This window comes from Pseudomonas sp. S4_EA_1b, from assembly GCF_016307435.1.
In the GTDB taxonomy this organism is placed as follows: Bacteria; Pseudomonadota; Gammaproteobacteria; order Pseudomonadales; family Pseudomonadaceae; genus Aquipseudomonas; species Aquipseudomonas rhodesiae.
Genome location: NZ_JAEILC010000011.1, coordinates 370 through 57,239, shown reverse-complemented (window position 1 = coordinate 57,239; position 56,870 = coordinate 370). Strand labels below are relative to the sequence as shown.

Genomic DNA, 56,870 nt, shown 5'->3' with positions numbered 1-56,870 from the left:
GTTCGACAAAACGAACGTATATGTGACAGGAGAAACATGCTGATCGGCTACATCCAGGTATCGAAGGCGGACGGCTCCCAGGCCACCGATTTGCAGCGCGACGCGCTGATTGCGGCCGGCGTCGATCCGGCGCAGCTCTATGAAGATCAGGCGTCCGGCAAGCGCGAGGATCGCCCTGGCCTGACGGCCTGCCTGAAGGCGCTGCGGGAGGGGGATGCGCTCGTCGTGTGGAAGCTGGATAGGCTCGGGCGCGATCTGCGGCATCTGATTAACACCGTGCACGATCTGACCGGGCGCGGCGTCGGCCTCAAGGTGCTGACCGGCCACGGCGCGGCCATCGACACCACAACCGCCGCCGGCAAGCTGGTCTTCGGCATCTTCGCGGCGTTGGCCGAATTTGAGCGCGAACTGATTGCCGAGCGCACGATTGCGGGCCTAGCTTCGGCACGGGCGCGTGGCCGGAAAGGTGGTCGGCCATTCAAGATGACTGCCGCCAAGCTGCGGCTGGCGATGGCCGCGATGGGGCAGCCCGAAACCAAGGTCGGCGTTCTGTGCCAAGAACTCGGCATTACGCGGCAGACCCTGTACCGGCATATCTCGCCGAAGGGTGAACTGCGCTCAGATGGCGAGAAACTGCTTAGCAAGCCATGACCCCAACATCCAGCCGGATGCTGGGAGCCCCTAGAGCAAGCCAAGGGCCAACCCCGTTCCTATGCCTAGCATGGCTATAGCAACGGTGTGCTGTACCGTGCGCAGCGTGACCTTCTGCAAGACGCGCTTGCCCACGAAAGCGCCGATGAATGCGCAGATTGTCCCAACGGCAACAGGCAGTACCAGTGCCTGAGCCTGGGAAAATTGACCGGCAAGCATGGCGGTGCCATACACCACGAGGCGCACGGCATCGACGATCACCGCCGAGACAACCCCCGTCGCCACGAACGCATCCTTGGACAAGCCAGCTTTCAACAGAAACGCCGAGCGCAATGCACCCTGATTGCCTGAGAGCCCTCCGAAGAAGCCCGAGAGCGCCCCACCAACGGGAAGCCAGCGTGAAGGAAAGGCCAGTGCTTGAATACGCGGGGATAGTTCCAGCAGTGCAAACAGCACGATCAAACCGCCGATAACCGCCTTCACAGGTGTGATCTCGAAAGCCGAGTCAGCGAAGCTGTACTGCCACAAGGCCGGCAGTCGGTCGAACAACGTCAGGGATGCTGCACCAAGAATCGCCGCGATAGCCGCAGGCACGCTGAACTTCGCCACGACAGGCCAATCGGCTTGCCGGGCCATCAGTCCAAACTTGAAGAGGTTGTTGGCGAAATGCACCACAGCAGTCGCCGCGATGGCTAGCGGCAACGGGAAGAACAGCGCGAACACCGGCATCAGGATCGTTCCCAAACCGAAGCCTGAGAAAAAGGTCAGCCCTGATGTCAGCAGCGCCGCAAGGCCGATCAGAACGAGTTCCATGATGCGTACCTTTATGTATCGTGTTTCATTATCGAAATTCGATTATTATGGCCCAACGAAACCAGAAATCAAGATGCGACCATGACCGATACCACCAAGACTGACCGCAGCCCTTGGGCTGTATTTCTGATCTTTCTCCGACTGGGCCTGATCTCCTTCGGCGGCCCGATTGCCCATTTGGGCTACTTTCGCGATGAGTTCGTGATGCGGCGGCAGTGGTTGACCGAGCGCAGCTATGCGGATTTGGTCGCCCTCTGCCAGTTCCTGCCGGGGCCGGCCAGCAGTCAGGTCGGCATCGCAATTGGGCTGTCCCGATCCGGCTATGCCGGGGCGTTGGCTGCGTGGGCGGGTTTCACGCTGCCTTCAGCGATTGCGCTGATCCTGTTTGCGCTGGGCATTGCCAGCTACGGGGACGCGATGCCGTCCGGTGTACTGCACGGATTGAAGGTGGTCGCCGTGGCGGTGGTCGCACAAGCCGTATGGGGAATGGCTCGCAATCTCTGTCCAGACGCACCGCGCATCACCATTATGGCGGCGGCAACCTGTTTTGTTCTTCTGGTGCCGTCCGCCTGGGGGCAGGTGGGGGTCATCGCCATTGCTGCGGTCATTGGCCTGTCGCTATTCAAACCTCAGAAGGGGGCACCGCATGATCCGTTGCCGATTGCCATCCGGCGTCGCGTTGGCTTGTTCTGGCTGACGCTGTTCTTTGCGCTACTGATGGGGTTGCCGTTGTTGACAGCCATGTTCCCGAATCAGACGCTGTCGATGGTGGATGCCTTTTACCGGGCCGGATCACTGGTCTTTGGTGGCGGGCACGTCGTGCTACCGCTGTTACAAGCCGAAGTGGTGCCTTCCGGCTGGGTCAGCAATGACGCATTTCTGGCAGGCTACGGCGCCGCGCAGGCCGTTCCTGGCCCTTTGTTCACCTTTGCGGCGTTTCTCGGTGCTTCGATGAACCAGGCACCCTCCGGCTGGTTGGGTGGCTTGGTCTGCCTGCTGGCGATCTTCGCGCCGTCCTTCCTGCTGGTCGTGGGTGCGTTACCGTTCTGGGAACGTCTGCGCCGCAACACCCGAACTCAAGCGGCGTTGTTGGGCATCAATGCGGCCGTGGTTGGCCTGCTGCTGGCAGCCCTCTATCAACCGGTATGGACGAGCGCGATTCACGTACCGCAAGACTTCGGCTTGGCCCTTGTGGCACTGGTTGCCCTGATGTTCTGGAAGCTGCCGCCCTGGCTGGTCGTAGTTGGTAGTGGTGTCGCGGGCTGGTTGTTGAGCGTGACCCTGTGAGGTTCCGAGCGTGACCGACAAAGACCTTTACGGCGGATTGATCCGTTTGCACATCCTGCATCACGCAGCCGAAGAACCCATCTTCGGCCTCGGCATCATCGAGGAATTGCGACACCACGGTTACGAGATTAGTGCGGGCACCTTGTATCCGATGCTGCACGGATTGGAAAAGAAAGGCTATCTCACCTCACAGCATGAGCGCACCGGTCGACGTGATCGGCGGATGTATGAAATCACCGAACAGGGCCGCGTGGCGCTGACCGATGCCAAAGCCAAGGTCAAGGAACTGTTCGGCGAACTGATTGAAGGCAAATGATGCTGCCATGATCTGTAGTGCAGTTGACTTCTGATGTTTCGTGCATTCGCCTTCCGAAAACGACAGCAGGGCCGCCGATTTGATATGGGCCGAAGACCGGCCAGTAGCAGTTAATGTGAGCCAGACGGCTCCGTCAATTGCAGTTAATCTGAGCTGAAAATTGTGTAACGGCTTGCAATCGAAAACCGCCGTGCTCGCTAGGAGTACCCAGCTCAAACTACCGCTTCCATCAATCCGCCCCTTTTCGGGGCACTAACGCTTAGGGGCACGTCGAGCAAGCCTGACGAGTTCCTACCTCCGGGCACCCATCTCTACCAGGTTCTGTTGGTGGATGACGAACAATTAGTCCGGGAGGTGGCAGCTAATCTCCTCAAAACGATGGGCCATAGAGTCCTTCAGGCGAGCAACAAGATTGCAGCCTTGACCTTGGCATCGCCGGACATCGATCTAGTATTGACTGATTTCGCGATACCCGAGAAGATCGGCAAGGTAGCTCACAGAGCGTATGGAAGGCACCGGGTTCCAGATGTTATTGGCGACCTTGGCGCGGACTCTGTTAATTTCAGGTGTGAACGACGCCCACTATGAATGAGTAGCCCCTGTAAAAAGCTGAATTATTTGGCTATATGCATGCGGCTGACGCTTATCGTCCATCACCTAATCGTTTAGCTCACAGGAACTTAAAATGAAAAAAATGCTGCTGACCGCATTGATTTTGGCCACTGTCACCTTTGGTGCCCAAGCCACGGAGATCTCCGGAGCCTTAGGCGCGACTAGCCAAGGCGGCCTCACGGCTAGGGCCGGTGTAGGGTTCGATTGGGACAAGTCCTGGTTAGAAAGCTCAACGGGCAAGCTGACTGGCTACTGGGATCTTGGGTACACCTACTGGGAAGCTGGTGATGAGGCGGGAGGGCGTCATTCACTCTCATTTGCGCCAGTATTCGTGTATGAATTTGGGCAGGGCTATGTCAAGCCATTCGTTGAAGCAGGCATTGGTGTGGCAATGTTTTCGGGCACTACTGCTGGCGATCAGAAATTCGGTTCATCCTTCAATTTCGAGGACAGGCTTGGTGCGGGTTTGAAGCTTGGAGATACACAGCGAGTGGGGATTCGAGTGATTCACTATTCAAATGCTGGCATCCAAGAACCGAATGACGGCATTGAGTCGTACTTCTTATTTTACAGCCATCAGATTTGATGGTCGAACAAAGTCACATGGGGCATTGGACTTTCCCTCTTGTGGTTTTGATGCAGGTTTGGGATCTTCATCATGGCACCTGAGATGGACGCCTGGGAAGAAGGAACTGAAAAGCGCTGGTAGGGCTTACGTTGGTTTTTGGTTCCATTGCTCCCCAAACCCCACGTTCAAAATTAGTAACGACCCTCATTTTGCCGAGAGGTAGTCGATGTGGTTGGGCTCTACCTGAACCCGCCGGATAACGCTCTGGCGTTGTCGGTTGACGAAATAACCCAGATCCAGGCGCTGGATCGTACTCAGCCGATGTTGCCGCTGAATATAAAGAGACAGACCAGCTTGGCGAGGCGATTTTACTGATCACCCATGCGGCCATTGGAATGATCTACGGGCAGTGCCCATGGAACAACAATGAAGTGGCCGAGCAGCACTTGGCAGAGAAGCTGACTAACTTTATAAAGGGCATTATCGCCAGCGGCGAATAGAATCAGCGCCAAAGGCGGCTCAAGAAAGGGCCAAAAGCAATGTTCACTCACAGCTATTTAGTTGAGGCCTTGGCTCATGCATGACTGATTCTCAAGCCCTTGGTCGAAGGTGTGGTGCCCCGAGTCGATCGTTGACTAACGGTCCTTTCGTGCCGGCAACATTTACTTCAACCAAGTCTACATTTGGTGCCAGATACGAACGGCGCCTATGTAATTTTCGATCTCCCCGGATCATAAGCTGATCCGCAATGTATTGATGCCCTGCGAGAATAGCCCCGTTTCGAGCGGTGTTTTCCCTCGCTGTTCTTCGCAATCATATCAAGGCCCTCCAACCTCATCCTATGCTCCGCGGCCACCTTCCAGCTGAACATTTGGCTGGCAAAGCAAAGCCCTGACGGTTCGTGGCCGTCAGGGCTTCTAATTCCTCAAGCATCTCAACATGGCGGAATGTAAAAATATGATAGCAAGCTAACGATCAAGCGTCGAGGTTCGCAGCCACTATATCGTTTCGACTACAAATTTCAGCTATGCAGCCACGGGCTGCTGTATTTAGTTTCCCAGCCAACCCTTAAGGCCCGGAACTCGTAACTGGTCCTTTTCTATGCGCTTTGAAGAGAGGCGCTCTCGCTACTCCTCAAAGTAAAGCACGCGGCCATAACAGCCTCATGGAAATTAGCTGACGTAACGGCCTCAATCGGCGCGCGGCCATCCAGTACTCCATGGGGATTCAGTAATGCTCGGTAAATCGCCCAGGAATCAGCGTCCTGCGAATGCTTCAGAACAGCCTGCACCAACTTATGTTTCAGAGGATCTAGGTGCCAATCTGGAACGCGCCGCCCTTGGTTACCCAGGCTCAACGCAAGCACTCTTTTGGCCTGAACCTCGTGGCTGATCCACCTGCGTGATTTACCAGCCATCTCAGCAAACACCGCCGCCGGGAGATTATGTGGTGCATTGAACATCTCCAGCATTTCCATTCGCTCTCGCTGTATATCCGAAAGCCCAGGCGCTGATCCTGAAACAGCCGATAGGCGTTGAGCGGCTGCAGGCAGCGTCTGCATTGCGCTTCCTGCGCTTGCCACCCCTAGGATGGGAGCCCGCGTCGCGGTAGGGACCACTTCATCAAAACCTCCCGCCAACTGCGGAACACCTTCTAGGTGAATGGTGATCGGCATGCTAGCCGCTTCAACCTGGCACTGCTCAAAGAGATCCAGTCTATCGGCCCAATCCTGCATCATCCTGCGGCGCTGCTCGACATACTCGGCATGGTTGTACGCTGCGCTCACCTTATCAGGGTCGGCGTGCGAGAGTTGCGCATCTATCCAGACCTTCGGGTAACCAATTTCGTTGAGTGCGGTGGAAATGGTCCCCCTGATGCCATGGCCAGTCAGCTGATCCTTGTACCCCACCCGTTTCAGCGCGGCATTAAGCGTGTTTTCGCTGATGCGCTTTTTCAAGTCACTGTAGTGGGCAAACAGGTACCGCTGGGCCGGCTTCACTTGATCCAGCAGGTGGCGAACGACCTCTACAGCCTGCACAGAAAGGGGCACGATGTAGGGCGGGATATCACCGGGGCGCTTGCCCTCCTTGCGCAGTTCAAGCTGCAGCTGTTTCACCACTTCTGGGGGGATGATCCAGAGGCCCTTATCGAAATGGAATTGATCCGGCATCGCCAACCGCAGCTCCCCCGTACGCACTCCCGTCAAAAATAGCAACCGAAGGCCAAGCTGGGTCTGCAACTTGCCGGGGTACTTGCGTAGTGTTTGGAGCATGGCCGGGAGCTCGGGCATGCGCAGGAATGGATTGTGGCGTACAGGCGACTGAGGCAGCGCGACGACATCCAGATCGAACGCCGGATTCAGCGGTAACCCGGGAGCGATGATCAATGCGTAACGGAACATTTGCCGAAACCAGGTCCGGACTTTTTCGGCAGTGGTGAGCGCCTTTCTGCGTTCTATCCTCGCCACGACCTCCAGCAGGTCGGACCGCTGGATTTCGTAGATTGAGCGCTTCCCAAGAGCAGGAAGGACGTCTTTGACAAAGATACGCTGGATCTGTGAGATCGTGCTCTGCCGCCCTTCCTTAAGGACGAGACTACGATGCTCGACCCACTTGTCGAACACTGCCTTGAATGTGTTTTCGTCCGCGAGGCGGACGGACTGCCGCTTCTGCTTACGGTGTGCTCGGGGGTTGATGCCCTTGGCCAAAAGAGCTCGGGCTTCGTCGCGCAAAGAACGAGCCTCCCGGAGACTGACCTCGGGGTAAGTGCCCAGCGACATGCGTTTCTGCTTACCGGCCCAGTAGTAGCGGTAATGCCACGACTTGCCGCCTTCAGGTGCCACCGCCAGGGATAGCCCATCAAGGTCACCGAGGGTGTAGGGCTTTCCGGTTGCTTTTGCTTGCCGGACAGCCAGATCTGAGAGTGCCATGTTCTAGCTCCTGAACTCTTGGTCAGGACTAGATACTTGTCGCGTAGGCCTCGCTCCTCCAGCAACAATCCGGAAACCGCGACACCCATATTGATGGACTTAAAAATGGACTTAAAAGTCGTGGCTGTCGGTAGTTTTCAGTGGAACTCACTGGAATGAAAAAAGGACCCAAAGGCCCTGATTTCAACGACTTACAGAACCCAATGGAACTCTGCAGACCATAATTTGGAGCGGGAAACGAGACTCGAACTCGCGACCCCGACCTTGGCAAGGTCGTGCTCTACCAACTGAGCTATTCCCGCATTGGCGTCCCCTAGGGGACTCGAACCCCTGTTACCGCCGTGAAAGGGCGGTGTCCTAGGCCACTAGACGAAGGGGACACACGTACAACATTCACTCCCTACCGCGTTTCGCTGTGTGCTTTACGCTGTAAGTGGCGCGCATTCTATGGATGGATTGAAAGGTCGTCAACCCCCAAGGATAAATTTATTTAAATCAATGACTTCGCCCCCGTTTTGGGGCCTGCGAGGGCACTTTGCCCGCCCGCACCTTGACGCCTATATTCTGGCGCATGACAAGACGCTATAGTCCACCCTGACGAGTGATGGCAATATGAAGCCAACCATTTCAGCGCTCACCTATATAGATAGCAAGGGAGCCTGAGAAGAAAGAACTACGCGGCATCTGGTCGATCAGACCTATCCGCCTGATGGTCCAGTCACTACACTCTCCTGTAAACCCTATAAAGAGGTCACACCGGTGACACCACTCATGATCACCCTGCTGGTAATAGCCGGGATCGCAATACTGATCGCCATTGGCTACATGAACCATGTGGTGGAAAACAACAAGCTGGAAAAACAGCGCACCGAGATCGAACTCAACGATCGCCTGCGCCGTTGCGGTGAAATCACCGAGACGTTTCCTGGCCAGCTCATGACCCCTGCACTCAAGTTGCTGATGACCCGCCTTGAACTGAACGTCAATCAGCGCCTGTTGAACCTCAATAAGACCAACGCCGCGCTCAAGGACCGTATTACTGAGCTGAATGCACTGGTTGGCCAGGGCGAATCGATACCGGTTAACAACCCGCCCGCACCGATCCAGACCGAAGCCAAGGCCAAGGATGTACGCTTCCTCCTCGAAGCCCTGCACGGCCAGGTTACCCGCGCCGCCCAGGATGGTTTCCTGCCGGCCAACGAAGCCAAGCACTGGATCAGGGAAATTCGCCACATTCTGGTGTTGCTGCACATCGAGTTTTTCAACAATCTCGGCCAGCATGCGCTGCAACAAGGCCAGCCGGGCCAGGCGCGCCTGGCTTTCGAGCGTGGCGTGCAGTACCTGCGTAAGCAGCCGGAGCCGGTGCTCTACAGCGCCCAACTGCAAATGCTCGAATCCCAGCTGGCCCGCGCCAACTCCACCGTGCTGACCAACAGCAAGCCGGCCGAAGACGAGGTCAATGAATTGACCGAAGGCTTGAAAGTGGTGGACGCCGACGCCGAGTGGAAAAAGAAAGTCATTTACGACTGATCCCCTCCTCCCTATCTGGCGAACCTTGTTCGCCAGATGCCATCACTTTGCATCTATCCTCCCGCCTACGACTAGCGTAAAAAAGTGCCCCTCACACCGTGAAGAAAGAGGCCTGCTATGCCTGTCGCCGTGATTGATGGACAACCGCTGCATTACATCGACCAGGGCTGCGGCCCGGCTGTCCTGCTGGGCTCGAGTTACCTGTGGGACCGCACTATGTGGGCGCCGCAGGTCGAGGCACTGTCGCAAAAGTACCGCGTGATCGTGCCCGAGCTATGGGGCCACGGCGAATCGGGCCCACTGCCCCCGCGCACCCAATCTCTTGACGACCTGGCGCGCCAGTCCCTGGCCCTGCTGGACCAGTTGGATATCCCCAGCGTAAACCTGGTGGGTCTGTCGGTCGGCGGCATGTGGGGCGCGCGCCTTGCCCTGCTCGCGCCTGAACGCGTTAACAGCCTGGTACTGATGGACACGTACCTGGGCGCCGAGCCCGAGGCCACGCTTCAGTACTATTTCTCACTGTTCAAGATGATTGAAGAAGCCGGCGCTATCCCTGAGCCGCTGCTGGATGTGATCGCACCGATTTTCTTCCGCGCCGAAATTGACCGCGAGTCGGCGTTGTATCAGAACTTTCGCCAGTCCCTGCGAGACTTCCCCCGGGAACGCCTGCTGGACAGCATTGTGCCTCTGGGCCGGCTGATCTTCAGTCGCAAGGATGTGCTCGCGCAGCTGCCGCGCCTGGACCGCGACACCACCTTGGTAATGTGCGGCCAGCAGGACAAGCCTCGGCCACCGGCAGAATCGGCAGAAATGGCCAAGCTGATCGGTTGCAGCCTGATCCCGATTCCGGACGCGGGGCATATCTCTTCGCGGGAAAACCCGGACTTCGTCAATGAAGCCCTGCTGACGTTTCTGGCCAACCACGCTTAATTGCCCGCGCCTTTGGTCGCCGTCAGCGCGGCAATCAGAGGCGGAAGTGCCCCACCATACCCTTGAGTTCGGCGCCCAACTGCGCCAGCTCGATACTCGACGCGGCGTTCTCCTGCATGCTCAACGCCGACTGATCGGCGCTGGCTCGAATACTGGTGACACTGCGGTTGATCTCTTCGGCCACCGAGCTTTGCTCCTCGGCGGCGGCGGCAATCTGCTGATTCATCTGCTGGATCAGCGACACCGCTGACGCAATGCTGCCCAGAGCACTTTCGGTTTCCAGCGCATCGCTGACCGCCAGCTTCACCAGTTCGCCACTCTGTTGAATCTGCTGCACCGACGTTTGTGCGGCGCTGCGCAAGGTGCCGACCAGCCGTTCGATCTCTTCGGTCGATTGTTGCGTACGCTTGGCCAACGCTCGCACTTCATCGGCCACGACGGCAAAGCCGCGGCCCTGTTCGCCCGCCCGTGCGGCTTCAATGGCGGCGTTCAGCGCCAGCAGGTTGGTCTGCTCGGCAACACTTTTGATCACGCTCAACACCGTACCGATATGCTGGATTTCCGCACTCAGGCTTTCGATGCTGGCACTGGCGCCTGTGCTGGACGTGGCCAACAGCTCGATGCGCTGCAAACTCTGACGCACCACCTGCTGGCCGCTGTCGACTTTCTCGTCGGCGGTCTGTGCCGCCTGCGCCGCTTCTTCGGCGTTGCGCGCCACATCGTGCACAGTGGCGGTCATCTGGTTCATGGCGGTGGCCACCTGCTCGGTCTCTTCCTTCTGGCTGCTCACCTCGACATTGGTCTGCTCGGTCACGCTGGACAGCGAATGAGCGGAGCTGGCCAATTGCTCGATACCGGCCTGCAACCCGCTGACCATATGGCTTAAACCATTACCCATCTGCTGCATGGCCTGCATCAACTGGCCGATTTCATCGCGCCGGTTGACCTCCATCCGACCGCTTAAATCGCCATCGGCAATCCGCTGAGCCACGGAGATCACACTGCGCAGGGGCGCAACGATCAAGCGGGTAATCACCCAAGATGCAATCAAGCCCACCAGCAGGGCCAGTGCCGACGAGCCGATTATCAGCAACGCGCTTTTCTTCAATTGCGCCTGCATCGACTGATCTTCGGCGTTATAGGCCTGGTTGACCCGACTGACCACCTGCTCCGCTCGATCATGCAATTGTGTGTAAACCAGTTTTTCCTGAGCCAGCAGGTCCGTGTATTCGCCGAGTTTTTCGCCGAAGGCGGCAATATGTCCCGACACCTCGCCAAGTACGGTCTGGTAGCCCGCATCCTTGACTGAGGTTTTCAACTGCTCGACCTGCGCCAGGGCCTGTTCTGCCTGCTCGATCTTGCCTTGCTCGATATTGTCTTCGTCTACCTTACGGCTCTGATTCAGACGCACATGGGCTTCGTTCATGGCTTGCAGCATCAAGCGCGACACCTGGCTAACCTGACCGGCCTGCTCGATAAACTCGGCGCCCTCCTTGCCCTGGCTTTCCTTGAGCCCATAGGCACCGTCGTCCGCCAGACCGGCCTGCAACACATCAAGGTTGTTGGCCACGCTGGACACTGACCAACTGGCCATTTCCAGGGCCAGGTCCTTGGTCTGGGTCAGTTCGACAAACTCATCGAAAGCCTTGCGATAGGCGGCAAGGGCCTGCTCGACATCGGTCATGGCTGGCACATTGGCAGCGGATTGGGTCTTGAGGCTGGCCGCCTCAGCGGCCAGGGCATCGACGGCCTCATGCAGCGCGTCGACCGCCTTGGGGTCGGCGTGCAAAGCGTAGTCCTGTTCGATCAAGCGCACCTTGAGCAAACCGCTGTTGAGCGAGGACATGGCCTTGAGCCCTTCGAACCGTTGCCCGACGGTTTGCAGGGACCATACGCCGATGGCCGCCACTACCGCCGTCAACAGCAGCACCAGGGTGAAACCCAAGCCCAGTTTTTTCGCCATACCCAGGTTGGCGAAACGTCGTTGCACGGCCGAAATCATTGCACTTGATCCTCTTGCAATGGCAGATGCCATCAAGCCCGGTAGACAAGCAGCAGATTGGCAACGACAGGGGCCTCAACACAAGACACTGACGCCGGAATAATGGCAAAAAGCTACACGCCCGTCGTTTTCAGAATGGTCGAGGTCGATCTAGCGGGCCCCACGGCACGCATCAGCGCCAGAGCCCGTTGGTCTGAAGCATAGGCTACATTGATGCGCAGCCACTCACTGTATTCGCCGGTTGGGTTGAAAAGTGAGCCCGGCGAGAGCAAAACACCGAGCCGGCGGGCAAACGCCTGCACCCGCGAGACGGCATTCGCCCCCGGTCGCGCCCATAGGAACATGCCGCCGGCGGGCACGGTAAACACCTCCCACTCTTCGTCTTCCAGCACCTGTAAGGTAGCGGCCATCTCAGTGCTCAGCCGCTTGCGCAAGCGCTGCACCCATTTGCGATAGGTACCGTTGGCCAGCAGCGTGCTGACCACCGCTTCGGCAAACCGCGAGGTGCCGAAACCGGTGGAGGTCTTGAGGGTGGCCAGCCGGGCGATAAGACTTGCTTCCGCGCAGAGGTAGCCAACGCGCAAAGCACTGCTCAAGGTCTTGGAAAAGCTGGCCACGTAAATCACCCGACCTTCATGGGGCAACGCCGCGAGCCGGGTGCAGGTGGCGTGCTGCAGGTCGCCGTAGACATCCTCCTCAATGATCAGGAAGTCATCGCGACGAGCCAGCTCCAGTAGCCGTTCGGCCACGACACGGCACAGGCTGGAGCCAGTCGGGTTGTGATACAGGCTGTGAGTGAACAAGCATTTTGGACGATGGCGCTGCAACAGCGCTTCGAGCGCCTGGATGTCCGGCCCGCCCGGTGTGCGCGGCACTTCCAGCAGGTGCACACCATGGAACGCCAGTTGCCGGTAAAGATTGCCGTATCCCGGGGTTTCCACCACCACGCAGTCACCGGCGCGCAGTAGCACACGGATCAGCAAATCCACGGCATGACTGGCGCCACCGGTGGTGAGAATGCAATCAAGACGAGTGTCGATATGAAGGTGCGTCAGGCGCTTAAGCAGTTGTTCACGCAACACGGGCAAGCCCAATGGCGTGCTGTAATTGAACAGCCCGGCGGTGTCGGTACGGCTGACTTCGCGAATCGCGTAACTGATGTCATCGCTTTCATGCCAGGCCTCCGGCAGCCAGCCGCAGCCTAGCTTCAACTCGCCCAAGGGGCTATCGGCAAAATCGCCCCAGTCGCGCTCGGCGCCTTCATACCATTGGCACTCATGGGCCACAGGCGGCTCGGCCACCATAAAGCCGGCGCCGTGCCTGTGGGCCAGCAATCCTTGGGCGACCATGCGCTCTAAAGCTTCGATCACGCTGGACTGACTGAGCAGATTATCGAGGGCCAACCGCCGCACCGACGGCAAGCGAGTGCCGGGGCTCACCTCGTTCTTGCGAATCCATTGCGTCACTGCACTGACGATTTGCTGCACCACCGGTACAAGGGCTTGTCGATCGATCCCTAAATCCATGCGCCACTCACTTCAACTGTTTGTTTTCAACCCAACGAGTTAAGCACAGAAGCGCGTAATGACCGGTGGCCAAGATTTATTAAAGTATTGATTTTATTGAGTTATTTACCTTGTGATACATATTCGATCGCGGCGTTTAGCCAGCTCCGGAAACGCCCCACATCCCTCCCAGACCTTTTCGAATGGGGCGTCACACCGCGTCCTAAATCGCTGTTGCGCCACCGTCCACCGCTAATGCCTGGCCGGTGGTGAACGCCGCGCCATCGCTGCACAGGTACAGCACCGCGCTGGCGATTTCCTCGACCTTGCCGATACGCCCCACCGGGTGCATGGCGGCGGCGAAATCGGCCTTGCGCGGGTCGGCTTCATAGGCGCGCCGAAACATATCGGTGTCAATCACCGCCGGGCATACGGCATTGACGCGGATTTTCTTTTTCGCATATTCGATGGCCGCCGACTTGGTGAGGCCGATCACCGCATGCTTGGACGCGGCATATATGCTCATCTTCGGCGCCGCCCCCAGGCCCGCCACCGAAGCGGTGTTGACGATGGCACCGCCGCCCTGGGCCAGCAGCAGCGGCAACTGGTGCTTCATGCACAGCCACACGCCTTTGACGTTGACGCCCATGATGGCATCGAACTCGTCCAGGCTGCCGTCGGCAAGTTTGCCCTTTTCGATCTCGATACCGGCGTTATTGAAGGCGTAGTCCAGACGCCCATACGCCGCCAGGGTCTGCGCCATCAATTGCTGCACCTCGGCTTCCTGAGTCACGTCGCAGCGCACGAACAACGCCTCGCCACCGGCCTGACGGATCAGCGTCACCGTCCCTTCGCCGCCGGCCACATCCAGGTCGGCCACCACGACTTTCAAACCTTCGGCGGCGAACGCCAGGGCAGTAGCGCGGCCGATACCCGCAGCGGCGCCGGTGACCAGGGCGACCTGGCCGGAAAACGTCATGCTCATGGAGGGATGTCCTATGGAGGAAATATACGTGGCGGGAGTCTAGCCAAGGTCATGATGCACACGTCAGCACTATCAAAAGGCCGGTTGGCGCTGCATGAGCGGCAGTGATAAGGCGACTGGGCCTACCATCAGCGCGGCCTATCGACGAGCATTCGCACCTCTCGCCGACCTTGCTCCCAGGCCCGCCAGGGTCTATCACTGAGCATTCATTTCTAACGAGTCCCTGCCATGACCGCCCAGACCAATCGCCAATTCCTGCTCGCCAAACGCCCGGTCGGCGCCGCTACGCGGGATACCTTCACGTACCAGGAAGTCCCAGTGGGCACCCCCAAGGACGGTGAAGTACTGGTGCGTAACGAATACCTGTCCCTCGACCCGGCCATGCGCGGATGGATGAATGAGGGCAAGTCCTACATCCCACCGGTCGGCATCGGCGAAGTAATGCGCGCGCTGGGCGTAGGCAAAGTGATTGCGTCCAACAACCCCAAGTTTGCCGTCGGCGATTACGTGAACGGCGCCCTGGGGGTGCAGGATTATTTCCTCGGCGAGCCCCGGGGTTTCTATAAGGTCGACCCAACGTTGGCACCATTGCCGCGCTATCTGTCCGCCCTGGGCATGACCGGCATGACCGCCTACTTCGCCTTGCTGGAGACTGGCGCGCCGAAGGCCGGTGAGACGGTGGTGATCTCCGGTGCCGCCGGCGCCGTGGGCAGCATTGCCGGTCAGATAGCCAAACTCAAAGGCTGCCGCGTGGTGGGCATTGCCGGCGGAGCCGACAAATGTGCATTCCTGGTGGATGAGCTGGGCTTCGATGCGGCCATCGATTACAAGAACGAAGACGTACCCGCCGCCCTCAAGCGCGAATGCCCCAAAGGGGTGGATGTGTATTTCGATAACGTTGGCGGCGATATTCTCGACGCGGTGCTCAGCCGCCTGGCCCTCAAGGCTCGGGTCGTGATTTGCGGCGCAATCAGCCAGTACAACAACAAGGAAGCGGTCAAAGGCCCGGCCAATTACCTGTCACTGTTGGTCAATCGCGCACGGATGGAAGGCTTCGTGGTCATGGATCATGCCGCGAACTTCGCCGCCGCCGGGCAGGAAATGGCCGGCTGGATGGCGCAAGGTAAGCTCAAGAGCAAGGAAGATATCGTCGAGGGGCTGGAGACGTTCCCGGAAACCCTGATGAAACTGTTCAACGGCGAGAACTTTGGCAAGTTGGTGTTGAAGGTCTAAGCGCACTGGCCAAAAAAAACGCCTGCATCCCGTCGGTCAGGGTGCAGGCGTTCTCGTCAGTGGCTCGCGCTTGACGTGATCAGGCGATCTCGGCAACCACTGCCGCCAGCGCCTTGGCCGGATCCGCCGCTTGGCTGATCGGACGGCCGATCACCAGGTAGTCGGAGCCGGCGTCCAGTGCCTGGCGCGGGGTCAGGATGCGGCGCTGGTCGTCCTGAGCACTGCCCGCCGGGCGAATGCCGGGGGTGACCAGTTGCAGCGACGGGTGCGCGGCCTTCAGCGCCTGGGCCTCCAGGGCCGAGCACACCAGACCGTCGAGGCCGGCTTTCTGCGCCAGGGCCGCCAGGCGCAGTACCTGCTCCTGAGGCTCGATATCCAGGCCGATCGCGGCCAGGTCCTCGCGCTCCATGCTGGTCAGCACGGTCACACCGATCAACAGCGGCTTGGGGCCGCTACGCTGTTCCAGCACTTCACGGCAAGCGCTCATCATGCGCAGGCCGCCGGAGCAATGCACGTTGACCATCCACACGCCCATTTCCGCAGCCGCCTTGACAGCCATGGCGGTGGTGTTGGGGATATCGTGGAATTTCAGGTCGAGGAACACCTCGAAGCCTTTGTCACGCAGGGTGCCGACGATGTCCGCGGCGCAGCTGGTGAACAGTTCCTTGCCGACCTTGACCCGGCAGAGGCTTGGGTCCAACTGGTCAGCCAGCTTCAGTGCGGCGTCACGGGTGGGGTAATCCAGGGCGACGATGATAGGAGTCTGGCAGGCGGACATTGGAATGGGCTCTCAGGCAAGTCGAAATCGGCGCGGATTGTAGCGTAAGCGACGCCGTTGCGGGATCCGATGATCGGTAAATACTGACCAAGCGTGCGCAGGCCGGCATTTCGCGCATATATTTCAAATCCGATACATTCACGACACGCCCCCAACACGCCCCGCCGCTAGCCTCGCTCGCACGACCCACCGACCAGCACTACCAGCCATGGGGCTGGGCGCCTATGCTGACCGCAATCACCTGGCAGATGACCGCACTATGCAAACTCCTTGCGCCCCTGTGAACGACGAGCAAAAAGACCCGGCCAGCGCCGACGATAAGCGCTGGACGACCCGCGCACTGGTGGTCGACGACGATGTGCCGATCCGCGAACTGCTGATCGACTACCTGGCCCGCTTCAGTATTCTGGCCACCGGTGTCAACGATGGCGCCGAGATGCGCCAGGCCATGCACGCCGAGACTTTCGACGTGGTGGTGCTCGACCTGATGTTGCCGGGCGAGGATGGCCTGTCGCTGTGCCGCTGGCTGCGGGCCGAGTCGGATATTCCGATCCTGATGCTCACCGCGCGCTGCGAACCCACCGACCGCATCATCGGCCTGGAACTGGGGGCCGATGACTACATGTCCAAACCCTTCGAGCCCCGCGAGCTGGTGGCGCGCATCCAGACCATCCTGCGCCGCGTGCGCGACGATCGCAGCGAGCAGCGCGCCAATATCCGCTTCGACACCTGGCGCCTGAACAGCGTGCTGCGCCAGCTGGTGGCCGACGACGGCCTGGTGGTGCCGCTGTCCAATGCCGAATTTCGCCTGCTTTGGGTATTTATCGAACGCCCGCGCCGGGTGCTGAGCCGCGAGCAATTGCTGGATGCCGCGCGCGGGCGTTCCATCGAAGCGTTCGATCGCAGCATCGACCTGCTGGTCTCGCGCCTGCGGCAAAAACTCGGGGATGACCCCAAGGCACCGCAGTTGATCAAGACCGTGCGCGGCGAAGGCTACCTGTTCGACGCACGGGACATCGGCTGATGCGCGGCACCTTCAACACGCTGTTTGGGCGGCTGTTCGGCGTGTTGCTGGTGGCCATTGTGCTGGCCCATGGGCTGGCGTTTTTCTGGTTTCACCACTACGGCCCGCCCCCGCCGCCGCCCGAGGAGACCTTTATCGAGCAGTCGGACGGCACGATGAAACCCTTGCCCAAGCATCAGCGACCCTGGTTCGGCGGCCCGGTGGTGCCCCTGACGTTTCAATTTATTTCGCTGATCATTGCCGCCTGGTATGGCGCCAAGCTGCTCAGCCGGCCGATACAGCGTCTGAGCGAAGCCGCCGAACGCTTGAGCCTGGACCTCGACAGCCCGCCGCTCAACGAATCCGGCCCGCTGGAAGCGCAACAGGCCGCATCGACCTTCAACCTGATGCAACGGCGCATCCGCGAGCAGGTCAGCCAACGCGCACGCATGCTCGGCGCGGTGTCCCATGACCTGCGCACGCCGTTGTCGCGCCTCAAGTTGCGCCTGGAGCAGATCGAAGACACCCGCCTCCAGGGCCAGATGCGCCAGGACCTGGACGACATGATCGGCATGCTGGACGCGACGTTGAGTTACCTGCACGAACAACGCACCAGCGAGACCCGACACTGGCTGGACGTGCAGGCGCTGGTGGAATCCCTGAGCGAAAACGCCCAGGACCAAGGCTGCGACGTGCAGTTTGCCGGCACCTGCGCACCGCTGCAGGTGCAACCCATGGCCTTGCGTTCGTGCCTGAACAATCTGATCGACAACGCCCTGCGGTACGCCGGCACGGCGCGTATCGAACTGACCGACAGCCGTGAAGCGCTGGTGATCCGGGTAATCGACCACGGCCCCGGGATTGCGGCGGACAAGCGCGAGGCGGTGTTCGAGCCGTTTTTTCGACTGGAGGGCTCACGCAACCGCAACTCCGGCGGTGTCGGCCTGGGCATGACGATTGCCAAGGAAGCCGTGGAACGCCTCGGCGGCCGCCTGTGCCTGGAAGAAACCCCGGGCGGCGGCTTGACCGCGGTGATGCGCTTGCCCAGGGCTTAAAGAGCCTGGTCGTCCCGACGGCCCTGGGCGTGAGTTGCGCTCCAATCCATCAACAGGCTATAGGCCACTGCGAGCAAGGTCGGACCGATAAACAAGCCGATAAAGCCAAAGGCAATCAAGCCGCCGAACACCCCCAGCAGCACGATCACCAGCGGCAGGTTGCCGCCACGGCTGATCAGGTAGGGTTTGAGCACGTTGTCCACGCCGCTGATGATGAAGGTGCCCCACACGCCGAGGAATATCGCGTAGGTGTAATCGCCCTTCCAGGCCAGCCACGCGGTGGCCGGGATCCACACCAGCGGCGGGCCCATGGGAATCAGGCTGAGCATAAAGGTGACGATGCCCAGCACCAGCGCCCCAGGCACGCCGGCAATAATGAACCCCACCAAAGCCAGCACGGCCTGGGCCGCAGCCGTGCCGATCACGCCGTTGACCACCCGTTGCACGGTTCCGGCCACCAGTTCGATGTAGTAACCGGCGCGGTCGCCGATCAAGCGTTCCAGCAAACGATGGACGAACATCGCCAAACGCGGCCCGTCGCGGTAGAAAAAGAACACGAAGACCAGGCTCAGGGTGAGTTCCAGAATGCCCCCGCCGATCTGCGCGCTGCGCGCCAGCAGCCAGTTGCCCACCTGCCCCAGGTACGGTTTGAGGCTGACCATCAACGCAGCGCCCTGCTGATCGATGCTGTCCCACATCGCCGCCAATCGCTCGCCTACCAACGGGATCGCGCCCAGCCACGTCGGCGCCTCGGGCAGGCCATCGACCTGAATATCCTTGATCAATGCCACGGCATCACGCACATGGTCGGCCAGGTTGAACCCCAGCCATACCAGCGGCACCGCCACCAACAGCATCCAACCCAAGGTCAGGATCGCGGCAGCCAGGGACTCGCGCCCACCCAGCCAACGCGTGAGCAACACCATCAGCGGCCAACTGGCAAATGCCAGCACCGCGCCCCAGAACAGCGCCGACCAGAACGGCGCCAACACCCAGAAACTGGCACCGAACAGCACCAGCAGCAGGATTTGCACCAGCAGGCGATCGTTATTGAGCATGGGGAATCTCTGAAAAAGGAGGCTTTAGGAAGAAAGATTAGGCGAACGGCGCGGGTCCATTCGCCAGGTGGCGATCAGCGTATCAGATGCAGGTGCAGACCTTGGGTTTCACCGTTGCCGCTCTCCATGCGCGCCGCGCGCACGCCCTGCTCGATCAGCGCCTGACGCCAGGCTTCGGCATTCGGGCCGCTGAGGCTTACGCGCAGGGTGGTATCCAGGTTAAGGCCACGGGAAATGAGGGTCAGCCACGTGGCGTCCGGTTCACCGTTCAATGCGGGGAAGTCCAGCTCGCCGGTGCTTTTGAGCTCGCGCAACAGTGTGGCCGAGGTGGGCAACAGGTCGCCCAGCGGCGTCGCGGCGTCCAATTGCTCCACATGCAGGTAGGCGCGACGATTACCACGGGTGATGGCGTACAGCGCGACCAGCGAATTGGCCTGGGGCTCGGCCAGGCGCACTAGCAGGTATTCCTGCTGGCTATCGGCGCCCACCAGCTTGGCGTTGCCGAAAACCTCGTTGGCCCACAGGCTGCTTTCGCCGCAGTCCCGGGCCTTGCACCAGAACAGCAGTTGCGCGCCCTGGGCCTGCAACGCCTCGCGCGTGGCGGTGAACGCCGCACTGGAGCTGTGCTCGGGGGGCAGTTCATAGGTAATGGCGGTAGTCTGGCCCCGCGCGAGGGCCTGGCCTTCGTAACGCAGTTGGCCGCTGATCTTGCGGATCGCGCCCAGGGGGTAGATGCGTTCTTTTTCTTCGGCGGGGCGATAATCGACAATCTGCGCGTCGACCTGACGGGCCACGGCGGGCAGGTCCTGGCTGCCCGGCACGTCGGCGGCGAACACCAACGGGCTGAATACGCATAACCCCAGAGCACGAATAGATCGGTTGCGCACGCTCATCGGATTGGTGAGCCCTGACCGAGGGTAAGCGTCGCGGTATTAAGATCGGTGTTGAATATGTGCATGGTTGACTCCCGTTCAATCCGCCCAGCCTCGGCAGTTGACCGCGCCAAGTCAAGGCGCGGAGAAGAACCGATTGAAACAGTCTGCAACAAGGACCGCGCCAGGCTCATCATTCAGGTGTAAATGATGGCCACCAGGCAGCGTGGTTACCGTAAAGGGTAGCTGGGAAAGCAATTCGGGATGTTTCGATAGCATGCCGTCGGCAGCGACCACCAATTGCGTAGGGCAGTCAACTCGCCGTATGAAGGCCATCGCCTGCTCATCGGTCAGGCGCATTGGCGAAGCCAGGGTCAAGCGACTGTCCGTGCGCCAGGTGTAACCGCCAGGCACCGGCATCAAACCGCGCTGGGCCAGCAGTTCAGCGGCCTCGCGGCTGACGGCTACCAAGCCTTTCATGCGCGCCTCGACCGCGCGCTCCAGCGTGCCGTACACCGGTTTACGTTTGCCCTGCAGGTTCAATTGCGCCTGCAATGCCATGCCTAGCCTCTCGGCCGCATTTTCGCCCGGCGCAGTGGGTGGGATCACACCGTCAATCAACCCCAGGTGGGTCACACGCTCGGGTAAGGCCCCGGCCAGCACCATGGACACAATGGCGCCGAGGGAATGCCCCAGTAGTGCAAAACGTTTCCACCCCAGTTGCTCGGCCACTTGCAGCACGTCGAACACGTAATCCCACAAGGCATAGCCGGCGCCCACCGGGCGGTGCGCCGAGTGCCCGTGGCCGGCCATGTCCAGGGCCACAATGCGCAGCCCGGTCAACTTCGGCGCCAGGCGCGCGAAGCTGTTGGCATTGTCCAGCCAGCCATGCAAGGCGATCACTGGCAAACCGTCCTCGGGCCCAAACAAATGGGCGGCCAACTCGATATGGGGCAGGCTCAGGCGCACTTCTTCGACTGATGTGCTCATGCGCAGCTGCGCTCACGGGCGTCCCAACGGGCGAACAGGTTCTTGATCAAGGTCGCGGTATCCTGCGGGCGTTCGAGGGGGAACATATGGCCGCCAGGCATGGTGAGCATTTCGCCCATGGGCAAACGCCCGACGCCGCTGGCGTGGTGACGCATTACCACGCGGCTCTGCCGACCGCGCACCACCGCCAGCGGCACCTTCATCTGGCGCACTTGGCCAGGGCTGGTGTGGGGCACGCCGCGGTAGATGCTGATTTCGGTAGCCGGGTCGAAGCGCAGGCGCAGACGATCGCCCACCGTTTGCAGGCCATGTTGCAGGTAGGCGTCGAAGCAATCCGGATCGAAGCCCCGAAACAGGGTCTTGCCGGCGAAGTAGCTGCGCGCGGCATCCAGGTCGGCGAACTCCTCGCGCCGGCCGAGGGTGCGCCCGGCCGGGGTCAGCCGGTCGATAAACCCAAAGCGCTTGGCGGCACGGATCACCCAACGGTCGGCGCGGGTCAGTACCGGGGAATCGAGCATCACCACGCCGCGATACAGCTGCGGGCATCGCAGGGCGGCGTGCAGGTGCAAAACGCCGCCCAGGGAATGGCCCACGCCCCACACCGGTTGCGGCTGCTGCTCCAGATGGTGGATCAGTTCGTCCACCAGGTTCTGCCAGTTATCATCCACCGGAAACCGTGGGTCGTGACCGTGCTGCGGCAGGTGGGCCACCGTATATTCCGGGGCCAGGGCCGCAAAGAGCTTGCCGTAGGTGGCCGATGGGAACCCATTGGCGTGGGCGAAAAACACGTGCTGCGACATACCGGATCCATCTGCAATAACCGAACTCGATTGTCAGCATGCCCGGCAGGCACGGCAATGACTGTAACTGCCAGGAATGATGACACTCACGCCATGCCTATCGGGCCGGCGGGTTCTCGCCCAACGGCACCACGGCCATGGTCAGGCGCGAGATGCAGGTGGGCTTGCCTTCTTCGTTGCTCAAGCGGATATCCCATACCTGCGTGCTGCGGCCGATATGCACGGCCCTGGCCACCGCCGTTACCCGCCCGCTACGCACACCGCGCAGGTGGTTGGCGTTTACTTCCAGGCCCACGCAGTAGTACTTGCTGGTGTCCACGCACAGGTACGCGGCCATCGAGCCGATACTCTCGGCCAGCACCACCGACGCGCCGCCATGCAGCAGGCCAAACGGCTGGTGCGTGCGCGCATCGACCACCATGCTCGCGGTCAGGGACTCGTCGTCGAAGCTTTCGAAGCGAATATCCAACAATTCACCGATGGTGTTTTTCTGGCTGGCATTGAGGTGTTCGATATTCGGTTGGGTGCGCCACAGGCTCATGCAGGTGTCCTTTGGTGTTTTTATGATGACCCTAATCCTGCCACACAATCGCTTCGGTGCGCTCGCTCCAAGCGTGCAAATGTGCGCCGTAAGTCGCTTCGATCACGTTGCGCTTGATTTTGAGGGTGGGCGTGAGAAAGCCGTTTTCCACGCCCCACACGCCGTTGACCACTACCAATCGGCTCAAGCGCTCATGTTTATCCAGCGTGGCGTTGATCTGTTGCAACCAACGCTCAAGGCTGCCTTGCAAAGTCGCGCGCGCTTCGCTCGGGGCCGCTTGCGACAACACGCACAGGCCCATCGGCGCCGCCAGGCCATCGCCGACCACGCACACCTGCTCGATCCGTGCATGCTCGGCCAGGCGGTTTTCGATGGGCGCTGGCGCGACGTATTTGCCCTTGCTGGTCTTGAAGATTTCCTTGAGCCGTCCGGTCAGGCGCAGGCGCCCCTCGGCATCCTGCTCGCCCTTGTCACCGGTACGCAGGAAACCGTCGGCGGTGAGGGTTTCGCGGGTTTTATCCGGGTCTTTGAAGTAACCGAGCATGGTGGCCTCGCTGCGCACTTGCACTTCACCGGCGGGGTCGATGCGCACCTCGACGTCGGGGCATGGGGTGCCGATCCAGCCGATGGTCTGCTGGCCGGGGCGGCATACGTGGGAATAGCCGCAACTTTCGGTCATCCCGTACACCTCCAGTACATCCAGCCCGAGGCGCCGATACCAGTGCAGCAGAGCTTCGGGCACTGGCGCCGCGCCGGACAGCGCAACGCGCAGCGCGTCCAGCCCCAGGCCGGCAAGGACCTTGCGGCCTATACGCGGCCCGATAAACGGCAGGCGCAATAGCCTATCCAGGCGGCGCGGCGGCACCCTGGAGTAGACACCCAGTTGGAATTTGCTCCAGATCCGCGGTACGCCGAACAAAGCGGTCGGCCTCGCCCGGCGCAGGTCGGTTAGAAATGTGTCGAGGCTCTCGGCGAAAAATACCGTTTGCCCGGTGTAGATCGCCGCCAATTCCACGAACATCCGCTCTGCCACATGGCACAGCGGTAGGTACGACAGCAACCGATCGCCCTCCCCCAGGCCGAACAGTTGCGTGCCACGGGTGGCGGCAAACCCCAAGGCGCCGAAGCTGTGCATCACGCCTTTAGGCAGGCCGGTGGTGCCGGAGGTGTAGATGATGGTTGCAAGCGCCGTGGCATCGGGCGTCGGATCGTCCTCAATCGGTGCGCAGGCTTGTAGATCGGCCCAACTGAAATCGAACACGCCAGGCGGGCACAACGGCAGGCTAATGGTCGGGACGCCGTGGGGCACGCCAGGCGCCATGGCGGGCCAGTCGTCGAGCTTGCCGACCAGCACCAGCGCCGCCTCGGAATGGGTCAGCACATGGGCGACGGAATCAGCGGTGAGATTGGGGTACAGCGGCACTGAAACGTGCCCGGCCATCCAGATCGCCAGATCGGCGATGATCCAGTGGGCGCAGTTTTTCGAAATCAGGGCAATGTGCGAGCCGGGGGGCAACGCCCGCTCACGCAGCCATTGGGCGGCGCGGCGGGCCTGCTGGCCCGCGTCCGCCCAGGTAAGGCGCTGCACCTCGCCGCCGCCCAAGGGCTGCACCAGAAACGTCTTGTGTGGGTGACGGGTTTCTCGCTCGAATAACACCGGTAGCGGCAAACGAACAGCGACAGGCATGGAACGCGCTCCTCTGTGGTCCGACTATAACCAACCAAGCACTTGCTCGGCTGACTATAGAGCACCCACAAAGAAGATCCATCCCTTAAGGATTTTTTACGCTCACCAGGCTCATCAGCCCCGCCAACGCAAATTCGCCCTCCAGCTGCGCCAGGCTGGCGGTGTACATCGGCTGCGGCTGGCGCGAATGGCCGTGTTGCAGAAAACTGATCAGATTGCCCACCAACGGTTGATGGCTGACCAGCAGTACGTTGTCCTCAGCCTCCAGATGCGCCAGCACTTGCTCTGGGCTGCCCTCGGGTGTCAGCCACGGCACCGTGCGAATGTCCGGCACAAAACCCAACGCCTCGCGCACCAGTCGGGCGGTCTGCTGTGCCCGCACGTAGGGGCTGGCGATGATCGCGTTAAGGGGCTGACCGATCAGGTGCGCGGCGCTGCGCAATACTTCAGCGCGGCCACGCTCGGTAAGGTTGCGTTCGGCGTCGGTGCGCGCATGGGCCTCGGCCTCGCCGTGGCGCAGAATCCACAGCTTCACAGTTTCGGCTCTTCGTCGCGGACCGGGTGCGGCGCCGGTGGCACGCTGTGAGCCGCTTCGCCTTCGGGTACGCGCGGTGCCGGCCAATCAGCGAACGGCCAAGGCTTTTGCTCGGTATGGAAACTGCCGAAACGACCGATCTGCGCCAGGAACTGGCTGAGGCTGTCGCCGACATTCATCAAGCCGAGGTTCGGCGCGCCGTAGATCAGGCGATAAATCAATTGCACCACCACCAGCACACCGAGGAGAAACTGCGCCACTTGCCAGACCAGGGCAAACACCAGCATCCACAGGATGCGCAGGCCGATGGCTTCATACTTGGGGGCTGCTTTCGGATCGTTCATGGTGCGTTCCTCAGTTGAAACCACTGGTGGAAATAAAGTCGACGTCGGTTTTGGGCTCGGCCCGCATCAGCAGTTCGATGACCTGGTTCAAGGTGCGCCCTTCGAACAGGATCGCGTGCAACCCGGCGACCAGCGGCATATACACACCCGCCTCCTGGGCCTTGGCCTTGAGCACTTTGAGCGTGTTGACCCCTTCGGCCACTTCGCCCAGGCGCGTGACGGCCTCATCCAGGCTCAAACCCTGGCCGAGGGCGAAGCCCACTTGGTAGTTGCGGCTCTTGGGCGACGAGCAGGTGACGATCAAATCGCCCACGCCGGCCAGCCCGAGAAAGGTCATCGGATTGGCCCCCTGATTCACCGCGAAGCGGGTCATCTCCGCCAGGGCGCGGGTGATCAGCATGCTCTTGGTGTTTTCGCCCATGCCCAGTGCCACCGCCATGCCGGCGATGATCGCGTAGACGTTTTTCAGGGCGCCGCCCAGCTCCACGCCAAAACGGTCGCTGCTGGCGTAGACCCGGAACGTGCGGCCATGCAACACCGCCTGGACGCGCTCGCACAGCACTTCGTCGTCACTGGCCACCACGGTGGCGGTCAAGGCGTGCTCGGCCACTTCCCGCGCCAGGTTCGGCCCGGATAGCACGCCGATGCGGGCCTGGGGCGCGATTTCTTCGAGGATTTGGCTCATCAGTTTGAAAGTCTGCGCCTCGATGCCCTTGGTCAGGCTGACCAGCATCTTGCCCGCCAGGCGTTCGGCATGGGGCGATAGCACCGCGCGCAAGGCGCTGGAGGGCAGCGCGACGAAACACAGCTCGCAGTCTGTAAGAGTGGTCAGCAGATCGGTGACCGGCTCGACTGCCGGATGAATCTTGATGCCTTTAAGGTAGCGCGGGTTTTCCCGGTGTACACGGATGGCCTCGGCCTGTTCGGGATCACGCATCCACTGGCGCACCGGGTGGCCGTTCTCCGCCAGCAGGTTAGCCACGGCGGTACCGAAACTTCCGCCTCCCAGGACCGCAATAGGGCGCTGTTCAGTCATATGCAATCCGTTAATCCATACCAGTGGCGATGGCGGCATTATACGGAGCGACCCGCTTGCGGCCAGCCCCCGTGTCAATTCGCGCGTTTGTCGGAAAATGCCATAGCGGCATGACGTAATTACGGGCGCGACGAATGGCAAATGGCCGCGCCTCAGTTAACATGGGCGGCTATCCGTCATTATCAAGGCCGCACCGTGTATCTGGGCCCTCCTCCGCGCTCCTCTCTCTTGCTGATGCTGTTGTGCAGCAACGCCGTGCTGGCCGACGATCTATTCCTCGACAGCCAGCCGCTGCCGCAGGTATTGACCGCCACGCGCCTCAAGCAATCGGCCGCCGCCGTACCCGGCAGCATGACGGTGATCGACAGCGAGTTGATCAAGGCCAGCGGCGCGCGGGACATCAGCGAACTGCTGCGTCTGGTGCCGGGCATGATGGTCGGCTACACCAGCGGCAATCAGGCGGCGGTCAACTACCACGGCACCAGCGCCAGCGACGCGCGGCGCATGCAGGTGTTGATCGACGGCCGTTCGGTGTATCGCGCGGGTCTGGCCACCGTGGACTGGAGCGACATCCCGGTGGCCATGGAGGATATCGAGCGCATCGAGGTGTTCCGCGGCCCCAACACCGTCAGCTATGGCGCCAATGCACTGATGGCGGTGGTCAATATCCTCACGCGCTCCCCGGCCAACAGCCACGGTTCGCGGGTCAAGGTGATTCGCGGCGAGCGCGGCATCAACGACTTCTATGCCAGCCAGGGCGTGGGTTGGGAGACCGGCGATCTGCGCCTGTCTTTGTCCGGGCAACAGGACGACGGCTTCGACAACGACGCCGCCGGCGCCGACCGCCGTGACGGCCGACGCCTCAACCGCTTCAGCCTGGCGGTCAGCCAGACGCTGAATGCGCAGCAAAGCATCGACTGGCAATTGGATGCCAAGGAAGGCACCAATCAGCGTCCATATACCTACAGCCCGGTGTTCGCCGGCATCACCGAAGGCGGTAATAATTCTGACGTTACCGCCAAGGACTACGCCGCTTCCCTGCGCTGGAATGTCGATTTCAACCCCGAACACAGCCTGTACATCCAAGGGTCGGCCCAGCAATGGGATCGTCGGCAAATCTGGAAAGCCTGCGACGCCAAGGTCTCGTTCAGCCCCGAGCTGACCCAGCTGTGGCAATTGAACCCCAACTACGCGGAAAAACTGGCCCGGCATATGGAGGTCTACAGCCAAGGCAGCGCACCACCGGGCAGTGCCGCCGAACAAGCGCTGGCCAATCAGGTGTTGGATCAATGGCGCAACGGCGCCAACCAGAGCGTCTGCGGCGATATCGACCAAAGCACCCGCGAAAGCCGCTACGACCTGGAGCTGCAGGACACGCTGAGCCTGTCCGACAGCCTGCGCCTGGTCAGCGGCATGAACTACCGCTACGACCGCGCCGACTCCGACACCTACTTCAACGGCACCCTGGACGACACCACCTGGCGCCTGTTCGGCCAATTGGAATGGCGCGCCAGCGAACATTGGCTGCTGCAGGGCGGCGCCATGTATGAAGACACCCACCTGAGCGGCAATTCACTGACACCACGGGTGGCGGTCAACTATCTGATCAACCCGCGCCATGGCCTGCGCGCCGTGTACTCCGAGGCGATCCGCTCGCCGGACATGTTCGAGAACAACGTCAACTGGAGCTACCGCGTCACCAACCTGAGTTCCCCGGCGTTTGGCCAGACCTCCGCGCAATACTTCGTCAAAACCCGGGGGCCGGGTAACCTCGACAAAGAGCGGATGCGCTCGCGGGAACTGGGCTATAACGGCTTCTTCGCCGACATCGGGTTGAACATGGACGTAAAACTGTTCTATGACGAAATCACCGACATGATCAGTTCGCCGTTGCGCAATAACCAATACATCGCCAGCAACGCCAACAGCTCGCGCTTTACCGGCGCCGAATCTCAGTTCGACTGGCGCGTGAGTAACGCCGACCGCCTGCGGCTGACGTATGCGTATGTCGATGCCAGCGCCAGCAACCGGTTGGACAAAGCGCAAACCGCGCGCAACAGTGGCTCGGCCGGCTGGCTGCGTGAATGGGGGCATGGCTGGTCCAGCGCGCTGTTCTACTACGGCGACGATGCGCTCAACCAATACCGCTTCGAACGGGTCGACTTGCGGGTGGCCAAGCGCATCGCGTTGGGCAAAGCCAATGTGGAGCTGGCCGGCATGTTGCAACAACGCCTCGACGACCAGCCGACCACCTGGGCTGATAACACCTACGACCAGCGCCATGTGCTGTATTTCAGCGCAGAGTTAGAGTTCTAGCATGGCAGGCCCGTCACGGATGACTTCCCTTTCTATCCATAAGCTCTGGCGCCATTGTGCGCTGCTGGCGTGCCTGCTGCTGGCGTCGCCGACGTGGGCGGCCGAGATCCTGCTGACCGCCGCCGAAGACAGTGACGGTGTGCATGCTTTCACCCAGGCCCTGGCCCAGCAACGTCCCGAAGACCACGTAACGTTCACCCCGCTCAAAGACTTACCCGCCCCCGGTCGCGTGCCTGCCAGCACGCGCCTGATCCTGCTGGACTTGGCCAGCCTCGATTGGCGCCTGCAAGACAACCTGGGCCCACCGACACTGGTGCTGCGTATCAGCCGGTTGCAGGCTCACCAGCGTCCTGGCGCCGCCCAGCATCCGCGCGTGAGCTTGCTGTGGAGCGATCCGCCTCTGGAACGGCAATTGCGCCTGATTGCCAGCATCCTGCCGCGAGCCCGCCGCATCGGTGTGCTTTACGGCACCGAGAGCGAGTTCCTGCTGCCGGAACTGCGCCAGCATGCGGAGCCCCTGGACATGACCATCGTGCCCCAGCGCTGGGACACCATCAGTGACAGTCGCCCGCTGCAAAACCTGTTCAGGAATAGCGACGTACTGCTCGGCCTGGATGACCCACAGCTGTACAACCCGAAAACCGCGAAAAACCTGTTACTGAGCAGTTATGCCCAACAATTGCCATTGGTGGGCCCAAATGCAGGATTCGTGCGGGCCGGCAGCTTGGCCAGTACCTACAGCGACCAGGCCGATTGGCTGGCGGTGCTGGACCGCCTGCTCGACCACGCCCCGGCCAACTGGCCGCGCTCGCTGTATCCGGACCACTTCAAAGTCGTGGGCAACCCGCAAGTGGCGCGCTCACTGGGCATCGAACAGTTCGACGAAGCCAACGTCGCCGCCCGCCTGGCCGAAGGAGAAAAACGCCCATGAGCCTGCGCCGTCGTTGGGGCATCAACACCCGCACCCAGCTCATTACCTTGGGGCCGGCGTTGCTACTGACGTTGCTGTTGATCAGCTTCTTTACCTTCGTGCGTATCCAGGACTTGCGCCAGGAGCTGGATCACACCGGCCAATTAATCGCCAACCAACTGGCCCCGGCCACCGAATACGGAGTGATTTCCGGCAACAACGATGTGCTCGAAAGCCTGCTGCGCGCCACCCTGGCAACGCCCCATGTGCGTTTTCTGGAAATCCAGGACAGCGCCGAAAATATCTTGGTATATGTCGAACAGCCCTCGGAAAAACATGACCGCTCGCTGTCGGTGAAAGTGTTCCAGGCGCCGATTCGTCTGCAGCACATTCAGCTGGGCAATGACTTTTTCCAGGACAACCTCACCGAGCCGAAGGCCCCGCGCGCGGATTATCTGGGCCGGGTCATTGTCGGCATGTCCAACGATGCGTTCAGCCAACGCCACCAGGAAATCCTGTTCAAGGCCGGGATTCTCGCGCTGTTCACGCTGCTGTTTACCTTCTTGCTCGCCCGACGCCTGGCCGCCAGCCTTTCCCAGCCGATCAGCGCCATGGGCAACGCCGTGAAGGCCATTCAGCAAGGCCAGTACAAGACGGCTCTGCCGATTGTGGACGACTCGGAACTGGGTGACTTGTCGCGGCATATCAACAACCTGGCCGAAGGCCTCAACCAGGCCAGCCGCGAACAGCAGCAAGCCATGGCCCAGTTGATCCAGACCCGCGAAGAAGCCGAGCGCGCCAACAATGCCAAGTCGGATTTCCTGGCGATGATGAGCCACGAATTGCGCACGCCGATGAACGGTGTACTGGGCATGCTGCAATTGCTGGAAACCACCGAGATGACTGAGGAGCAGACCGAATACGCGGCGCTAGCCTCCGAATCCACCGAGCATCTGCTCAAGGTGATCAACGATATTCTTGATTTTTCGCGCATCGAACGCGCAGCTCTGGAACTGGAACATATTCCGTTCAACCTCACCGACCTGATCAACAGTTGCGCCCAGGCCTTCCAACATAGCGCCCAGCAACGAGGGCTAGCGCTGCGCTTGCCGATCCCGCCGGGTATGGACGCACTACGGGTGCGGGGCGACCCTACGCGAATCCGCCAGATTCTGGTGAACCTGATCGGCAATGCGCTGAAGTTCACCGAACACGGCAGCGTCAGTGTCGAGCCGCACTGGCAGACCCTCGACCATGAACTGGTGTGGTTCACCTGCACGGTGCGCGACAGCGGCATCGGGATTTCCGCCGAACGCCTGGAATTGATGTTCGACGCGTTCCAGCAAGCCGACAGTTCCATTTCAAGACGTTACGGCGGCACCGGCCTCGGCCTGCCCATCGCCCGCACACTGGCCGAACGCATGGGCGGCACCCTGCGCGCCCAGAGCGAAGAAGGTCGCGGCTCGGTGTTTACCCTGGAAATCCCTCTGGCTATTGATCAGCAGAGCCTGCCGTCCATCGCCCCGGATGCCGAACGTAAAAATAGCGCTGGCGAAGGGCGCCATGTGCTGTTGGTGGAGGACAACCCGGTCAACCGCACGGTGGTCGAGGCCATGCTGCGCAGTCTGGGGTTTGAGGTGAGCCTGGCCACCGACGGCGCCGAGGCGATACGCAGCGCCGAGAGCCTGATTTTCACCGCGATCCTGATGGACTGCCGACTGCCGCTGATCGACGGCTACGAAGCCACCCGACAGATTCGCCAGTTACCCGGCTGCGCCGATTTGCCGATCATTGCGCTCACCGCCAATGCCTTGCAGGGCGACCGTGAAGCCTGTCTGGCGGCCGGAATGAACGATTACCTGGCCAAGCCGTTCAAACGTACGGATTTGCAGCATGTCCTGCAGCGTTGGGTGCAGTAATACGGCCTTATCAGCCAACTGCGACTGGCGTGAAAGGCGAAAGTGCGGCAGTCTTAGGCACCCAAACGGGCCCTTGAACGGGCCCGGTTTAAAATTTCAGTGAACAAGTGTACATTCAGTACCTTGACGCTGTGACTTTCACTACAACGCAATAGTCTATGTGTAGGCTGCCGGCCTGAGGCATGAACGCTTCAGTCGGTTCGGGAAGATTTGCCCTACCCTGCCGCATGGGATTATTGAGGAGCTCGCATGACCAAACAAAACGCCTTTACCCGGGAAGACCTGCTGCGCTGCAGTCGCGGTGAGCTGTTCGGCCCAGGTAACGCGCAACTGCCCGCCCCTAACATGCTGATGGTGGATCGCATCACCCATATCAGCGAAGAGGGTGGCAAGTACGGCAAAGGTGAATTGGTCGCCGAGCTGGATATCACCCCGGACCTGTGGTTCTTCGCGTGCCATTTCGAAGGCGACCCTGTCATGCCGGGCTGCCTGGGCCTTGACGCCATGTGGCAGCTGGTCGGTTTCTTCCTCGGCTGGCAAGGCCTGCCGGGCCGCGGCCGCGCCCTGGGTTCGGGCGAAGTGAAGTTCTTCGGCCAGGTCCTGCCGACCGCCAAGAAAGTCACCTATAACATTCAAATCAAGCGCGTCCTCAAGGGCAAGCTGAACCTGGCCATCGCCGATGGTTCGGTAAGCGTCGACGGTCGCGAGATCTATACTGCCGAAGGCCTTCGGGTCGGCGTATTCACTTCCACTGACAACTTTTAAGGGTTATCCGCATGCGCCGCGTCGTTATCACTGGTCTGGGCATCGTTTCTTGCCTGGGCAATGACAAAGAGACCGTCACCGCTAACCTGCGTGCAAGTCGCCCTGGCATCCGCTTCAACCCGGAATATGCCGAAATGGGTCTGCGTAGCCAGGTTTCCGGCTCCATCGACCTGCCCCTCGAAGAACTGATCGATCGCAAGATCTACCGCTTCGTCGGCCACGCCGCCGCCTACGCCTACCTGGCCATGAAAGACGCCATCGCCGACTCCGGCCTGAGCGACGACCAGGTTTCGAACGTGCGCACCGGCCTGATCGCCGGCTCGGGCGGTGCATCCACCCTGAACCAGATGGAAGCGCTGGATATCCTGCGCGAAAAAGGCGTGAAGCGCGTCGGCCCGTACCGTGTCACCCGCACAATGGGCAGCACCGTTTCGGCCTGCCTGGCCACGCCGTTCCAGATCAAGGGCGTGAACTACTCGATCTCATCCGCCTGCGCCACCAGTGCACATTGCATCGGTACCGCGGTCGAGCAGATCCAGCTGGGCAAACAGGACATCGTCTTCGCCGGCGGCGGTGAAGAGGAACATTGGAGCCAGTCGTTCCTGTTCGACGCCATGGGCGCGCTGTCCACCCAGTACAACGAAACTCCGGAAAAAGCCTCCCGTGCCTACGACGCCAAGCGTGACGGTTTCGTCATCGCCGGCGGTGGCGGCATGGTGGTGGTCGAGGAGCTGGAACACGCTCTGGCCCGTGGCGCCAAGATCTACGCGGAAATCGTCGGCTACGGCGCCACTTCCGACGGCTACGACATGGTTGCGCCAAGCGGCGAAGGCGCCATCCGCTGCATGCAGATGGCCATGTCCACCGTGGATACCCCTATCGACTACCTGAACACCCACGGCACTTCGACCCCGGTCGGCGATGCCAAGGAAATGGAAGGCGTGCGTGCGGTATTCGGCGACAAGGCTCCGAAAATCAGCTCCACCAAGAGCCTATCCGGTCACTCCCTGGGCGCGGCCGGCGTTCACGAAGCGATCTACTGCCTGCTGATGATGGAAGGCAACTTCATGGCCGGCTCGGCCAACATCGAAGAGATCGACCCGGTCGTCGCCGATATGCCGATCCTGACCAAGACTGTCGAGAACGCCAAGATCGACACCGTGATGAGCAACAGCTTCGGCTTCGGTGGCACCAACGCCACCCTGGTGCTGAAGCGCTGGCAGGGCAAGTAAGCCCTGTAGGTTGTTCCCATAAAAAAGCCCCGACTAGTTCGGGGCTTTTTTATGGGCTTCGGAAAATCCTGGTGCAGGTACGGGGGCTCAAGGAGCGCCGTCATCTTGATTGCTCTTAGGCAGCACGGCCAGGAAGTTATCCCGCGCCACTTTACGGGCCACCGCTTCAGGCAGCGCGTCAAGAAAGGGGTCGAAGCGGTGCATTTCCTTACCCAGCTTATTGAAGCGTCCGACGACGTCAGAGCCCAGCATAAAGCGCTCCGGGAAACGCTCCACCAGGGCCACCCACTCAGGCCGTGGCTTGCCCGCCTCGTCCAGCAGATAAGGCGTGAGCATGCTCCAAGACAAATCCACATACAGGTTGGGGTACGACTCCAGCAGACGGCTCAAGGTGGGCAATAGAAAGTCCATCTGCACCTGATGCCGGTGAATCTCTTTGCTGGTACCGGCATGCGCCCAGATAAACCGGGTGTGCGGGTGGTTGCGCAGCGGTTCTTCCACTTCGGCCAGGTACAGCGGGTTGCGCTCGCGCTTGGAGGTGATGTTGGAATGCAGCATCACCGGCAGGTCGTTTTCGGCGGCCAGGTGATAAATGCGGGTCATGGCCTCGTTGTTAGCGCGCGGGGTGTCGCCGGACGTCAGGGCCGTCAGATCATCGTGACGGGTGAACACCTCGCCGATGCCCTGCCACAGCCCCGGATTGAGGTCGAGCATGCGCTGGATATGCGCGTCGGAGTTTTTGTCATTGGGGTTGAAGCCAGACAGAAACGGGTGAAAGTGCCGGCGCTGGGCCGGGGTCAGCTTGTTCACCGCGGCCGCCACGATCACATCGGTGGCGCTGTACCAGTAGGCATCAGCATCATCGCCAGCGTAGTAGCGTGGGCGCTTGGGTTCGTCTTCATGCCATTTCTTGGCCACGGGTATGCCAGAAATCATCACATGCTCGATGCGATTTTCCGTCATGGCCTTGAGCAGTTTGTCCATGCCCGCGCTTTCTTGAAAGAAATCCACGTAATGCAGGTGCGCATCGCTGTAGGCATAGTCGCGCGCCTCCAAGGCGGTGCTGCTGCAGGCGACCAACAGGGCAAGACTCAAGCGGGTCCAGGGCACGGTAAGCTCTCGATAGGCGTGGGATACAGGTAGACCCTGCCCTCCCTTGCCGGGTTCATCCCAAAAAAAGCAGGAACACCTAAGTGCCAGCATGCTCTATAACTGCATGACCTTCATCCTGCCATCCCTGTGAGGTTTGCCATGCCTGTTATCGTCAACACGCTGAACACCGAAAACTATCGCCACAGCGTCAATATCAATCACCACGAGCTGTTTACCGACCTGCCCAAAGACCTGGGTGGCGACGACTCTGCGCCCTCCCCCCACGATTATTTCGACGCCGCGCTGGCCTCGTGCAAGGCCTTGACGGTCAGGCTCTACGCGCAAAAAAAGGATATTCCGCTGACCGGTGTCACCGTTGAAGTGACCCACGACGCCGCCCAAGAGCAAAAAGGCCGCTACGCGCTCAACGTCAAGCTGACCCTCAAGGGCGTGCTCAGCGACGCTCAGCGTGATGAGCTGCACCACGTGGCCGATCGCTGCCCGGTCCACAAACTGATGACCACCGCCGACATCAACATCGAGACCACCCTCTCCGAAGGCGCCTTCAGCCAATAGCGGCAAGCTCCTGTCGAGCGGGTTATGCTCAGCGCATTCGAACCCGCTCAGACAGGGATGCACCATGACCACCCTCACCGTGATTCGCCCGCGCCAGGAAGATGTCGAGGGCCAGCCGATTCTGCGCCCGCTACCGTCGCGAGACTGCCGCAGCGTCGGGCCATTCGTTTTCTTCGATCATATGCTGCCGACTCGCTATGCCCCCGGCACCGGCATGGATATCCGCCAGCATCCGCACATCGGGCTTTCTACCCTTACCTACCTGTTCGAGGGCGAACTGCAGCACAAAGACAGCCTGGGCTCCGATCAAGTGGTGCAGCCGGGCGATGTCAGTTGGATGACCGCCGGCAGCGCAATTGCCCACGTCGAGCGCACACCCGAGGCGCTCAAGGCCAGCGGTTTTGCGCTGCATGGCCTGCAAGTGTGGCTGGCGTCCCCCAGGGACCACGAAACCGGGCCAGGCCATTACAGCCATCACCCGGCGGCGAGTTTGCCAGTCAGCGACGCACTGGGCGTGCAGATCCGCTTGATTGCCGGCACTGGCTTCTGCCTTAAGTCACCGGTGCCCGTACTGTCGCCCACGTTGTATGCCGATGTGCACATGCAAACGGCCACCACGCTGCTGATTCCCGATGAGTATGAGGAACGCGCCGTGTATGTGCTGGCAGGTGACGCGCAGCTCGATGGCGAACCGTTGCAGGCGCATAGCCTAGTGGTATTGCCGAAGGGAGAGACGATGACGTTGTCTGCCGAATCCGACTGTCATCTGGTGGTGTTGGGCGGAGCACCGCTGGATGGACCGAGGCGGATCAATTGGAATTTTGTCGCGAGTGATCCTGCGGTGATCGAGCAAGCCAGGCAGCGTTGGGCGGCTGGGGATTGGCCAACGGTTGCGGGGGAATCGGAAAGGATTGAGTTGCCTGGGAGATAGCCATCGGGGGCGAGCCCCCTCCCACACATGATCGGATTCAGATCGTCAAAGTGTTGGAGGGGGGTCGCCCCCGATAACGCCGGAACAGGCGCTGAAAACTCAGCCCTTGAACACCTCATCCAGCAAATTATGCATCGACTGGAAGGCCCGCGCGGCAGTCTTCGCGTCGTACATCATCTTGCCCGGCACATTGGCGTGCGGGTCGGTGAAGGAATGCACCGCACCGCCGTAGCTGAGCAACTGCCAATCCACACCAGCGGCGTTCATTTCATCCTCGAACGCCGGCAACTGCTCCTTGGGCACCAAGGGGTCCGAGGCGCCATGCAGCACCAGGACGGAACCTTGGATGTTCTTGGCATCCGACGGGTTTGGTGTGTCGAGGGTGCCGTGGAACGACACCGCAGCCTTCAACGGCGCGCCGGTACGGGCCAGCTCAAGGGTGCAGCATCCGCCGAAACAGAAGCCGAACGAAGCGAGCTGGGAGGTATCCACTGCCGCCTCGGTCTGGGCCTGCAGTTGGTCGAGAGCAGCTTGCATGCGCTTGTTGAGCAACGGGCGATCATTCTTCAACGGCATCATCGCCGCACCGGCCTCATCGGCATTGGACGGGCGCACGGTTTGCCCATACAGGTCAGCAATCAGCACCACATAGCCCTTGCCGGCAACGGCCTTGGCAATTTCTTCGGCGCCGGCACTGACGCCCATCCAGTTGGGCGCCATCAACAGACCCGGCAGCGGGCCTTTTTGGCTGGCGTCGAACGCCAGGCGGCTTTCATACGGCTGGCCATCGATCTGATAGACCACGGAACGCACGGTGACTTGGCTCATCATTGACTCCGATTAAGGTGCACTGGAACGAAAAAACCCGCCGAAGCGGGTTTTTCCTACAACGTTGTTAAACCGACAGTTCAACCAACAGCTTGTTCAGTCGGCGCACATAGGCGGCCGGGTCTTTCAAGCTGTCGCCGGCGGCCAGGGCTGCCTGGTCGAAGAGGATGTGCGACAGGTCGCCAAAACGCTCTTCGTTCTGCTCGCCGTCGAGCTTCTCGATCAACGGATGCGCAGGGTTGAATTCGAAGATCGGCTTGGAGTCCGGCACTTTCTGCCCGCTCGCCTCAAGGATCTGACGCATTTGCATGCCCAGGTCCTGCTCGCCGATGGCCAGGATCGCCGGGGAATCGGTCAGACGGTGGGAGACCCGTACTTCGCTGACAGCTTCGCCCAGGGCGGTCTTGATGCGTTCAACCAGGCCTTCTTTGGACTTGGCCACTTCTTCAGCGGCTTTTTTGTCCTCTTCCGAATCCAGGTTACCCAGGTCCAGGTCGCCACGGGCCACGTCGACGAACGACTTACCGTCGAACTCGCTGAGGTAGCTCATCAGCCACTCGTCGATACGATCGGTCAGCAGCAGCACTTCGATGCCTTTTTTACGGAAGACTTCCAGGTGCGGGCTGTTTTTGACCTGAGCGTAGGTTTCGCCGGTCAGGTAGTAGATCTTGTCCTGCCCTTCCTTGGCGCGTGCCAGGTACTCGGCCAGGGACACCACTTGCTCGCCGTCTTCGCCCTGAGTCGAAGCAAAACGTAGCAGGCCAGCGATTTTTTCCTTGTTGGCAAAATCTTCCGCCGGGCCTTCTTTCATGACCTGGCCGAAGTTTTTCCAGAAGCCTTTGTATTGCTCAGGCTCGTTCTTCGCCAGTTTTTCCAGCATGTCGAGTACGCGCTTGGTCAGCGCCGACTTCATGGAGTCGATGATCGGGTCTTTCTGCAGGATTTCCCGCGACACGTTCAGCGACAAGTCGTTGGAGTCGACCACGCCTTTGATAAAGCGCAGGTACAACGGCAGGAAGGATTCCGCCTGATCCATCACGAATACGCGCTGTACGTAGAGTTTCAGGCCTTTCGGCGCCTCACGCTGGTACAGGTCAAACGGCGCGCGGGCCGGTACGTAGAGCAGCGAGCTGTATTCCAGCTTGCCTTCAACCTTATTGTGGCTCCAGCTCAGCGGGTTTTCGTAATCATGAGCTATGTGCTTGTAGAACTCCTGGTACTCCTCGTCCTTGATCTCGGTGCGAGGACGGGTCCACAGGGCGCTGGCGCGGTTGACCACTTCCCATTCCTGGGCCGGGGCTTCTTCGCCTTCGGCGGCAGCTTGTTCTTTAGGCAGCTCGATCGGCAGTGCGATATGGTCGGAGTACTTTTTGATGATATTGCGCAGGCGCCAGCCATCGGCGAATTCTTCTTCACCGGACTTGAGGTGCAACACGATGCGAGTACCGCGGTCTGGCTTGTCGATGGTGGCGATTTCAAATTCGCCCTCGCCTTTCGACGCCCAGTGCACGCCTTCGCTGGCGTCGAGGCCGGCACGACGGCTAAACACTTCAACCTTATCGGCGACAATAAAGGCCGAGTAGAAGCCCACGCCGAACTGGCCGATCAGGTGCGAATCCTTCTTTTGGTCACCCGACAGGTTCTTCATGAAATCGGCAGTGCCGGATTTGGCGATGGTCCCCAGGTGGGTGACCGCATCGTCACGGCTCATGCCGATACCGTTGTCTTCGAGGGTGACGGTTTTGGCGTCCTTGTCGAAGCTCACGCGGATTTTCAGTTCGGCGCCACCTTCCAGCAACTCGGGCTTGGAAAGGGCTTCGAAACGTAATTTGTCGACAGCGTCAGAGGCGTTCGAGATCAATTCGCGAAGGAAGATTTCCTTGTTGGAATACAGCGAATGGATCATGAGGTGCAGCAGTTGCTTCACCTCGGTCTGGAAGCCCAGGGTTTCCTTTTGAGTTTCCACACTCATGGTCATCAAACTCCAATTGGATGGCAGTGGCCCCGACCTTTAGGGTCGGCGGCGGGTTGTCATCAAAGTTGGGGGCTAAGACCAGGATTTCAAGGGCGACTCGCCTCCTCGATCTTGAAATGCGCACGGGCCGTGGCAATCGGCTCTGCCGCCGTGCTTTGCCACGCGGTGATCGCCACATTCGCCACACGCCGCCCCTGGCGCCACACCTGACACGTGGCGTAGGTGTCGCGGAACTGACCGGCACGCAGGTAATCCAGGGAAAAGTCGATGATTTTCGGCAGCCCCGGCGCCCCGGTAAACACCAGCAAGTGCAACGCTGCGGCCAACTCCATGAACCCGGCGATCACTCCGCCGTGCAGGGCCGGCAAGATGGGGTTACCAATGTTGTCTTTGTTGGCCGGCAGGCGAAACAGCAATTCATCGCCCAACCGTGTGCATTCAATACCGATCAATTGGGCATACGGAATCCCGTCCAGCAGCGCCGTATAGTCACCGCGCGTATGGGCTTGTTCGAGGCGTGTTTTGAATCGATGACTCATGCCTGCGCTCCCTTGATCGTATCGCCCAGCCCCTGCGCGCCCTTGAGGCGCTTGCCCATGCGCATAAACGTGCCCACCACATGGGCGATGGGTTGCTGCGGGTCATCCTGATAGGCGAAGCCACGGGTGAAGATCACGTCGGTCGTGACTCGGTAGCACTGGGCGAAGCCATACACCGGCTTGTGAGGTGCGGCCGGATGCATGTAATCGATGCGTAGATCGAGGGTCGGGCACACCTCGAATTCCTCCAGCACACATAGAGTCGCCATGCCGCACGCCGTGTCCATCAAGGAGGTCAGCGCGCCGCCGTGGATCACGCCGGACTGGGGGTCACCAACAATCGCCGGGCTGTAAGGCAAGACGAGGGTCATGCCGTCCCGATTGGCCTCATGCACGGTAATGCCCAGCACCTGGCAATGGCGCAATGCCGAAACGAAGCGTCGGGCACGTTCTAACAGTGAGTTTTCGGTCATTCGGTCTAGACTCTTATTCGTGTTAATCCGCGGAGTATGTGGTGCGGGCCAAAGTTCCTTGCAGGGTGCGGTTTATATATCTGCGTAATTAAAGGAACTAATGCTGAACCCTCAGGCTCGAAAGGCCAGTAGATATCTTCAATAAGGAGAAACACCCCATGCGCAAGACTTTAGCTATTTCCATGATGCTGGCCGCTGCCCTCGGTCTGGCTGCCTGCGACAAGAAATCCGAAGACAAAGCCCAAGACGCCGCTGCACATTCTGAGCAAGCTCAGAAAGATATGGCGAAGGCTCAGGATAAAGTGAACGACGCTGCGAAAGAAAACGCCGATGCTGCCAAAGCTCAGGCCGAATCCAACGAAGCCGCCGCGAAAGAAGCAGCACCTGCCACCGGTTCTTGAGACCTGGCTTGAATTAGCAGTGCTGCAAAAAGAAAGCCCGCTTATATAGCGGGCTTTACTTTGTCCGGCATTTAACTAGATGGCTAAGACACCGCCTCCTTCGTCGGCTCCGGCAATGGCGTGTCGGTTGGGGTATACACCATCACTTCCAATACGTCGGAATGAAACTCTCGGCGATACAGCACGAACACTACACCGGCGCTCATCAACATGAACAACCATGGGCTGACAAACCACGCCAGCATGGTCATGCCGAAGTAATAAGAACGCAGGCCGAAGTTGAACTGGTTGGCCGCCATGGAGATCACCCGCGCCGCCCTCAGTGCGAAGGCTTTACGCTCCTGTTCGGACACATGTCGCTCGCCGATCATCGGCGCCGACCCCACCAGCACCGCCGCAAAATTGTATTGGCGCATGCACCAGCTGAAGGTGAAAAACGCGTAGACAAACACCAGCGCCAGGCACAGCAATTTGATTTCCGACATGCCCTGGGACGCCTGTTGTACCCAGGGGATATCCGCCAGCAACGACACGGCGCGTTCGGAGGCGCCGAGCACCGTGAGAATACCGGCAAGGATGATCAAGGTACTGGAGGCGAAGAAGGAGGCATTGCGCTCCAGATTGCCGATCACGCTGGCGTCGGCGATACGGTTGTCCCGCAGCAGCATGCGCCGCATCCAGTCTTCGCGATACAAGTGCAACACACTGGCCAGGCACGCGGTGTCTCGCGCCTTCCAAGTGGCATAACGGGTATAGCCGCCCCAACACAGCACGAACCACAGGGCGGCAAGCAAGTGGATCTGATTGGCTTCGACGAATGACATGAGGGTCCTGTTAGAAGGTGAATGGTGGCGCGATGCGCTCCAACGTTGGGAGGGAGCCAGCCCCTCCCACATTGATCCAGTTGCAACTTTAGAAGCTGCGCTCTCATAAAGCATAAAAAATGCCCCGTATCGATTGATACGGGGCATTTCAATAATCCTCAAAGCGGGCGCTTTATGCGATGGCTTCGCTGCGCTTGCCGAGCAGACGGTCAATCAGCACCGCCACGGCCAGGATCATCACCGACGGCACCAACCAGGCCAGGCCCCGCTCGCTCAGCGGCAGGTTAGCCAACTGCGCCGGCAGCCAATCCACCAAGCCCGCGCCCTTGAGGGCATCGATGCAGCCGAAGATAAACGACACCAGCATCACCGGCCCAACAATACGCCCTTGCTCCTGCCAGAAGCCTTTGCAGAAGCTAAGGGCCACCAACACGATGCAGGGCGGATAGATCGCGGTGAGTACTGGGATCGAGAAAGCGATCAGCTTGGTCAGGCCCAGGTTCGACACAAACAAGGAGAACAGCGCCAGGATCACCACCAGGGTCTTGTAGGACAGCGGCAGGATGCGGCTGAAGTACTCGGCGCAGGCGCAGGTCAGGCCCACTGCCGTCACCAGGCACGCCAGGGAGATCAGCACAGCCAGGAAACCGCTGCCCAGAGAGCCGAAGGTATGCTGCACGTAAGCATGCAGTACCGCAGCGCCGTTGCTGGCCCCAGCGGCTACCGCATGGCTACCCGAACCGAGGCGGAACAGGCTCACATACACCAACGCCAAGCCCACACCCGCGATCAGGCCGGCAATGATGGCGTAACGGGTGATCAGCTTCGGCGATTCAACACCACGGGAGCGAATCGCATTGACGATGACGATGCCGAACACCAGCGCGCCCAGGGTATCCATGGTCAGGTAACCTTTGATAAACCCCTGGGAAAACGGCGCAGCGACATATTCCGGGGTGGCGACACCGACGTCACCGGCCGGCAGCGCAAATGCGGCGATGCCCAGCACGGCCAGCGCTATGATCTTCAGCGGCGCGAGGAAACGCCCCACCGTATCCAGCAGGCGCCCTGGATACAGGGACACAAAGAACACCACCAGAAAGTACACGGAGCTGTAGAGAAACAGCGCTAGAGGGCTTTCGCCAGTCAAGGGCGCAAGGCCCACTTCAAAGGACACGGTCGCGGTACGCGGCGTGGCGAACAGCGGGCCTACCGCCAGATACGCCGCTGCCGCCAGCAGGCCACCGGCGATTTTGCCGATTGGGCTGCTCAGCGCGTCCATGCCGCCACCGACTTTGGCCAGCGCGATTACGGTGACCACCGGAAGGCCGACCGCAGTGATCAGAAAACCCAGTGCCGCCATCCAGACGTTAGGTCCGGACTGCAAGCCAACGATAGGCGGGAAGATGATGTTGCCGGCGCCCACGAACAGGGCAAAGGTCATAAAGCCCAACGCCAGGATATCCTGGCCTTTCAACACTTTCATTTAAGGAAATACCACACTGCTGAATCGGAATTTAGAGAGGGATTCCCTGTGGATGAGGGAAATACCGGCGGCCCTTTTGGGGACCGACCGTTCCAGCGCGAAGCGTCCTTTTGGGATGCGGGCGCATAAAGAGGCGGCCAGAGTACAGAATTAGGGCGACAAACGCACTGTTGCGGGGCGAACTGTCCGATAAGCGACATCACGATGTCGCATTTTCGTACTTAACTTGGCAATACGAACACATGTGGGAGGGGGCCTGCCCCCGACGGCGGTGTGTCAGCCAATGATTGCGTGGCGGCCCCATTGCCATCGGGGGCAAGCCCCCTCCCACATTGGTCGAAGACATCCAAGAAGCACAAAGGCCACCCGAAGGTGGCCTTTGTGGGCGGAGCGTCAGTTAAGCGCGAGGCTTACTTGACAGCCCAACCGGTCAGCTCGGCCAGGGCCTTGCCGATGTCTGCCAGCGAACGCACGGTTTTCACGCCTGCGTCTTGCAGCGCAGCGAATTTCTCGTCTGCAGTGCCTTTGCCGCCAGAGATGATTGCGCCCGCATGGCCCATGCGCTTGCCAGCAGGGGCAGTCACACCAGCGATGTAGGAAACAACTGGCTTGGTCACGTGTGCCTTGATGTAGGCAGCCGCTTCTTCTTCAGCCGAACCGCCGATCTCACCGATCATCACGATCGCTTCGGTCTTCGGGTCTTCCTGGAACAGCTTCAGGATGTCGATGAAGTTGGAGCCTGGGATCGGGTCACCGCCGATGCCGACGCAAGTCGACTGACCGAAACCGGCGTCAGTGGTCTGCTTCACAGCTTCGTAGGTCAGGGTGCCGGAACGGGAAACGATACCGACTTTACCTGGCAAGTGAATGTGACCTGGCATGATGCCGATCTTGCATTCGCCTGGGGTGATCACACCTGGGCAGTTAGGGCCGATCAGGACTACGCCCAGTTCGTCGCACTTAACTTTAGCGTCCAGCATGTCCAGGGTAGGAATGCCTTCGGTGATGCAAACGATCAGCTTGATGCCGCCGAATGCCGCTTCCAGGATCGAGTCCTTGCAGAAAGGAGCCGGAACGTAGATCACGCTGGCGGTGGCGCCAGTGGCAGCTACAGCGTCTTTCACGGTGTTGAACACCGGCAGGCCCAGGTGCTCGGTGCCGCCTTTGCCTGGCGTTACGCCGCCAACCATCTGGGTGCCGTATTCGATAGCTTGCTGGGTGTGGAAGCTACCTTGCGAACCGGTAATACCCTGGCAGATAACTTTGGTGTCTTTATTGATCAGGACGCTCATTATTTGCCCTCCGCAGCTTTGACAACTTGTTGAGCAGCGTCGGTCAGGCTGGTAGCCGCGATGATGTTCAAACCGCTTTCTGCCAGTACTTTAGCGCCCAGTTCAGCGTTGTTACCTTCAAGGCGAACAACAACCGGGATTTTAACGCCGACTTCTTTCACTGCACCGATGATGCCTTCGGCAATCATGTCGCAACGAACGATGCCGCCGAAGATGTTGACCAATACTGCAGCGACGTTGGCGTCGGACAGGATGATCTTGAAAGCTTCGGTCACGCGTTCTTTGGTAGCACCACCGCCCACGTCGAGGAAGTTGGCTGGTTTGCCGCCATGCAGGTTGACGATGTCCATGGTACCCATGGCCAGGCCGGCACCGTTGACCATGCAACCGATGTTGCCTTCCAGGGCCACGTAGTTCAGTTCGAACTTGGCAGCGTGGGCTTCGCGCGGATCGTCTTGCGACGGATCGTGGAAAGTCTTCAGCTTAGGCTGACGGTACATGGCGTTGGCGTCGATGTTGATCTTGGCATCGAGGCAGTGCAGATCGCCGTCAGCCTTGATCACCAGCGGGTTCACTTCCAGCAGAGCCAGATCGTGATCCTGGAACAGTTTGGCCAGACCTACGAAGATCTTGGCGAACTGGGCAACTTGCTTGCCTTCCAGGCCCAGCTGGAAAGCCAGCTCGCGACCCTGGAACGGCTGAGCGCCAACCAGTGGATCGATGGTGGCTTTCAGAATTTTTTCTGGGGTTTCGTGAGCGATCTTTTCGATGTCCACGCCACCTTCGGTGGAAGCCATGAACACGATGCGACGGCTCGAACGGTCAACGACAGCGCCCAGGTACAGCTCTTTAGCGATATCAGTGCACGATTCAACCAGGATCTTGGTGACTGGCTGGCCATTGGCATCAGTCTGGTAAGTCACCAGACGCTTGCCCAGCCACTGCTGTGCGAAGGCCTTGGCGTCTTCTTTGTTGCGAACCAGCTTAACGCCGCCCGCTTTACCGCGACCACCAGCGTGGACCTGGGCTTTGACAACCCACTCGGTACCACCGATTTTGTCGCAAGCTTCTGCTGCTGCTTCCGGGGTGTCTACTGCGTAGCCCTTGGATACTGGCAGGCCGTATTCAGCGAACAGCTGCTTACCCTGATACTCGTGAAGATTCATGCTTTTTACCGTCTTCGTTAGGTACTGCGCATTCGGCGCTGCGCTCATTATGAGTGCCGCACCACCTGTGACTGCTGCTTGCGCAACTTGCGGGGCTTATGGCCCGTAAAGCTGCGCAAGGCTGCGTCCAGCGGATATTCCGCGGTGAGTCTTGCGCGCAAGGCTCACGACGGGCAACTCCGCCGTGGTTTCTTATTATCTCGCTTAGCGCTTCTTGCGGTTGGCGATGTGGATGGCGCCGCCATTCACTGCCAACGCGGCTTCGTGCAACGCTTCGGACAGGGTCGGATGGGAGAAGACCATCATGCCCAGGTCCTCGGCACTGGTGCCGAATTCCATACCGATTGCGCCCTGCTGAACCAGTTCTGCTGCGCTTGGGCCAATCACGTGGACGCCCAATACACGGTCAGTCTTGGCATCAGCAATGACTTTGACAAAACCACCGGTGTCGTTGGCTGCCATGGCACGGCCAGAAGCGGCGAACGGGAAGGTGCCGACGTTAACTTCAACGCCTTCAGCTTTCAACTGCTGTTCGTTCTTGCCGACCCATGCAATTTCCGGGTGGGTGTAGATAACCGATGGAATCAGGTCGTAGTTCATCTGGGTTTTGTGGCCCTTGATGCGCTCGACAACCATGATGCCTTCTTCGGAAGCCTTGTGCGCCAGCATCATGCCGCGCACCACGTCACCGATGGCGTACACGCCTGGAACGGTGGTAGCGCAGTGATCGTCAACGTGGATAAAGCCACGCTCGTCGATGTTCACGCCGCTGTCGGCCGCCAGCAGGTCGGTCGTCACTGGACGACGGCCCACGGCCACGATCAGCTTGTCGAAGGTGATGGTTTGTTCGCCATCTTTGTCGGTGTAGGTCACGACCACTTCTTCGCCATTGACCTTCGAGCCGGTCACGCGAGCGCCCAGCTTGATGTCCAGGCCCTGTTTGGTCAGGGTCTTGAACGCTTCCTTGGAGACGGCGGTATCGGCAGCCAGCAGGAACGTGTCCAGAGCTTCCAGAACAGTCACTTCAGCACCCAGACGGGACCATACCGAACCCAGCTCCAGGCCGATCACACCAGCACCGATCACACCCAGGCGCTTAGGCACAGCTTGGAATTCCAGGGCGCCGGTCGAATCAACGATCACGTTGTTGTCGACTGGAGCAGGCGGAATGTCGATTGGGCGCGAACCTGGGGCCAGGATCACGTTTTCCGCTTCGATCACTTCAACCGAACCGTCAGGCTTGGTGATTTCGACTTTCTTGCCGGCCAGCAATTTGCCGTGGCCTTGCAGGGAAGTCACGCCGTTGGCCTTGAACAAGGTGGCAACGCCGGAAGTCAGGCCTTTAACGATGTTGGCTTTACGGCCGACCATTGCTGGCACGTCCATGGTCACGCCGGCGTGGTTGATACCGTGGATCGCGAAGCCGTCTTGGGCTTCGTGGAATTTCCAGGAGCTGTCCAGCAGCGCCTTGGAAGGAATGCAGCCAACGTTCAGGCAAGTACCGCCCAGCGCCAGTTTGCCTTCCTTGTCAGTGTATTTTTCGATGCAAGCAGTCGAGAGGCCCAGTTGAGCAGCCTTGATGGCGGCAACATAGCCGCCAGGGCCCGCGCCAATCACTACAACGTCAAATTTCTGCGACATGAAAAAAATTCCTCTATTCAGCGACAAGCTTCAAGCGACAAGCTGCAAGCCAAGCTGCTTTTTCCTACAGCTTGTAGCTTGCAACTTGCAGCTGCGTCTTTAGATATCCAGCAGCAGACGAGCCGGGTCTTCCAGCAGGTTCTTGATGGTCACCAGGAAAGTCACGGCTTCTTTACCATCGATCAGGCGGTGATCGTAGGACAGTGCCAGGTACATCATCGGGCGGATCACGACCTGGCCGTTGATGGCCATCGGACGCTGGATGATGTTGTGCATGCCCAGGATCGCGGCTTGTGGCGGGTTGACGATCGGCGTCGACATCATCGAACCGAAGGTACCACCGTTGGTGATGGTGAAGGTACCACCGGTCATCTCGTCGATGGTCAGCTTGCCGTCACGGGCTTTCTTGCCGAAGGTGGCGATGCCGCCTTCGATTTCAGCCAGGCTCATCAGTTCGGCGTTACGCAGGACCGGAACCACCAGGCCACGGTCGCTGGACACGGCAACGCCGATGTCTGCATAGCCATGGTAGACGATGTCGTTGCCATCGATGGAAGCGTTGACTGCCGGGAAGCGTTTCAGCGCTTCGGTGGCCGCTTTCACGAAGAACGACATGAAGCCCAGGCGCACGCCGTTGTGAGACTTCTCGAACAGGTCTTTGTACTTCGAACGCAGGGCCATGACTTCGGTCATGTCGACTTCGTTGAAGGTGGTCAGCATTGCCATGTTCGACTGGGCTTCAACCAGACGCTTGGCCACGGTGGCACGCACGCGGGTCATCGGTACGCGCTTCTCGGTGCGGTCGCCGGCGGCGAACACAGGAGCAGCGGCAGCCGGGGCAGCCGGCTTGGCAGGTGCGGCAGCTGGAGCGTTCTTCTTGGCTTCAACCGCAGCAACCACGTCTTCCTTGGTCACGCGACCGTCTTTGCCGGTGCCTTTGATGGAAGCCAGGTTGATACCGTTTTCTTCAGCCAACTGGCGCGCAGCCGGTGCAGCGATCGGGTCTTCAGCACCAGCGGCCGGAGCGGCAGCTGGAGCCGAAGCAGCAGGTGCAGCAGCCGGAGCAGGTGCAGGTGCAGCAGCGCCGCCCTCTTCGATCGAGCCCAACACCTGGTTGGACAGGACGGTAGCGCCCTCCTCGGCAACGATTGCGCCCAGCACGCCGTCAGCTTCGGCCAGCACTTCCAGCACGACTTTGTCGGTCTCGATGTCGACGATCAGGTCGTCGCGCTTGACAGCTTCGCCTGGTTTTTTGTGCCAAGTGGCAACGGTGCCATCGGCAACCGATTCCGGGAATGACGGGGCTTTGATTTCGATAGCCATTATCTGTGGGTCCTTAAAATTCGGTTTCAGTCAGCGCGAAGGCGTTAAACAGTGAAAGCATCTTGCAGCAGTTTTTCCTGCTGTTCGGCGTGCATCGACGCATAACCACACGCAGGTGCGGCGGAAGCATCACGGCCGGCGTATTCCAGGCCCAGGGCCTTGTTATGGTTGCCAATGCTGCGACGCAGGTGATGCTGGCTGCTGTACCACGCGCCCTGGTTCATCGGTTCTTCCTGGCACCAGACCACATTCGTGAGGTTGGTGTAAGGCGCGATGACCTCCATCAGGTCGTCTTCCGGGAACGGGTAAAGCTGCTCGATACGCACGATGGCGATATCTTCGCGGCCTTCGGCACGGCGTTTTTCCAGCAGGTCATAGTAGACCTTGCCGCTGCACAGGATCAGGCGAGTGACCTTGGCCGCGTCCAGCGTGTCGATTTCTGGAATCACGGTCTGGAACGAACCGTCCGCCAGATCTTCCAGGGTCGAGACGGCCAATTTATGACGCAGCAGCGACTTCGGAGTCAGCACAACCAGCGGCTTGCGCAGAGGACGAATCACCTGGCGACGCAGCAAGTGGTAGATCTGAGCCGGGGTGGTCGGTACGCAGACCTGAATATTGTGCTCGGCGCACAGCTGCAGGTAACGCTCCAGACGGGCCGAGGAGTGCTCCGGACCCTGACCTTCATAACCGTGCGGTAGCAGCATGGTCAGACCGCACAGACGGCCCCATTTATGCTCGCCGCTGGTGATGAACTGGTCGATCACCACCTGGGCACCGTTGGCGAAGTCGCCGAACTGGGCTTCCCAGATCACCAGCGCATTCGGCGTGGTGGTCGAGTAACCGTATTCGAAGGCCAGTACAGCCTCTTCGGACAGGAACGAATCGTACAGGTCGAAACGTGGCTGGCCTTCGTACAGGTTCTGCAACGGCACGTAGGTGCTGGCGTCTTTTTGGTTGTGCAGTACCGCGTGACGGTGCGAGAACGTACCGCGGCCGATGTCCTGGCCGGTCATGCGGATCGGGTGACCTTCGAACGCCAGGGTCGCGTACGCCATGGTTTCGGCGTAACCCCAGTTGATTGGCAGGCCGCCGACTTGCATCTTCTGACGGTCTTCGTAGATCTTCGAGACCTGACGCTGAACCACGAAGCCTTCCGGAATTTCCAGCAGCTTGGCGGACAGTTCCTGCAGGGTCTTGAGGTCGAACGAGGTATCGTGACGCGCGGTCCAGGTGTGGCCCAGGTACGGACGCCAGTCAACGAACAGCTCTTTGTTCGGCTCTTTGACCAGGCTTTTCACTACATGCAGACCGTTGTCCAGAGCGTTGCGGTATTCGTCGACTTTCGCCTGAACACGCGCTTCGTCCACCACACCTGCCTTGGTCAGGCTTTCGGCGTACAGCTCACGGGTAGTGCGCTGCTTGGTGATCTGCTGGTACATCAACGGTTGGGTGCCGCTTGGCTCGTCCGCTTCGTTGTGACCGCGACGGCGGTAGCAAACCAGGTCGATCACCACGTCACGCTTGAATTGCATGCGGTAGTCGACGGCCAGTTGGGTCACGAACAATACGGCTTCCGGATCATCACCATTCACATGGAGGATCGGCGCCTGGATCATCTTGGCAACGTCGGTGGCGTACTCGGTGGAGCGCGAGTCCAACGGGTTGCTGATGGTGAAGCCCACCTGGTTGTTGATGACGATATGAACGGTACCGCCAGTCTTGAAGCCGCGAGTCTGCGACATCTGGAAGGTTTCCAGAACCACGCCCTGACCGGCGAATGCCGCGTCACCGTGGATGGAAATCGGCAGAACCTTTTCACCAGTAGTGTCGTTACGACGGTCCTGGCGAGCACGCACCGACCCCTCGACCACTGGCGAAACGATTTCCAGGTGGGATGGGTTGAATGCCATGGCCAGGTGAACTTCACCGCCGGAGGTCATCACGTTGGACGAGAAGCCCTGGTGGTATTTAACGTCACCGGAACCCAGCTCGACCTTCTTCTTGCCTTCGAACTCGTCGAACAGCTCACGCGGGTTCTTGCCGAAGGTGTTGACCAACACGTTCAAGCGACCACGGTGGGCCATACCGATCACGACTTCCTTGGTGCCGTAGGAACCGGAACGCTGGATCAGCTCGTCGAGCATCGGGATCAGGCTTTCGCCGCCTTCCAGACCGAAACGCTTGGTGCCCGGGTATTTGGTCCCCAGGTATTTTTCCAGGCCTTCGGCAGCGGTCACGCGCTCAAGCAGGTGGCTGCGAACGTCGGCGGACAGCGCCGGACGGCCGCGCACACCTTCCAGGCGATGCTGGAACCATTGGCGCTGCTCGGAATCGGTGATGTGCGTGAACTCAGCGCCGATGGTGCGGCAATATGTCTGCTGCAACGCTTCGTGAATTTCGCGTAGGCTCGCTTCCTCTTTGCCGATGAACAGGTCGCCGGCACGGAAGGTCGTATCAAGATCGGCATTGGTCAAGCCGTAATGATTGATCGACAGGTCAGCCGGTGCAGGACGCTGCCAGAGCCCCAGCGGGTCAAGCTGGGCCGCCTGGTGGCCACGCATCCGGTAGGCCTGGATCAGTCGCAGTACTTCAACTTGCTTCTTCTCATGCTCACTGCTCACGCTGCCGGCGGAAACCGGTTGGGCGCGGCGCTGGTTCTTTGCCAGCAGCACAAACTGATCGCGAATTGTTGCATGCGATACATCGGTGGCAGCGTTGCCGTCTGAAGACAACGTCTGAAATTTGGTGCGCCATTCTTCTGGCACAGCGTTAGGGTCGTGCAGGTAGAGCTCATAAAGCTCTTCCACATAGGCAGCGTTACCACCTGAAAGATAGCCGCTGTTCCACATGCGCTGCATCACGCTTTCTTGCATGCTTGGTCACCCTCGATTTGGGGACACCACCGGCGAAAACACCGAGTTTGCTTGCAAAAGGCCAAGTGCAGCGACCAAAACAAGCCACTTAGGATCACGCTGATAGTTCGGGTACCAACCCGAATGCCCCTGCTTGTCTCATTTCTTCAAAATAAGAGCCGCGGCTTTGTAAGTCGCTGCTCAAGTTAAAACTACGGCGCCGGTTGAAGCCTGCGCCGCAGCATTTACGGGCACAACGGTCCTGCTTTGTTACAACGTCAGTTACACGCCGCTTTGCAGCAGCATGTTACGGATGTGACCAATGGCCTTAGTCGGGTTCAGGCCTTTGGGACATACGTTGACGCAGTTCATGATCCCGCGGCAGCGGAATACGCTGAACGGGTCATCCAGCGAAGCCAAACGCTCGGACGTCTTGGTGTCACGGCTGTCTGCCAGGAAGCGGTACGCTTGCAGCAGGGCAGCTGGACCCAGGAATTTGTCCGGGTTCCACCAGAAGGACGGGCAGGAGGTCGAGCAGCAGGCGCACAGAATGCACTCGTACAGACCGTCGAGCTTGTCGCGCTCTTCCGGGGACTGCAGACGCTCGATGGCCGGGGCCGGCGTGTCGTTCTGCAGGAACGGCTTAACTTTCTCGTATTGCTTGTAGAAGATGCTCATATCGACGACCAGGTCACGGATAACCGGCAAACCTGGCAGTGGACGAACGATCAGCTTGTTGCCTTTCACCACGGCGGACAGCGGCGTGATGCACGCCAGGCCGTTTTTGCCGTTGATGTTCATGCCGTCGGAGCCGCAGACACCTTCACGGCAAGAGCGACGATAGGAGAAACCTTCGTCCTGCTCTTTGATCAGGGCCAGCACGTCCAGCACCATCAGGTCTTTACCACCGGTATCGACCTGGAATTCCTGCATGAACGGCGCAGCGTCCTGATCAGGGTTGTAGCGATAAACACTGACTTTCAACATGGCAGCCACCCTTAGTAAGTCCGAATCTTCGGTTCAAACGTCGGAACCGTTTTCGGCGAGAAGTTCACGGCACGCTTGGCAACGCGCTTTTCACCCGGGAAGTACAGGGTGTGGCACAGCCAGTTCTCGTCGTCGCGGTCTTCGTAGTCTTCACGAGCGTGAGCACCACGGGATTCTTTACGAACCTCGGCAGCAATCGCGGTCGCTTCGGCCACTTCCAGCAGGTTTTGCAGCTCAAGGGCTTCGATACGAGCGGTGTTGAACGCCTGGCTCTTATCGTTGATCTTGACGTTGGCGATGCGCTTGCGCAGGTCGGCCAGCTGGGCAATACCCTTCTGCATGTATTCGCCAGTACGGAATACACCGAAGTAGTTCTGCATGCAGCTTTGCAGCTCGCGACGCAGGGTTGCCACGTCTTCGCCATCGGTACGCTCGTTCAGAGCGGACAGGCGCGCCAGGGCGGCCTCGATGTTGGCGTCGGTGGCGTCGTCGTACTCGATGCCATCGCTCAGGGCTTTTTCCAAGTGCAGGCCAGCGGCGCGCCCGAATACCACCAGGTCGAGCAACGAGTTACCGCCCAGGCGGTTGGCACCGTGAACCGATACGCACGCCACTTCACCCACTGCAAACAGACCAGGGATGATCGCGTCGACGCCATCGGCGTCCTGAGTGATCGCTTGACCATGAATGTTGGTCGGCACGCCGCCCATCATATAGTGGCAAGTCGGAACAACCGGGACCGGAGCAACAACCGGGTCAACGTGCGCAAATGTCTTGGACAGTTCGCAGATACCTGGCAGACGGCTGTGCAGCACTTCTTCGCCCAGGTGATCGAGCTTGAGCATTACGTGGTCGCCATTCGGACCGCAACCGTTGCCAGCGATGATCTCTTTAACCATCGAACGGGCAACAACATCACGACCGGCAAGGTCTTTAGCGTTCGGAGCATAGCGCTCCATGAAACGCTCGCCGTGCTTGTTGATCAAGTAACCACCTTCACCACGGCAACCTTCGGTCACCAAAACGCCGGCGCCGGCAATACCGGTCGGGTGGAACTGCCACATTTCAATATCTTGCACCGGCACGCCGGCACGCAGGGCCATGCCCACGCCGTCGCCAGTGTTGATCAGGGCGTTGGTGGTCGAGGCGTAGATACGGCCTGCACCGCCGGTTGCCAGCACGGTAGCCTTGGCGCGAATGTAGGTGGTTTCACCGGTTTCGATGCAGATAGCGATTACACCGACGAACTCGCCTTGGGCGTTTTTGACCAGGTCGACAGCGTAGTACTCGTTCAGGAACGTGGTACCGGCTTTCAGGTTGCCCTGATAAAGCGTGTGCAGCAGCGCGTGACCGGTACGGTCGGAAGCGGCGCAAGTACGGGCAGCCTGCCCGCCTTTACCGTAATCCTTCGACTGGCCGCCGAACGGACGCTGGTAGATACGGCCTTGCTCGGTACGCGAGAACGGCAGACCCATGTGGTCCAGCTCGAACACCGCTGCCGGGCCTTCCTGACACATGTATTCGATAGCGTCCTGGTCACCGATGTAGTCGGAACCCTTGACGGTATCGTACATGTGCCAGCGCCAGTCATCGTTCGGGTCGGCCGAAGCGATGGCGCAGGTGATGCCACCCTGGGCGGACACGGTGTGGGAACGTGTCGGGAATACCTTGGTGATCACGGCAGTCTTGTGACCACCCTGGGCCAGCTGCAGCGCAGCGCGCATGCCGGCACCGCCGCCACCAATAATGATGGCGTCGAAGGAAATAGTTGGAATGTTAGCCATGACTCAGATACCCCAAAGAATCTGCACACCCCAGACGAAGTAAGCGAACATCGCGACGCCGCATACTGCCTGGAAGAGGAAACGTACTGCAGTCGCGGACTTGCCCAGCGCCATCGGCGTGAGGTAGTCGGTCGCGATGGTCCACATGCCGACCCAGGCGTGAGCGCCCAGGGCTACAAGGGCCAGCAGACTGAAGATTCGCATCGCATTGTGGGAAAACAGGCCATGCCATTGCTCATAGCCGATGCCCGGGTTTGCGACGAGGTATCCGATCAGGAAAATGAAATAAGCCGCGAGAACAACCGCAGACACACGCTGCGCCATCCAATCATAGAGGCCCGAACGCGATAGGTTCGTAACGCTGGTTACCATATCCAAACTCCTGCGAGAACGATCAGCACCACGGAAATGGCGATGATGATTTTCGAGCCCAGGCGGCCGCCTTCCAGCGTCTCACCGATGCCCATGTCCATGATCAAGTGGCGCACACCGGCTACCAGGTGATACAGCAGAGCGGACAGGAGGCCCCATGCTACGAACTTGGCCAGCGGGCTGGTCAAGCATGCCTTCACCTCGGCGTAACCTTCCTCGGAACCCAGGGATTTGCTCAATGCATAAAGCATGATGCCCAAGCCCAGGAACAGGATGATGCCGGAAACACGGTGCAGGAACGACGTAACGCCGGTGATGGGGAGTTTGATGGTCCTTAGGTCTAGGTTTACAGGTCGTTGGCTATTCTTCACGGCTTTTTTTCACACTGAAGAGCCCCTAACAATCAGGGCAAAGTTGTAGGGGAGTGCACTGGTCAGGTAAGCACCACCCAGGGAGTGCGACCCCCAATGAAAGCAAGCCCAAAAGCCCTTGGCGGTCGGTGGCCGAGTATAGACAGTTAGGTTACTAATGACAACGCGCGCTCCTCACCCTAATAGCGGATTGCGCTGACGGGATAAAAGGCGTAAATGGCAGGCAATTTCGACGAAAAAGTCCGGTTAAAGCCTTCTGGAGCAAGACTTTAGGCAAATTGACATCTGAATTTATCTCACTATAGTGGTGCGGGCCCTGCGTGGGGGGTCTGTCTGATGATTTGAAGCATAAATAGGAGGCCACATGGCTGACAAAAAAGCGCAGTTGATCATCGAGGGCGCAGCCCCCGTCGAGCTGCCCATTTTAACCGGCACCGTTGGTCCCGATGTTATCGACGTACGGGGCCTGACGGCCACGGGCCGTTTCACTTTCGACCCAGGCTTCATGTCGACCGCCTCTTGCGAGTCGAAGATCACCTATATCGACGGCGACAATGGCATCTTGCTGCACCGGGGCTACCCGATCGAGCAATTGGCAGAAAAGTCGGACTACCTGGAAACCTGCTACCTGCTGCTCAATGGCGAATTGCCAACAGCCGAGCAGAAAGCCCAGTTTGTCAGCACAGTCAAGAACCACACCATGGTTCACGAGCAGTTGAAGACCTTCTTCAACGGCTTCCGTCGCGACGCCCACCCGATGGCCGTCATGTGCGGCGTGGTCGGCGCCCTGTCGGCCTTCTATCACGACTCCCTCGACATCAATAACCCGCAGCATCGCGAAATCTCCGCGATCCGCCTGGTTGCCAAGATGCCGACCCTGGCCGCAATGGTTTACAAGTACTCCATGGGTCAACCCATGATGTACCCGCGCAACGACCTGACGTACGCGGAAAACTTCCTGCACATGATGTTCAACACCCCGTGCGAGATCAAACCGATCAGCCCGGTGCTCGCCAAGGCCATGGACCGGATCTTCATCCTCCACGCCGACCACGAGCAGAACGCCTCCACCTCCACCGTGCGCCTGGCGGGCTCCTCGGGTGCCAACCCGTTCGCCTGTATCGCCGCCGGCATCGCCGCACTGTGGGGCCCTGCCCACGGCGGTGCGAACGAAGCCGTGTTGACCATGCTCGATGAAATCGGCGATGTCTCGAACATCGACACCTTCATCGCCAAGGCCAAGGACAAGAACGATCCGTTCAAGCTGATGGGCTTCGGTCACCGGGTCTACAAGAACCGCGACCCACGCGCCACCGTTATGAAGCAGACCTGCGACGAAGTTTTGAAGGAACTTGGCATCAAGAACGATCCGCAACTCGAACTGGCCATGCGCCTGGAAGAGATCGCCCTGACCGACCCGTACTTCATCGAACGCTCCCTGTACCCGAACGTCGACTTCTACTCGGGGATCATCCTCAAGGCGATCGGCATTCCAACCAGCATGTTTACCGTGATCTTCGCCCTGGCGCGGACCGTGGGCTGGATCTCCCACTGGAAAGAAATGCTCTCCAGCCCGTACAAGATTGGCCGCCCGCGCCAGCTGTACACCGGCTACGAGTCGCGTGATATCACCAAGCTGGAAGATCGCAAGTAAGCATCGCTTAGTTGCACTGAAAACGGCCTCCCCCAGTGGAGGCCGTTTTTGTTTGTGGCGTTTGGTCTACCGCCATCGGGGGCAAGNNGCTTGCCCCCGATGAGGCCATGAGCAGCAACCCATAAACCCCAGGCAAAAAAATGCCCCAGCCTTTCGACCGGGGCGCTTCCTGATCCAGTTACAAGCTTAGTGGTTAACCGCCCCACTCGCCCCCAAGCCAGTCTGCGAACGCACAAACTGCGGGAAGTACAGCGCACGCTCTTTCTCTGCCGCCGCCGACTTGTCGGTGATGGAGAAGAACCAGATGCCGATGAACGCAATGATCATCGAGAACAACGCAGGGTACTCGTACGGGAAGATGGCTTTTTCATGGTGCAGGATCGAGACCCAGATGGTCGGGCCGAGTACCATCAGGCCCACGGCGCTCACCAGGCCCAGCCAGCCGCCGATCATGGCGCCACGGGTGGTGAGGTTTTTCCAGTACATGGAAAGCAGCAGCACCGGGAAGTTGCAGCTGGCGGCAATGGAGAACGCCAGGCCGACCATGAACGCGATGTTCTGGCTTTCGAACAGGATACCCAGGCCGATCGCCAATACACCCAGGGCCACGGTGGTGATCTTCGACACGCGAATCTCATCCTTCTCGTTGGCCTTGCCTTTCTTGATCACGCTGGCATACAGGTCGTGAGAAACCGCCGATGCACCCGCAAGCGTCAAACCGGCCACCACGGCCAGGATGGTGGCAAACGCCACGGCCGAGATAAAGCCAAGGAAGATGCTGCCACCCACCGCATTGGCCAGGTGTACCGCCGCCATGTTGTTACCGCCCAGCAAGGCGCCTGCCGCATCCTTGAACGCCGGGTTGGTGCTGACCAGCAGGATCGCGCCGAAGCCGATAATAAAGGTCAGGATATAGAAGTAGCCGATAAAGCCCGTGGCATACAGCACACTCTTACGCGCTTCCTTGGCATCGCTCACCGTGAAGAAGCGCATCAGGATATGCGGCAGGCCGGCGGTGCCGAACATCAGCGCCAAGCCCAGGGAGAATGCGGAGATCGGATCTTTCACCAGACCGCCGGGGCTCATGATCGCCTCACC

The 56,870-nt window shown here is 59.9% G+C and carries 51 protein-coding genes, 2 tRNA genes and 2 pseudogenes; 20 read left to right on the top strand and 35 right to left on the bottom strand.

Annotated features, from left to right (window positions below):
* The first annotated feature begins 36 nt into the window (after nucleotides 1–36).
* Nucleotides 37–651, top strand: coding sequence for a recombinase family protein (locus tag YA0848_RS04010; RefSeq protein WP_039594172.1), 615 nt, complete (start codon nucleotides 37–39; stop codon nucleotides 649–651).
* 30 nt (nucleotides 652–681) lie between these two features.
* Here the strand turns inward: YA0848_RS04010 and YA0848_RS04005 are convergent, their stop codons facing one another.
* On the bottom strand, nucleotides 682–1,464 hold the full coding sequence (locus tag YA0848_RS04005; protein ID WP_039594171.1) for a TSUP family transporter: 783 nt from the start codon (nucleotides 1,462–1,464) through the stop codon (nucleotides 682–684).
* 81 nt (nucleotides 1,465–1,545) lie between these two features.
* Here YA0848_RS04005 and chrA point away from each other — a divergent pair, with 81 nt between their 5' ends.
* The 5 genes and pseudogenes from chrA to YA0848_RS03985 all read left to right on the top strand — a co-directional run.
* Nucleotides 1,546–2,751: a chromate efflux transporter gene (gene chrA / locus YA0848_RS04000; RefSeq protein WP_039594170.1), complete on the top strand. Its 1,206-nt coding sequence runs from the start codon at nucleotides 1,546–1,548 to the stop codon at nucleotides 2,749–2,751.
* Nucleotides 2,752–2,761: 10 nt separating this feature from the next.
* Complete coding sequence (locus YA0848_RS03995) at nucleotides 2,762–3,067, top strand: PadR family transcriptional regulator (protein WP_039594169.1); 306 nt, start codon at nucleotides 2,762–2,764, stop codon at nucleotides 3,065–3,067.
* A gap of 327 nt (nucleotides 3,068–3,394) precedes the next feature.
* On the top strand, nucleotides 3,395–3,655 hold the full coding sequence (locus tag YA0848_RS36590) for a response regulator (RefSeq protein ID WP_039594168.1): 261 nt from the start codon (nucleotides 3,395–3,397) through the stop codon (nucleotides 3,653–3,655).
* A gap of 97 nt (nucleotides 3,656–3,752) precedes the next feature.
* Nucleotides 3,753–4,265 (top strand): acyloxyacyl hydrolase, encoded by a 513-nt coding sequence (locus YA0848_RS03990; RefSeq protein ID WP_039594167.1) that lies wholly within the window; start codon nucleotides 3,753–3,755, stop codon nucleotides 4,263–4,265.
* 163 nt (nucleotides 4,266–4,428) lie between these two features.
* Nucleotides 4,429–4,598: pseudogene (locus tag YA0848_RS03985) on the top strand (IS630 family transposase); the annotation flags it as partial.
* A gap of 748 nt (nucleotides 4,599–5,346) precedes the next feature.
* On the opposite strand, the gene YA0848_RS03980 reads toward YA0848_RS03985, so the two are convergent.
* The 3 genes from YA0848_RS03980 to YA0848_RS03970 form a co-directional block, all read right to left on the bottom strand.
* Nucleotides 5,347–7,176 carry a tyrosine-type recombinase/integrase gene (locus tag YA0848_RS03980; RefSeq protein WP_039594166.1) on the bottom strand — a complete coding sequence of 610 codons (1,830 nt, stop codon included), beginning with the start codon at nucleotides 7,174–7,176 and terminating at the stop codon, nucleotides 5,347–5,349.
* A gap of 226 nt (nucleotides 7,177–7,402) precedes the next feature.
* A tRNA-Gly gene (locus tag YA0848_RS03975) sits at nucleotides 7,403–7,478 on the bottom strand.
* A 2-nt stretch (nucleotides 7,479–7,480) separates the two neighbouring features.
* Nucleotides 7,481–7,556, bottom strand: a tRNA-Glu gene (locus YA0848_RS03970).
* A 379-nt stretch (nucleotides 7,557–7,935) separates the two neighbouring features.
* Between YA0848_RS03970 and YA0848_RS03965 the strand changes: the two genes are divergently transcribed.
* Nucleotides 7,936–8,706 carry a hypothetical protein gene (locus YA0848_RS03965; protein WP_080758701.1) on the top strand — a complete coding sequence of 257 codons (771 nt, stop codon included), beginning with the start codon at nucleotides 7,936–7,938 and terminating at the stop codon, nucleotides 8,704–8,706.
* Between the two features lie 117 nt (nucleotides 8,707–8,823).
* Nucleotides 8,824–9,636 (top strand): alpha/beta fold hydrolase, encoded by an 813-nt coding sequence (locus YA0848_RS03960; protein WP_169903248.1) that lies wholly within the window; start codon nucleotides 8,824–8,826, stop codon nucleotides 9,634–9,636.
* Nucleotides 9,637–9,670: 34 nt separating this feature from the next.
* On the opposite strand, the gene YA0848_RS36585 is transcribed toward YA0848_RS03960, so the two are convergent.
* The 4 genes and pseudogenes from YA0848_RS36585 to YA0848_RS03945 form a co-directional block, all read right to left on the bottom strand.
* Nucleotides 9,671–10,375: a methyl-accepting chemotaxis protein gene (locus YA0848_RS36585; protein WP_371918513.1), complete on the bottom strand. Its 705-nt coding sequence runs from the start codon at nucleotides 10,373–10,375 to the stop codon at nucleotides 9,671–9,673.
* 204 nt (nucleotides 10,376–10,579) lie between these two features.
* Nucleotides 10,580–10,756 (bottom strand): annotated as a pseudogene (locus YA0848_RS36580) (HAMP domain-containing protein); the annotation flags it as partial.
* A gap of 995 nt (nucleotides 10,757–11,751) precedes the next feature.
* Entirely contained in the window at nucleotides 11,752–13,164 is a 1,413-nt protein-coding gene (locus YA0848_RS03950) for an aminotransferase-like domain-containing protein (protein ID WP_169903249.1), read from the bottom strand.
* Between the two features lie 202 nt (nucleotides 13,165–13,366).
* On the bottom strand, nucleotides 13,367–14,128 hold the full coding sequence (locus YA0848_RS03945; RefSeq protein WP_034096693.1) for an SDR family oxidoreductase: 762 nt from the start codon (nucleotides 14,126–14,128) through the stop codon (nucleotides 13,367–13,369).
* Nucleotides 14,129–14,356: 228 nt separating this feature from the next.
* Between YA0848_RS03945 and YA0848_RS03940 the strand changes: the two genes are divergently transcribed.
* On the top strand, nucleotides 14,357–15,361 hold the full coding sequence (locus YA0848_RS03940) for an NADP-dependent oxidoreductase (protein ID WP_034096692.1): 1,005 nt from the start codon (nucleotides 14,357–14,359) through the stop codon (nucleotides 15,359–15,361).
* Nucleotides 15,362–15,440: 79 nt separating this feature from the next.
* On the opposite strand, the gene pyrF is transcribed toward YA0848_RS03940, so the two are convergent.
* A complete protein-coding gene (gene pyrF / locus YA0848_RS03935) occupies nucleotides 15,441–16,139 on the bottom strand; it encodes an orotidine-5'-phosphate decarboxylase (protein ID WP_034096691.1) in 699 nt (232 codons plus the stop codon).
* 259 nt (nucleotides 16,140–16,398) lie between these two features.
* Here pyrF and YA0848_RS03930 point away from each other — a divergent pair, with 259 nt between their 5' ends.
* Complete coding sequence (locus YA0848_RS03930; RefSeq protein ID WP_034096795.1) at nucleotides 16,399–17,163, top strand: response regulator; 765 nt, start codon at nucleotides 16,399–16,401, stop codon at nucleotides 17,161–17,163.
* The gene (locus YA0848_RS03925) at nucleotides 17,163–18,197 is read left to right on the top strand and encodes a sensor histidine kinase (protein WP_034096690.1); all 1,035 of its coding nucleotides are present in this window, start codon (nucleotides 17,163–17,165) and stop codon (nucleotides 18,195–18,197) included. Before YA0848_RS03930 ends, YA0848_RS03925 begins: the two co-directional genes overlap by 1 nt.
* Here YA0848_RS03925 and YA0848_RS03920 read toward each other — a convergent pair.
* From YA0848_RS03920 to YA0848_RS03880, 9 genes are all read right to left on the bottom strand, one after another.
* Nucleotides 18,194–19,255, bottom strand: coding sequence for an AI-2E family transporter (locus tag YA0848_RS03920; RefSeq protein ID WP_034096689.1), 1,062 nt, complete (start codon nucleotides 19,253–19,255; stop codon nucleotides 18,194–18,196). The genes YA0848_RS03925 and YA0848_RS03920 overlap by 4 nt on opposite strands.
* Before the next feature lie 74 nt (nucleotides 19,256–19,329).
* On the bottom strand, nucleotides 19,330–20,148 hold the full coding sequence (locus YA0848_RS03915; RefSeq protein ID WP_169903250.1) for a DUF4892 domain-containing protein: 819 nt from the start codon (nucleotides 20,146–20,148) through the stop codon (nucleotides 19,330–19,332).
* A gap of 114 nt (nucleotides 20,149–20,262) precedes the next feature.
* Complete coding sequence (locus YA0848_RS03910; protein ID WP_040266362.1) at nucleotides 20,263–21,117, bottom strand: alpha/beta hydrolase; 855 nt, start codon at nucleotides 21,115–21,117, stop codon at nucleotides 20,263–20,265.
* On the bottom strand, nucleotides 21,114–21,917 hold the full coding sequence (locus tag YA0848_RS03905) for an alpha/beta fold hydrolase (protein WP_034096686.1): 804 nt from the start codon (nucleotides 21,915–21,917) through the stop codon (nucleotides 21,114–21,116). The genes YA0848_RS03910 and YA0848_RS03905 overlap by 4 nt, the downstream gene beginning before the upstream one ends.
* Before the next feature lie 97 nt (nucleotides 21,918–22,014).
* Nucleotides 22,015–22,458, bottom strand: coding sequence for a hotdog fold thioesterase (locus tag YA0848_RS03900; protein WP_034112721.1), 444 nt, complete (start codon nucleotides 22,456–22,458; stop codon nucleotides 22,015–22,017).
* A 31-nt stretch (nucleotides 22,459–22,489) separates the two neighbouring features.
* Complete coding sequence (locus YA0848_RS03895; RefSeq protein WP_047882235.1) at nucleotides 22,490–24,145, bottom strand: AMP-binding protein; 1,656 nt, start codon at nucleotides 24,143–24,145, stop codon at nucleotides 22,490–22,492.
* Between the two features lie 85 nt (nucleotides 24,146–24,230).
* A complete protein-coding gene (gene sixA / locus YA0848_RS03890; protein ID WP_169868322.1) occupies nucleotides 24,231–24,680 on the bottom strand; it encodes a phosphohistidine phosphatase SixA in 450 nt (149 codons plus the stop codon).
* Nucleotides 24,677–25,024, bottom strand: a complete 348-nt coding sequence (locus YA0848_RS03885) for a DUF4389 domain-containing protein (RefSeq protein WP_034096682.1) — start codon at nucleotides 25,022–25,024, stop codon at nucleotides 24,677–24,679. Before YA0848_RS03885 ends, sixA begins: the two co-directional genes overlap by 4 nt.
* A 10-nt stretch (nucleotides 25,025–25,034) precedes the next feature.
* A complete protein-coding gene (locus tag YA0848_RS03880) occupies nucleotides 25,035–26,060 on the bottom strand; it encodes an NAD(P)H-dependent glycerol-3-phosphate dehydrogenase (protein WP_169903251.1) in 1,026 nt (341 codons plus the stop codon).
* Between the two features lie 195 nt (nucleotides 26,061–26,255).
* Between YA0848_RS03880 and YA0848_RS03875 the strand changes: the two genes are divergently transcribed.
* The 5 genes from YA0848_RS03875 to fabB all read left to right on the top strand — a co-directional run bounded on the left by YA0848_RS03875 (nucleotide 26,256) and on the right by fabB (nucleotide 33,202).
* Nucleotides 26,256–28,376, top strand: coding sequence for a TonB-dependent receptor plug domain-containing protein (locus YA0848_RS03875; RefSeq protein ID WP_323156847.1), 2,121 nt, complete (start codon nucleotides 26,256–26,258; stop codon nucleotides 28,374–28,376).
* A 1-nt stretch (nucleotide 28,377) separates the two neighbouring features.
* On the top strand, nucleotides 28,378–29,307 hold the full coding sequence (locus YA0848_RS03870) for an ABC transporter substrate-binding protein (protein ID WP_034096680.1): 930 nt from the start codon (nucleotides 28,378–28,380) through the stop codon (nucleotides 29,305–29,307).
* A complete protein-coding gene (locus YA0848_RS03865; protein ID WP_198712562.1) occupies nucleotides 29,304–31,205 on the top strand; it encodes an ATP-binding protein in 1,902 nt (633 codons plus the stop codon). Before YA0848_RS03870 ends, YA0848_RS03865 begins: the two co-directional genes overlap by 4 nt.
* A gap of 249 nt (nucleotides 31,206–31,454) precedes the next feature.
* The gene (gene fabA / locus YA0848_RS03860; protein ID WP_010211704.1) at nucleotides 31,455–31,970 is read left to right on the top strand and encodes a 3-hydroxyacyl-[acyl-carrier-protein] dehydratase FabA; all 516 of its coding nucleotides are present in this window, start codon (nucleotides 31,455–31,457) and stop codon (nucleotides 31,968–31,970) included.
* 11 nt (nucleotides 31,971–31,981) lie between these two features.
* Nucleotides 31,982–33,202 (top strand): beta-ketoacyl-ACP synthase I, encoded by a 1,221-nt coding sequence (gene fabB, locus YA0848_RS03855; protein WP_034096678.1) that lies wholly within the window; start codon nucleotides 31,982–31,984, stop codon nucleotides 33,200–33,202.
* An 87-nt stretch (nucleotides 33,203–33,289) separates the two neighbouring features.
* Here fabB and YA0848_RS03850 read toward each other — a convergent pair whose 3' ends face one another.
* Complete coding sequence (locus YA0848_RS03850; RefSeq protein ID WP_047882239.1) at nucleotides 33,290–34,312, bottom strand: amidohydrolase family protein; 1,023 nt, start codon at nucleotides 34,310–34,312, stop codon at nucleotides 33,290–33,292.
* 141 nt (nucleotides 34,313–34,453) lie between these two features.
* Between YA0848_RS03850 and YA0848_RS03845 the strand changes: the two genes are divergently transcribed.
* Nucleotides 34,454–34,870, top strand: coding sequence for an OsmC family protein (locus YA0848_RS03845; RefSeq protein ID WP_169903252.1), 417 nt, complete (start codon nucleotides 34,454–34,456; stop codon nucleotides 34,868–34,870).
* A gap of 64 nt (nucleotides 34,871–34,934) precedes the next feature.
* Nucleotides 34,935–35,801 (top strand): pirin family protein, encoded by an 867-nt coding sequence (locus tag YA0848_RS03840; RefSeq protein ID WP_034096675.1) that lies wholly within the window; start codon nucleotides 34,935–34,937, stop codon nucleotides 35,799–35,801.
* A gap of 99 nt (nucleotides 35,802–35,900) precedes the next feature.
* Here YA0848_RS03840 and YA0848_RS03835 read toward each other — a convergent pair whose 3' ends face one another.
* The 4 genes from YA0848_RS03835 to YA0848_RS03820 form a co-directional block, all read right to left on the bottom strand.
* Nucleotides 35,901–36,629 (bottom strand): dienelactone hydrolase family protein, encoded by a 729-nt coding sequence (locus YA0848_RS03835; RefSeq protein WP_169903253.1) that lies wholly within the window; start codon nucleotides 36,627–36,629, stop codon nucleotides 35,901–35,903.
* 67 nt (nucleotides 36,630–36,696) lie between these two features.
* A complete protein-coding gene (gene htpG, locus YA0848_RS03830; protein ID WP_034096793.1) occupies nucleotides 36,697–38,601 on the bottom strand; it encodes a molecular chaperone HtpG in 1,905 nt (634 codons plus the stop codon).
* An 89-nt stretch (nucleotides 38,602–38,690) separates the two neighbouring features.
* A complete protein-coding gene (locus tag YA0848_RS03825; RefSeq protein WP_034096673.1) occupies nucleotides 38,691–39,143 on the bottom strand; it encodes a PaaI family thioesterase in 453 nt (150 codons plus the stop codon).
* Complete coding sequence (locus tag YA0848_RS03820) at nucleotides 39,140–39,616, bottom strand: PaaI family thioesterase (RefSeq protein ID WP_034096672.1); 477 nt, start codon at nucleotides 39,614–39,616, stop codon at nucleotides 39,140–39,142. The genes YA0848_RS03825 and YA0848_RS03820 overlap by 4 nt, the downstream gene beginning before the upstream one ends.
* Before the next feature lie 158 nt (nucleotides 39,617–39,774).
* On the opposite strand from YA0848_RS03820, the gene YA0848_RS03815 reads away from it, so the two are divergent.
* Entirely contained in the window at nucleotides 39,775–40,017 is a 243-nt protein-coding gene (locus YA0848_RS03815; RefSeq protein ID WP_017477534.1) for a hypothetical protein, read from the top strand.
* 83 nt (nucleotides 40,018–40,100) lie between these two features.
* Here YA0848_RS03815 and YA0848_RS03810 read toward each other — a convergent pair whose 3' ends face one another.
* From YA0848_RS03810 to sdhC, 11 genes are all read right to left on the bottom strand, one after another.
* Entirely contained in the window at nucleotides 40,101–40,841 is a 741-nt protein-coding gene (locus YA0848_RS03810) for a DUF599 domain-containing protein (RefSeq protein ID WP_047882242.1), read from the bottom strand.
* A gap of 172 nt (nucleotides 40,842–41,013) precedes the next feature.
* A complete protein-coding gene (brnQ, locus tag YA0848_RS03805) occupies nucleotides 41,014–42,327 on the bottom strand; it encodes a branched-chain amino acid transport system II carrier protein (protein WP_169903254.1) in 1,314 nt (437 codons plus the stop codon).
* 410 nt (nucleotides 42,328–42,737) lie between these two features.
* The gene (gene sucD / locus YA0848_RS03800; protein ID WP_034096669.1) at nucleotides 42,738–43,619 is read right to left on the bottom strand and encodes a succinate--CoA ligase subunit alpha; all 882 of its coding nucleotides are present in this window, start codon (nucleotides 43,617–43,619) and stop codon (nucleotides 42,738–42,740) included.
* Nucleotides 43,619–44,785: an ADP-forming succinate--CoA ligase subunit beta gene (sucC, locus tag YA0848_RS03795; RefSeq protein ID WP_034096668.1), complete on the bottom strand. Its 1,167-nt coding sequence runs from the start codon at nucleotides 44,783–44,785 to the stop codon at nucleotides 43,619–43,621. Before sucC ends, sucD begins: the two co-directional genes overlap by 1 nt.
* Nucleotides 44,786–44,989: 204 nt before the next feature.
* A complete protein-coding gene (gene lpdA, locus YA0848_RS03790; protein WP_034096667.1) occupies nucleotides 44,990–46,426 on the bottom strand; it encodes a dihydrolipoyl dehydrogenase in 1,437 nt (478 codons plus the stop codon).
* Nucleotides 46,427–46,525: 99 nt separating this feature from the next.
* A complete protein-coding gene (odhB, locus tag YA0848_RS03785; protein WP_034096666.1) occupies nucleotides 46,526–47,749 on the bottom strand; it encodes a 2-oxoglutarate dehydrogenase complex dihydrolipoyllysine-residue succinyltransferase in 1,224 nt (407 codons plus the stop codon).
* Between the two features lie 44 nt (nucleotides 47,750–47,793).
* Nucleotides 47,794–50,625 carry a 2-oxoglutarate dehydrogenase E1 component gene (locus tag YA0848_RS03780; RefSeq protein WP_034096665.1) on the bottom strand — a complete coding sequence of 944 codons (2,832 nt, stop codon included), beginning with the start codon at nucleotides 50,623–50,625 and terminating at the stop codon, nucleotides 47,794–47,796.
* 261 nt (nucleotides 50,626–50,886) lie between these two features.
* Nucleotides 50,887–51,591 (bottom strand): succinate dehydrogenase iron-sulfur subunit, encoded by a 705-nt coding sequence (locus YA0848_RS03775; protein ID WP_034096664.1) that lies wholly within the window; start codon nucleotides 51,589–51,591, stop codon nucleotides 50,887–50,889.
* A gap of 11 nt (nucleotides 51,592–51,602) precedes the next feature.
* Nucleotides 51,603–53,375, bottom strand: a complete 1,773-nt coding sequence (sdhA, locus tag YA0848_RS03770; protein WP_034096663.1) for a succinate dehydrogenase flavoprotein subunit — start codon at nucleotides 53,373–53,375, stop codon at nucleotides 51,603–51,605.
* Between the two features lie 3 nt (nucleotides 53,376–53,378).
* On the bottom strand, nucleotides 53,379–53,747 hold the full coding sequence (gene sdhD / locus YA0848_RS03765; protein ID WP_003172805.1) for a succinate dehydrogenase, hydrophobic membrane anchor protein: 369 nt from the start codon (nucleotides 53,745–53,747) through the stop codon (nucleotides 53,379–53,381).
* A complete protein-coding gene (gene sdhC / locus YA0848_RS03760; RefSeq protein WP_034096662.1) occupies nucleotides 53,741–54,118 on the bottom strand; it encodes a succinate dehydrogenase, cytochrome b556 subunit in 378 nt (125 codons plus the stop codon). Before sdhC ends, sdhD begins: the two co-directional genes overlap by 7 nt.
* Nucleotides 54,119–54,482: 364 nt before the next feature.
* Between sdhC and gltA the strand changes: the two genes are divergently transcribed.
* On the top strand, nucleotides 54,483–55,772 hold the full coding sequence (gene gltA, locus YA0848_RS03755; RefSeq protein ID WP_014717728.1) for a citrate synthase: 1,290 nt from the start codon (nucleotides 54,483–54,485) through the stop codon (nucleotides 55,770–55,772).
* Nucleotides 55,773–55,958: 186 nt separating this feature from the next.
* Here gltA and YA0848_RS03750 read toward each other — a convergent pair.
* A partial coding sequence (locus YA0848_RS03750) for a sodium:solute symporter family transporter (RefSeq protein ID WP_442967185.1) occupies nucleotides 55,959–56,870 on the bottom strand: 912 nt, incomplete at its 5' end.

Excerpts from the sequence above, each read along its gene's own strand:
- odhB (WP_034096666.1), bottom strand. The coding sequence starts at position 47,749 with ATGGCTATCGAAATCAAAGCCCCGTCATTCCCGGAATCGGTTGCCGAT.
- sucC (WP_034096668.1), bottom strand. The coding sequence starts at position 44,785 with ATGAATCTTCACGAGTATCAGGGTAAGCAGCTGTTCGCTGAATACGGC.
- YA0848_RS03930 (WP_034096795.1), top strand. The coding sequence starts at position 16,399 with ATGCAAACTCCTTGCGCCCCTGTGAACGACGAGCAAAAAGACCCGGCC.
- brnQ (WP_169903254.1), bottom strand. The coding sequence starts at position 42,327 with ATGAAAGTGTTGAAAGGCCAGGATATCCTGGCGTTGGGCTTTATGACC.
- YA0848_RS03980 (WP_039594166.1), bottom strand. The coding sequence starts at position 7,176 with ATGGCACTCTCAGATCTGGCTGTCCGGCAAGCAAAAGCAACCGGAAAG.
- YA0848_RS36585 (WP_371918513.1), bottom strand. The coding sequence starts at position 10,375 with ATGACCGCCACTGTGCACGATGTGGCGCGCAACGCCGAAGAAGCGGCG.
- YA0848_RS03810 (WP_047882242.1), bottom strand. The coding sequence starts at position 40,841 with ATGTCATTCGTCGAAGCCAATCAGATCCACTTGCTTGCCGCCCTGTGG.
- YA0848_RS03960 (WP_169903248.1), top strand. The coding sequence starts at position 8,824 with ATGCCTGTCGCCGTGATTGATGGACAACCGCTGCATTACATCGACCAG.
- YA0848_RS03990 (WP_039594167.1), top strand. The coding sequence starts at position 3,753 with ATGAAAAAAATGCTGCTGACCGCATTGATTTTGGCCACTGTCACCTTT.
- htpG (WP_034096793.1), bottom strand. The coding sequence starts at position 38,601 with ATGAGTGTGGAAACTCAAAAGGAAACCCTGGGCTTCCAGACCGAGGTG.
- lpdA (WP_034096667.1), bottom strand. The coding sequence starts at position 46,426 with ATGTCGCAGAAATTTGACGTTGTAGTGATTGGCGCGGGCCCTGGCGGC.
- YA0848_RS03910 (WP_040266362.1), bottom strand. The coding sequence starts at position 21,117 with ATGAGCACATCAGTCGAAGAAGTGCGCCTGAGCCTGCCCCATATCGAG.
- YA0848_RS03835 (WP_169903253.1), bottom strand. The coding sequence starts at position 36,629 with ATGAGCCAAGTCACCGTGCGTTCCGTGGTCTATCAGATCGATGGCCAG.
- pyrF (WP_034096691.1), bottom strand. The coding sequence starts at position 16,139 with ATGTCCGCCTGCCAGACTCCTATCATCGTCGCCCTGGATTACCCCACC.
- YA0848_RS03820 (WP_034096672.1), bottom strand. The coding sequence starts at position 39,616 with ATGACCGAAAACTCACTGTTAGAACGTGCCCGACGCTTCGTTTCGGCA.
- YA0848_RS03895 (WP_047882235.1), bottom strand. The coding sequence starts at position 24,145 with ATGCCTGTCGCTGTTCGTTTGCCGCTACCGGTGTTATTCGAGCGAGAA.
- YA0848_RS03865 (WP_198712562.1), top strand. The coding sequence starts at position 29,304 with ATGAGCCTGCGCCGTCGTTGGGGCATCAACACCCGCACCCAGCTCATT.
- YA0848_RS03780 (WP_034096665.1), bottom strand. The coding sequence starts at position 50,625 with ATGCAAGAAAGCGTGATGCAGCGCATGTGGAACAGCGGCTATCTTTCA.
- YA0848_RS03880 (WP_169903251.1), bottom strand. The coding sequence starts at position 26,060 with ATGACTGAACAGCGCCCTATTGCGGTCCTGGGAGGCGGAAGTTTCGGT.
- YA0848_RS03900 (WP_034112721.1), bottom strand. The coding sequence starts at position 22,458 with ATGAGCCTGTGGCGCACCCAACCGAATATCGAACACCTCAATGCCAGC.
- YA0848_RS03815 (WP_017477534.1), top strand. The coding sequence starts at position 39,775 with ATGCGCAAGACTTTAGCTATTTCCATGATGCTGGCCGCTGCCCTCGGT.
- YA0848_RS03870 (WP_034096680.1), top strand. The coding sequence starts at position 28,378 with ATGGCAGGCCCGTCACGGATGACTTCCCTTTCTATCCATAAGCTCTGG.
- YA0848_RS03825 (WP_034096673.1), bottom strand. The coding sequence starts at position 39,143 with ATGAGTCATCGATTCAAAACACGCCTCGAACAAGCCCATACGCGCGGT.
- sdhA (WP_034096663.1), bottom strand. The coding sequence starts at position 53,375 with ATGGCTAACATTCCAACTATTTCCTTCGACGCCATCATTATTGGTGGC.
- YA0848_RS03845 (WP_169903252.1), top strand. The coding sequence starts at position 34,454 with ATGCCTGTTATCGTCAACACGCTGAACACCGAAAACTATCGCCACAGC.
- chrA (WP_039594170.1), top strand. The coding sequence starts at position 1,546 with ATGACCGATACCACCAAGACTGACCGCAGCCCTTGGGCTGTATTTCTG.
- YA0848_RS03945 (WP_034096693.1), bottom strand. The coding sequence starts at position 14,128 with ATGAGCATGACGTTTTCCGGCCAGGTCGCCCTGGTCACCGGCGCCGCT.
- YA0848_RS03905 (WP_034096686.1), bottom strand. The coding sequence starts at position 21,917 with ATGTCGCAGCACGTGTTTTTCGCCCACGCCAATGGGTTCCCATCGGCC.
- gltA (WP_014717728.1), top strand. The coding sequence starts at position 54,483 with ATGGCTGACAAAAAAGCGCAGTTGATCATCGAGGGCGCAGCCCCCGTC.
- YA0848_RS03885 (WP_034096682.1), bottom strand. The coding sequence starts at position 25,024 with ATGAACGATCCGAAAGCAGCCCCCAAGTATGAAGCCATCGGCCTGCGC.
- fabB (WP_034096678.1), top strand. The coding sequence starts at position 31,982 with ATGCGCCGCGTCGTTATCACTGGTCTGGGCATCGTTTCTTGCCTGGGC.
- sucD (WP_034096669.1), bottom strand. The coding sequence starts at position 43,619 with ATGAGCGTCCTGATCAATAAAGACACCAAAGTTATCTGCCAGGGTATT.
- YA0848_RS04005 (WP_039594171.1), bottom strand. The coding sequence starts at position 1,464 with ATGGAACTCGTTCTGATCGGCCTTGCGGCGCTGCTGACATCAGGGCTG.
- YA0848_RS03840 (WP_034096675.1), top strand. The coding sequence starts at position 34,935 with ATGACCACCCTCACCGTGATTCGCCCGCGCCAGGAAGATGTCGAGGGC.
- YA0848_RS03950 (WP_169903249.1), bottom strand. The coding sequence starts at position 13,164 with ATGGATTTAGGGATCGATCGACAAGCCCTTGTACCGGTGGTGCAGCAA.
- YA0848_RS03775 (WP_034096664.1), bottom strand. The coding sequence starts at position 51,591 with ATGTTGAAAGTCAGTGTTTATCGCTACAACCCTGATCAGGACGCTGCG.
- YA0848_RS03925 (WP_034096690.1), top strand. The coding sequence starts at position 17,163 with ATGCGCGGCACCTTCAACACGCTGTTTGGGCGGCTGTTCGGCGTGTTG.
- sdhD (WP_003172805.1), bottom strand. The coding sequence starts at position 53,747 with ATGGTAACCAGCGTTACGAACCTATCGCGTTCGGGCCTCTATGATTGG.
- YA0848_RS04010 (WP_039594172.1), top strand. The coding sequence starts at position 37 with ATGCTGATCGGCTACATCCAGGTATCGAAGGCGGACGGCTCCCAGGCC.
- YA0848_RS03940 (WP_034096692.1), top strand. The coding sequence starts at position 14,357 with ATGACCGCCCAGACCAATCGCCAATTCCTGCTCGCCAAACGCCCGGTC.
- YA0848_RS03920 (WP_034096689.1), bottom strand. The coding sequence starts at position 19,255 with ATGCTCAATAACGATCGCCTGCTGGTGCAAATCCTGCTGCTGGTGCTG.
- YA0848_RS03915 (WP_169903250.1), bottom strand. The coding sequence starts at position 20,148 with ATGAGCGTGCGCAACCGATCTATTCGTGCTCTGGGGTTATGCGTATTC.
- fabA (WP_010211704.1), top strand. The coding sequence starts at position 31,455 with ATGACCAAACAAAACGCCTTTACCCGGGAAGACCTGCTGCGCTGCAGT.